Below are 57,671 nucleotides of genomic sequence, written 5' to 3'. Positions count from 1 at the left end.
CAATTTCATTTACTCCCTATTAGGGATTGAAACGATAAAATTGGAATTGGAGAACCAGGGCTGGACATTGCAATTTCATTTACTCCCTATTAGGGATTGAAACAATAAATTGGCGCAGTTGGACGACTTGAACTTGAATATTGCAATTTCATTTACTCCCTATTAGGGATTGAAACCAACATTTAAATAACGACTAATCGTCATTGCTTCTTCAAATTGCAATTTCATTTACTCCCTATTAGGGATTGAAACGCCATGTTTCTCTATACTTACCTAGATCGTGCCATATTGCAATTTCATTTACTCCCTATTAGGGATTGAAACAGCATTTTAATATTTGTTGGACTTGGTTTTTATAAATTGCAATTTCATTTACTCCCTATTAGGGATTGAAACTTGACGGGCATTCAAGAAAATACCAGCTTCATCAAATTGCAATTTCATTTACTCCCTATTAGGGATTGAAACAGAAGTTTTCTGCCATTGACGGGCATTCAAGAAAATATTGCAATTTCATTTACTCCCTATTAGGGATTGAAACAAGACACATAGGATTGAATCTATGGAATTATAATTGCAATTTCATTTACTCCCTATTAGGGATTGAAACCGAAAATATCGAAAGGAAATTTACCCTTCATCTTGATTGCAATTTCATTTACTCCCTATTAGGGATTGAAACATGACCTCAATGAAGGTAGCAAGTGAGTTAATGATTGCAATTTCATTTACTCCCTATTAGGGATTGAAACCACAGTATTTGGTAATGCTAGGCATCTTTATAAGATTGCAATTTCATTTACTCCCTATTAGGGATTGAAACCAGTATATATATTCATCACTTATTTGAGCAATAATTGCAATTTCATTTACTCCCTATTAGGGATTGAAACCTGAGGATATGAACGCACGCGATTTTGATGACACATTGCAATTTCATTTACTCCCTATTAGGGATTGAAACATAATGGTGTAGTCTATCGGCGTGGACTGGGAAATTGCAATTTCATTTACTCCCTATTAGGGATTGAAACGTTATCAGCTTCGCACTAAAACCCTTCAGTCCGTGCAATTATTGCAATTTCATTTACTCCCTATTAGGGATTGAAACCGATTTCACTGGGGACGTTCTGATTGTTTTGCAAATTGCAATTTCATTTACTCCCTATTAGGGATTGAAACAAAAGAGATTTACCTAGGTACACTTCTGAGGATAAAATTGCAATTTCATTTACTCCCTATTAGGGATTGAAACTTTCTAATAGCCTGTAATGGTAATCCCCAATCAAATTGCAATTTCATTTACTCCCTATTAGGGATTGAAACTGCTAGAGATGAAAACAAGCGAGGCGAGTGCATACGGATTGCAATTTCATTTACTCCCTATTAGGGATTGAAACTCAGCTACAGACCAAGATGGGAACTTTAATGTAGGGAATTGCAATTTCATTTACTCCCTATTAGGGATTGAAACCTTCCTCGCAGTATGAACACAATCCCAAAGACTATTGCAATTTCATTTACTCCCTATTAGGGATTGAAACAGAAATAAAAAAAGCGTCCAACCCCTTAACATCAAATTGCAATTTCATTTACTCCCTATTAGGGATTGAAACAATTGAATAGCCATTTTTTCTAACTCGCGTGAAATTGCAATTTCATTTACTCCCTATTAGGGATTGAAACTATTTCCGACAAACTTAGGCAATTAATCAACAAATTGCAATTTCATTTACTCCCTATTAGGGATTGAAACAGCGTTAACGTTATCCCCATTGCCGTAAGTGTTAAGGTATTGCAATTTCATTTACTCCTTATTAGGGATTGAAACACTAACTTTGAGCTTGACATTAAAGAAACCATTAAAATTGCAATTTCATTTACTCCCTATTAGGGATTGAAACATTAATAGTTCGGCGTTTACCCCATTCAACTAACATTGCAATTTCATTTACTCCCTATTAGGGATTGAAACAAAGCAAAGATCATGACAAAGGGCAGCGAGAACGGAATTGCAATTTCATTTACTCCCTATTAGGGATTGAAACACAGCCTATACAGCTAATGATGTTTACGGGAACGAATTGCAATTTCATTTACTCCCTATTAGGGATTGAAACTTTAAGGGTACTAGGTTAGAGGAAATCAAAAACTTTTATAATTGCAATTTCACTTACTCCCTATTAAGGATTGAAACGCTACAGGCGTAAAATTCCATCACACCAGCCCCCATGAATTGCACTATTGCCAAAGCCCTGAAACTTTATTGATATCGTCACGATTTTATTGGGTTTCAGACATATTTTGGAAAATTGGCAATAGTATTGATCTAAAGACATAATTCAATTTATGACCCTAGACTCAAGCATTGGTCTGACCAATATAGCAATATTGAATCATTTAGCACTGATTAATGAGGTTCATTATGATTATCTCAAATCCAGTTGACAAAACCGCAAATATTAGTCTGCAAAAAGACACACTACTTATAGAATTAACTGCTGAAGAGTCTTCTAGTATTGTTGGAGGGTTTACAATTAGAAATGATTCAGGAGGTACAAGGCGTTTTTATAATTTAGGGGCAAATGTACCAGCACAAGTGCAAACTTTACAACCTAATACAGAAGGCACTTATGATGGAGAATACATTATATATAACACATCAAAGACCGGATTTGAACCTGTATTAGTAAAAGTAGATCCCACAAAAACAGCAAGTTTTCGTCAGGAAGGAAATGGTATAACTGTTACTACTGATACTCCAATTCTTTACAAAGGTAGTATTTAATTTTATCTCTTGAAGTATAACGATTTCTTCGGTTTTCTCTTAAAAATTGCGATCGCAAAGTGCTGCTGCAAATAGTTCACTATTGCAAGGCACTTCGTAGGAATCATTAAATTTTAGAGTTAAGTAGGTGAACACAATAAAACCAAACTGTGTAAAGAAATGTAAAATCGCCGAAACCATCTTGACTCTTGCCTCTTGCATGAGTGCCTTTTGCCTTGCCATAACGACAATTTTCAATACCAACCTACTTATCATAAATTCAAAGTTTTTAATTTCAAAATAGATTGAGAAATTTTGTAACAACATCCATAGCTGTAGCGACCTGCAATCATCCGTTTCGACCAGAATTATTTGCAAATAAACTCGACGCTTTACCAGGGCTGAGTTTTTAGGATTGAGAAGGATTTGTCAAAAAACTCATTTGAGAATTTGATAGATTAACTTTGAATTCAAGACCCAAGTTCTTTAACTAGCAGGATATAAAAATGGCTAGTAACTATGACTCCATAGCCAAAGAGTATAAAGAATCCAAAGAATTGCCAATTCGTTTACATATAGAAGCATATACATATTTTAATATGCTTGGCAATTTGGCAGAAAAATCAATTCTGGATCTGGCTTGTGGAGAAGGATTTTATTCCAGAAAATTCAAAGATCAAGGTGCAGCAAAGGTTGTAGGGGTAGATATTTCCCAAAAAATGATTGAATTGGCAAGAGAAGAAGAAACTAGAAAATTTCAAAATATTGAATATATTCTTGGTGATGTACTTGAACTCGGTGAAATAGGCAGCTTTGATTTGGTAGTTGCTTCCTATCTCCTAAATTATGCCCGAAGTCCAGAAGAATTACTCAAAATGTGTGAAAGTATATTTGCCAATCTTAAACCTGGTGGTCGTTTTGTTAGTATTAACAACAATCCCTCCCAATCACCTATATCATATCTGAAAACTGAAAAATATGGATTTATTAAAAGTATAGATTCACCACTAATCGAAGGTACGCCCATAAAATATACATTTATTAATAATCATAAATTCACCTTTGATAACTATTACCTCAGCATTCCCACTCATGAATGGGCATTTCAGAGTGTCGGTTTTAAAGAGGTTCGCTGGCAATCACCAATAGTCTCACCTGATGGAATAAAAGAATTTGGGCAAGAATTTTGGCAAGATTTCCTTGATTCTGTGCCAATAATTGGTATTGAATGTTTTAAGTAAATCTACAAAATCCACCATCGTTTTAATATCCATGTTTGCGTCTAACGGGGCGACGATGAAGCTAGGAATAAGATAGGATCAGATCCATAGGGGGTACAGTTAGGTCGAGGGGGATTTAGGGGGATCTGCGGGTGTCAGATCCCACACGAAAAAGTTTTCAAACAACCTCTTAGGGATTGAAACTTGATATTTCCTACAAAATAGAACAACTTCATCATATTGCAATTTCATTTACTCCCTATTAGGGATTGAAACTACGCATGAGGGTTTACGCCGTAAACCCCTACGAAATTGCAATTTCACTTACTCCCCATTAGTGCTTTTTTAAGTTCTAGATGATTCTTGCCTCTAGAGTATTTCCACCGTCCCTTTATAGCCATCAATTTGGACTTGTTGACCGTCTTGAAGTAGGTATGTCGCACCACGTACGTCCATAACAGCGGGAATACCATATTCACGGGCGATAATTGCTCCGTGAGAAAGTTTACCACCTGCTTCGGCAATTAAGCCTCCAGCTTGGACAAGGATAGGGGCCCAACCGGAATCTGTGTAAGGGACAACAAGGATGGTGTTTTTATCAATATTATGGGCTTCTTGTAAGGTTCGTAATACTTTTACCCGTCCTTGAATTCGTCCTTGACTGGCGGGAATACCTAATAAAATGTTGTCAGAGGAATCAATTACGGGCTTAATGGGATGAGGGGGGTTATAACCGTAAACTACGGGGGGAATTTGGAGAATTTGGCTATCTTGGATAAATTGCGATCGCCTGTTTGCGATTAATTCCCAGATATGATTCTTAAAAGCTACATCTGGATTAATCCCTAAATGACGAATTTCCTCTAACTTGAGAAAGAAAATATCTCCCTCTTGAGTTAATACCCCAGACTGAAGCCACATCTGTTCTAGCGCCAAAAATGTCCAACGTAATTCCGCTAACAATCGGGAATAAACTTCTGTCACCCTACCTTTAAGATCAACTCGTCTTTGTACTAAATTTGTCTGTTCTGAACGGGAATCATCTAAATTTGGTGCTTCCGGTGCTTGTAGCAACTGGATAAATAACTGTTTCACTATTTGGGGATTTTCTCGCCAAGTGGGGACGGAAATATCTGTACCAACTTCGCTCAAATAGCCATAATCCTCAATCAATTCGTTAAATTCCGCTAAAATTCTCGACCCTGCGGCTGTTTCTGCTAATTGTGCAAATACTTGTTCTGGTTTAAGTTCATAGTTACCGGCGATTAAGATTTGCCTAGCATCCGCCGCCAGCAACCGCATAGCTCTTAATGATGCTACCTCTGGGGTGACGCTATTATCAATTTCTTCGGCTTTTGCCCCCAAAACCGCTTGACGGATGGCTGCACTTAAGGGGGCTAAAATGCTGTAATAAGTACCCCGGTGGAGTAAGTCGAGAATTAAATCTATTCTGCCTAATAATTGATCTAGTGATAATTCCTCAATGACAACGTTTGATAATTGGGTTAACCCCGGAATAAAAACTTGGCGATAGTCCAATTTAAAATCTTTTTCTAAATCAATTTCTCGCTTGAGTAACTTTGTCAGTCCTGGTAAATTAGCCAAAGTAGAATCTAGAGCAGGTTTACTGATGCTTGCACCTCTAGTCAGAAATTCCAAACTTTCTGGAGGTAATCCCATTTCCAGAAAGATTTCTCCTAATAAGGAAGCATTAAAATAGGCTCTAGAGTAGTGCAGTGTAGCTGTTGTGGCAAAATCCAACCGGTTAGCGCGATCGCCTAACACTATAGTAAAAATTTCCCCCCACACACCACAGGTTAAAGGTGAATTAATAGACCAAGTTAAGGGATGAATAACTCCCGGAATTACCTCAGCCGCGATTTTTCTTGTCCATAACGGTAAAAGCGTAGTAATAGGTCTTGTCTGCAATACCCAGAGATTTTGACCATCATAACTCCATTCAATATCTTGGGGAATGCCCAAATAACGTTTTTCTAACCGCCGAGCTAAGTATGCAACCTGTTTAATTAATGCTTCAGGAACTTTGCCATGACCTTCAAATTGCAGACAAGATAATTTTTCATTATCCGCAATCACCACCCGATATTGTTCCGGTGTTACCTTCCCAGATACAATTTGCGTAGGACTACCAGACACCGCTTCAATAACCACCGCCTCACCCTGTTGAGAAATGGGATCTCGGCTAAAAGCTACCCCAGAAAATACACTTTGGACTTGTTGTTGAATGAGTACCCCCATTGCCCGATCTTCTGAACTACTGCGATGGCGATATTCGACGGCACTGGGATGATCATAGGAGGCTTTAACTTGAGCGATCGCTTGTCGCAATTCTACCTTACTGATCACATTTAAAATCGTTTCATACTGTCCTGCCGCCGAAGCTTGTTGGGAATCTTCGCCAATCGCCGAGGAACGCACTACCAAGGGCGAAAGTGGCGATGGTTGCAGAAAATCAATTAAAACAGTAGGATCTTCACCAGCAGGCAGTACCCAACCTTTAGGAACTGTATAGCCCCAACGTTTAATTTGCGATAGTGTCGCAGCTTTAGCTCCCACCACTTCCCCATCTAAATCATCATCTAAAGTAATAATCCTGTCTTGATTATTTAAATATTCCATCATTGGTTGAGATTCTAGCGCCGCCTCCTCAACAGGGAGATTCATATCATCAGGAATTTGGCTATAAATCCAGTAAATTAGCCCCGACAAAGTTGCAGCAGCGATAATCCTTAGTATATCTTGGGAATGGATAATACCCACAAACAGGGGAAATATCACTAATACCCCCAACTTAATAGTTTCCTTAGAACGAGTAATTAAAAACCCCATCGCCGCCAGCAAACTCACAAAAGCAGTTACCATCGGATCATGTGCCAACAACCCCCAGGAAACGTTAGTTATTCCTGCGCCTTTAGTAGCCACATATCTACCGACAACCAAAGCAATTAAAGAAATAAGTTCCCAAACTGGTTGGGAAGGAAAATAATATTGGGCAATTGTCACAACCCCAACACCCTTGAGGGCTTCAGAAACCACGCAGATACTTCCTGCTAACTTACCACCATGATAAAAAGCGGCTGCCACACTAATATTTCCTGTACCCACCTTGGCTAACTGCTTACCACTCAAGGCATAAGTAATCCAGGAAATTAGTGGTATTGCTCCTAACAGTGGACAAACAATTAAAATAATGACGATACCGAAAAGATTAATCATGATTCTCTAATCTAAAAATTAAAATTTGATGACATCTTCCAAGTTTGTTGTTAACAAACATGAATCACATAATAAAGATAAAACCCTTGTACGGCAGGAGTCAGGGTTCAGATTCAAAATAATTCTTTCTTCTTTGTTTTTCTTTCTTGCTCCTGACTGCTGATTGGGCGTAGGCCCTGCGCCCCTACCTCCTGACTGCTGATTGGGCGTAGGACTTGCGCCCCTACCTCCTGACTGCTGATTGGGCGCAGGCCCTGCGCCCCTACCTCCTGACTCCTCTTAAATATAAGGACACTAGAAAACAATGGTAGTCTTACTAGTGTCCCAAATGTTATTTAAGGAATTTAGCCTAGTGCATAAGCGGCAGTAAGCGCCCAAATAATCAGCCCAGCAATTGATCCTAAAAGTACCACAGTGGAGATTGTAATCAGTTTAGGTGAATCTGCACCTTCAAATTTCATGATTCCGCGATTTAAATCGGACATTGTTTTATAATGCTCCTTTATTACAGGGCTAATCTGTCCGTCTTGATTTTAGTCTTTCTACTGCCAGATAGTGTTAAATTCTTATTACGATTTTTTTTAAGATTGGTAACAAGAGGGAAAATGGGACTTCTCCACTGCTTAATATTGTGCAAAAATAATTTAATTTTCTCTAATCCAAAGAGCTAAACCACCTCCGCGTCCACGAGCAGCAATCATATCTTCAGTAACCAGAAAGAAAGCAAAAAAAGCAAGTTTAGCTATGGGTTGCTCGTTAAAATCTTTAATTTCATCTTTATTTGTAGAAATATTTTTATTAACAAACATCCAATCAAATAAACTAATCTGCATTTTGATGAAATCAAACGCCAATAAATTCTTTTTTCCTAAATATTTTATTGGTCCAGTTAATTTAAATAATATTCCTCCTAGTTTGATTTGATTCGCAATTTCTCCTGTGCCTAAAGCCTCTGTTTCCAATGGATTCAAGCAAATATGAATTTTCGTAAATCTTGGCATATACCAACCCTTACCTAAAATAATTCCCCCACGATTTCTGACTTTTTTAGTACCAGTAGCAAAACAAAGTCGCCATTTACCATTAAGGGATTCAAAAGGATAATTTAACTTTTGTAGCTTGGCGGTTTTTTCCGCCTCCAGCAACGCATTCACCATTATTTCCGCCGATGGTAATTGATTTCCGGCTCGGTACGCAGTCGCAGCACAGGACAAGGAATTGATAAAATCAGACGCAGAATTAGATATTAAATTAGCTTTCATAAAAGTATTATTCCTCTCAACTATTGCTAAGTAATTGGACAAAAATATTTACAGTCATTGCGAGGGAAGGGAAGCAATCACAACCCTGGCGATTGCTTCATTTCACTTCGTTCCATTTGCAATGACATTGTGTAATTAATTCTGTCTCACTACTTATTTTTTTCATAAACTACATAGATTGTAACGTTTATTTAATTATTTTCTTAATTAAGGGTATAATGAATATAAGATTTTTAGCTAAAATTGCGATCGCTAGTACACTGCGGCGTAAATAGTTTGGCTGACAGACCCATCTAGCACTGAAGTTCCAGGCTAATAGCTAAAGTTTACTAAACAAGTTCAAAAATTTTCGGCTCTACCACTTCCTCTAACATACCTCTAAGAGGATGTTTGAAAAGTCGTATCCCGTAATTTTCATCACATTGTTACCCCCCTTTCCTCTTATAAAGGGGGGTAACAATAAAAATCCAGTTCCCTCCCCTTAGCATCGGGGAGGGTTAGGGTGGGGTAAAAAATATTTCATCTCATTCCCAGTCTCTGACTGGGAATGAATTCTAGAAGGCTCTGCCTTCAATGATAAGTAATTGGACAAAAATATTTACAGTCATTGCGAGGGAAGGGAAGCAATCACAACCCTGGCGATTGCTTCATTTCACTTCGTTCCATTTGCAATGACATTGTGTAACTAATTCTGTCCCATTACTTATTAGAGGCAGAGCCTCATCAACTGCATTCCTAGTCAGAGACTAGGAACGAGACGTGGTATGGATTTGAGCCTAAGTTGACACCAATGATAAAGGTTTTATACCTATTGGGATGCCTCACTTTATCCGGATTGCTTGATCCCCGTAAAGAACTGTTTATTGGTAGATGCACCTTGATCTTCAATCCCCCTAGTTGAACAAAATTCACTAGGGGTTTTCTTTCTTCATTTTGGGAAATAAAAACGCTCCTGGGTGACAAGAACGTTTCTAAGCATTTGTAGATAAACTATTAAGTAGATAAAATCCCAACAACCAACTCCCCTACCCAACCACCAGCCACAGGAATTTTTTCGGTATGTGACAAACAGCAATTTTTGGGTAATTTTTTCCGGAGCATAAGTTAAAAACAATGAACAGTTAACAAGTAGATGCACCCTGATAACTAACTTCCCCTAGCTGGCTAACACCTCTGGGGGTTTTTTCTTGTTTGTGATTAGCACCACACAATTATTGCCCTGCACCCATTTTCTTTCCGGAGCATCACATGGAAACCTAGAACAGTTAACAAGTAGATGCACCCTGATAACTAACTTCCCCTAGCTGGCTAACACCTCTGGGGGTTTTTTCTTGTTTGTGATTAGCACCACACAATTATTGCCCTGCACCCATTTTCTTTCCGGAGCATCACATGGAAACCTAGAACAGTTAACAAGTAGATGCACCCTGATAACTAACTTCCCCTAGCTGGCTAACACCTCTGGGGGTTTTTTCTTGTTTGTGATTAGCACCACACAATTATTGCCCTGTACCCATTTTTTTTCCGGAGCATCACATAGAAACCTAGAACAGTTAACAAGTAGATGCACCCTGATAACTAACTTCCCCTAGCTGGCTAACACCTCTGGGGGTTTTTTCTTGTTTGTGATTAGCACCACACAATTATTGCCCTGTACCCATTTTCTTTCCGGAGCATCACATAGAAACTTAGAACAGTTAACAAGTAGATGCACCCTGATAACTAACTTCCCCTAGCTGGCTAACACCTCTGGGGGTTTTTTCTTGTTTGTGATTAGCACCACACAATTATTGCCCTGTACCCATTTTTTTTCCGGAGCATCACATAGAAACCTAGAACAGTTAACAAGTAGATGCACCCTGATAACTAACTTCCCCTAGCTGGCTAACACCTCTGGGGGTTTTTTCTTGTTTGTGATTAGCACCACACAATTATTGCCCTGTACCCATTTTCTTTCCGGAGCATCACATAGAAACTTAGAACAGTTAACAAGTAGATGCACCCTGATAACTAACTTCCCCTAGCTGGCTAACACCTCTGGGGTTTTTTTCTTAAAAATATAAACTAAACTCACCCTATCATCAAAACAAGTCTCTGGCAATATCCCTACTCAACAAGTTTTTGGTAACTTTGGCTAGTAGTTCGTCAAATTTATTTTGACGGGTAATGATCGGAAAAAACTTCTGTTCTTCCTTCCCCTGCCCCCGGTGCCTCTCTTCTCCCCCTGCTTGCCTTCACCCGTCATTTTCGGGTTGACAGACTACTAGTCGCACTTACAGACGGCAATATTAGCTGACACAATGGCGAACATGGTTGTTTACCGTGCAGCTTGACTACACACAGAATATAGCTCGTTATTGCCTAAATACCAGACTTGCGGATGAACCAATCTGACAATTTTTCCAGAATCACTTTGATTCCATTGTGATCCTTAGCTCTGACTTTAGAATGATCACCGCGATAGATAATAGGACTCTTAATTATTTCTTTATATATCTGTCCTTCAGCCAGTTGCAGATTAATAGACATCTCCAAAAAAGATGGTAAGTAGGTTGGCGTTGAAAATTGTCGTTATAGCAAGGCAAGAGGCAAGAGTGAAGAGGGTTTGGGCGATTTTACTTTTCTTTACACAGATTGGTTTTATTGTGTTCACCTACTTAATAGGGAATAGGTAATAGGGAATAGCGAGTAATTACCCATTCCCTAGTACCTATTTACAGCCTAAACTTTAGATAACTAATAACTTGAGTGATTTAGTCAATTGTGATTTGTTGCGGTCCATTGGCTTTGCCGTTTTGTACTTCTGTACTCAGGTTGCTAGAGCTATTTCCACAACCTTTTTTATTTAACCAACTTTTGACGGGATCTTCGGTGAGGTTGAGTCGGAGGACACCAGAAACGAACCCACCTAAAAATGAAACTGGATGTTGGGCTAGTTCTCGAAATAGGGGCGACAATTCAGTAATAAACATTAGACTCTCCAAGTATTGGTTTTAAAAATTATTAATTCTTGATTAATCTTAACAGATGGCGGCTAAGAAGCAACTAAGTAGTGAGACAGAATTGATTACACAATGTCATTGCGTAAGCGTTGCGTGGCGTTAGCCATATGGAAGGAAGTGAAATCAAGCAATCGCCAGGGTTGTGATTGCTTCCCTTCCCTCGCAATGACTGTAAATATTTTTGTCCAATTACTTAACAACTGATTGGATAATATTTGGCTGTATGATATTTATCATTGGCTCAGGACTTAGGCAACTGGCACACCCATATAAATTAAGAATTAAATTATGACAAGCAACTGGGAAAACTTTCTCAAAAATTTAGGAGAATGGCGTGGTTCATTTACTAAAATCTCTCCCAATGGTGAGATATTAGATTCTACTGCTAGTATTTTAAATTTGGAAGCTGATGATAATAATCAAGCTGTGATTTTTAGATTACGTCGTTTTGATTCTCATGATTATGATAGTCCTCCTATTCAGGATTATCAACAGGAATATCGTTCTTTAGGAAGACAGAATATCTTTTTTGCTACAGGAGCTTTTTCTAAAGGAACATTGCAGTTAGCACCTTTTTCAGAATTTGGAGCAGAATACGGTTTTGTTGATGATGACCGGCGATCGCGTTTGGTACAATTGTATGATCAACAAGGCAACTTTATTAATTTAACTCTGATTCGGGAATTTCGCAGTTTTACAGATGCTTATGAACGTCCGCAACTGACTGTAGAACAGTTAATTGGTAATTGGCAAGGTAAAGCTCATACAGTTTATTCAGACTTGAGACCATCGGCAACTTATACTACTTATTTAGAAATTAAAGAAATCGGTGATGGATATTTAGAACAAAAGTTATCTTTCCAATCTCAAATTATTACTGCAAAAGCCAGAATAGAAGGTAATAAAATCATTTCTGAGATGGAAGGAATTCCTCGACAGATTTTGTTATTACCTGATGGAACTTCTAGTAATGTGCCGTTACAACTACAACTGAGAAAACCTTTTTTTGTGGAAGCTGGTTGGTTGGTTAGAGAGAATGAACGTCAGCGTTTAATTCGCAGCTATAGCGACAAAGGGGAATGGATTAGCTCAACTCATGTGATTGAATCTAAAATCTAGAATATATATAAGTAGGTGGGCGTTAAAAATTGTCGTTGGGGCAAGGGAACAGGGAACAGGGAACAGGGAACAGAAAAATCAATTGTGTAATTAATTCTGTCCCATTACTTATTAGAGGCAGAGCCTCATCAACTGCATTCCTAGTCAGAGACTAGGAACGAGATGTGGTAGGGATTTGAGCTTAAGTTGACACCTATGAGCAGCTAAGAACCCTACCACCAACCCCCTCCAATATCAAAAGTTTATTCTTTTCTTCCCCCCGTTGCGGGGGGTGCGGGGAGGGGGCTTTGAGAAATGGGGTTACTCAAATGGATTTTATGATGTAGGTGGCTGTCGTCTCATTCCCAGTCTCTGACTGGGAATGAATTCTAGAAGGCTCTGCCTTCAATTCAATGATATTAGAGGCAGAGCCTCATCAACTGCATTCCTAGTCAGAGACTAGGAACGAGATGTGGTAGGGATTTGAGCTTAAGTTGACACCTATGAGCAGCTAAGAACCCCACCCCCAACCCCCTCCAATATCAAAAGTTTATTCTTTTCTCCCCCCCGTTGCGGGGGTGCGGGGAAGGGGCTTTGAGAAATGGGGTTACTCAAATGGATTTTATGATGTAGGTGGCTGTCGTCTCATTCCCAGTCTCTGACTGGGAATGAATTCTAGAAGGCTCTGCCTTCAATGATATTAGAGGCAGAGCCTCATCAACTGCATTCCTAGTCAGAGACTAGGAACGAGATGTGGTAGGGATTTGAGCTTAAGTTGACACCTATGAGCAGCTAAGAACCCCACCCCCAACCCCCTCCAATATCAAAAGTTTATTCTTTTCTCCCCCCCGTTGCGGGGGTGCGGGGAAGGGGCTTTGAGAAATGGGGTTACTCAAATGGATTTTATGATGTAGGTGGCTGTTCTGGGAACATACATTTATCTGAGTCACAACCACTAGGGCCTGCTTCTGATAATTCTCCTAAATCGTAACGACTTAGGACTCCACAGAAATCATCTGTTTTCCGTCGGGCTTTGACTTCTTTAGATAGGCTTTCATAAGTAGCTTTGTCTACAGGTTCAAAGGGGAGACGGGGGAAGGATTGCAAGTCATCAAATCGGGCTAATAAGGCAGCAGAAATATATCCTTCATCATTTTGAATGGCTTCATAGATGCGTGTTCCTAATAGTTCAACTTCCTCGGAACGGAGTTCTAGGGTTGCTGAGGTGTTATGGGTGACGTAATGACTTTGGACTTGCATGACAAAATCCAGTTGCGCTAAGACGGAAAACTGGGAAACTTCTATTTCATCAGCGCCGGGTAAATCAGCCCAAGATACAGCGACGGGGATTTCGACTAACCATTCTGTACACCGAGGATCAAAAGGATCATTGAGGAGGTTGCCGTTTTCGTCTTTGTCCGATTGGGAGGGGATGACGTTGTAACCATAGTCTATACAAGCTAGGGCTACGGGGTCATTTTTACGGAAGGTAATGCGCCGGATGAATCTTTGGGCTTTGGGGGGATGCCAACCGGGTGATGCTCCGGTTAAGAGGGATTTGGTATTGTGAGATTTCAGCGCTCCTTGCCAGTACCAAGAATCGTCATCATTTACACCTGCCACTGCAAAGTCATAGCTGTAATCAGGTATGGTTTCAAATTCGATAGCAGCCACTCGATAGGGACTAAAGGCAAATTGACGTTTTGGTGCAAATAAAGGACGTAAACCACACTTACGACTATGGGTATTGAGATAAGTCAGTGATTCTGGTTGAGATAGTATTCGGCTTAAAGACAAACCCCACATATTTTTAGTTTTCTGTAGGTTCTCTCCCTGGGTGTTATGGAAAATTGAGAAGCAGAGTCCGACGGCTTCACCCACTTGTTGTAAGTTGCGGATGAATGCTTCACTAGCGGAGTCAATTGATAATGATCCTTTCTCACGGACACAGCCATCTGTATCAATGAGACCACAGAAAAATGACAGGATTGTTTCTCGTGATGAACGACGGATTGCTTGGGGAATCCTGTCAAGATCAATACTATGAGATTTGTCTAGTTGATTGAGTTTCAGCCAATCAAACAGTTGTTTGCAAGCAAAAGTCAGTTCTCCTCGTGAGTTGTCATTGCGAGGATCGTAACTAACAGTTCCAGTTAGTCCAAACCACTTGGAGGAAATGGTTTGTAGTCGTTCTACTAGATCAAATTCTTGAGCATTAAAGGCAAAACGAATCCGATATTTGTTTTCACTGAAAGCACCGTCTCCAAACAAGCAACCCAAAAAGTAGCCAATTTCCGGGTTAAGGGTGGTAGGAGTAACAATATCTTTGGTTAAGATACCTCGGCTATGTCCTTCTGTTTCTTGACGGTAATCACGAGTGTATTGGTGAGGGTTAATACTCAAAAGTAGAGCATCTTCTTGTTTGCTGTATTCTCCAAGAGAATAGGTGATTTCCATTCCGATGGTTAGTTGGTCAGCACGTACCCAAGCATTATCTACGTTGAGACGATGGTTAGGAGTCATGCGTAAGACTCGACCATTATTTAAGGTGATTCGGACTAGGTTTAGAGGCTGATTGGCGATCGCTTTATCTGCTGCTATACCTTCACGAACACTTAGGTCTAATCCTTCTGTTTCACCACTTCCCGCATCTATAATTTCATCAGCGTAAAGCAAACCTTGATCAAATATCCGTAATGCTGTGCGGTCTAAACAACCAGCGGGCTGGACTGTGGTACAACGATTGGGGCGTTTGATTTGATGGCGATCGCAATATTCCCACACTACTTTATGAACGACATCTTTCCAGAAGTTGAGATATTTTTGTTCACCACGTTTAAAAATCAGTCCTTCAGGAGTTTCGGGTCTTCCTGCTTCCCACCACCGTAACCAATCTGTCCCAAAAGCATGAACAAAGAAATCAAATAATCCGGTGAAGGATACACCGACAATGGGATCAAGTTCCCGGCTGTATTGATAGCGGGGTTCAAGGAATTGGTGATTTAACAGGGCGACTACGGAAAGCGCACCAGCGGTAAATGCCTCTTCTTGTTCTTTATAGTTGTCGGGGTCGAGTTGGTTTAAGTGTACCTCAGCCAAATTACAGTGGAAGTCAGCACCAATAATCTCCAGTTTTGTTACCCTAGAGGCTTTTTATCCTCTAGTTCTTGATTTTCGGGGTTGTTACAACTTGTGACAACTTAATTCAATCAAGCTCGGCGTACATTTTCGCTTTGTAGCGTCAGGCACTCTTGGGGGAGTTATCGCTTCCTTGTCGCTCATCCCCTACGCTCTACGGTGCTGGTGGTATCCAGTTACCTCGGTATTAGCAAGTAATCTTGTCATATAAGTTTGGAGAAAACTTACAAATTTATATAAAAGACGACTTTGTTCTCAGCTTTCACCGATTTTGCCTGATTTTTATACGTGAGGCAAGTATTATAAAATACCACACGGGTTTAATCCATATCTACCCAAACGATGTTCTACTTCATCAGTACCAACTTCAGGATAGTATTCTTGTATCCATTCTCTGGCTTTTCCTTGGTCGTAAGCTTGCAAAAAGTCTTTTTTGATTTCTGGTGTATTTAATAAATCAGCATTAGCTCTAGCAACTGCTTCACCAGCCCATTGAATTGCTCCTTCACCACTATAATACTGCTTTTGAACTGCTGCAATAGATTCTTCTAAGGTTGGTTTGTGGTGAAAGACTCGGCTATGGTTCGCCATTCGCAAAGAATCACGCTCTGGATCTATCCGCCAGTTGCCTTCTGCGTCTTGTTGCCATAAGTTATCTTTGGCAGTTGCGCCTTGTTCATCTTCAGAAACGAATTGTCTCATCCCGGCACTGTTAGAAACTAAAATGCCTTCGCAGACAAATTCGTGAACAGTCGCAACTTCAATATCATAAGTAGGTGCAGAGCGTACATTTAGCTCTACACCTAAAACCTTGACTGGTACTAAATCAGTAGCTTCAGGAATATATTTTTTCAGGGTGGGGAGTATCATTTGTTGATGAATAGCACCCCAGTGATATTGAGTGGTGTTAATAATAGGGCGAACCATAGCTTTCGGGAAGCCGTGGTCTTTAAATGATTTGGGAGTCTGACGTTTCTGGCTAGAAAACTGAAGGGAATATTTTTCAAAGCAGTTTTCAACAGATTGATATGCTGCTGCACCAACTGTTACTAGTTCGCCTTCCCATTTGCCCGTTCGCTTGCGAATTGAACTACACATCCGGGTTGTAATTCCCAGGGATGCGTAAAGTGCTTGAATTTGCTGTAAAAATCGCTGGTGAACTGAAGCTACTAAAACTCCTTGAGAATGACACCCATCAGCGTCAGCAAGACCAGCTAAGTAAGCTTTACGAATGTCGGCTTTAGCCAACAGAATGCAATCAGGAATATTTAATGGCTGGAATGCTTGTTTGAATGACTTGAGATATTGATTTAAGGCTGATGAGTTAAATTGTAGCTCGTAGGCTTTGGTTCGGCACTGTTCGGGAGTCCGCAGTGTGTGAGTTTCTAAACCAAAGTCGCTCCCAACAGCAATTAAACGTTCCAAAATATTGGGGCTATCTTCATGAACTCGAAATCTAACTCTTGATCCATCAGAACTAACTGAACCATCACCATGCAAATAGCCGATGAAGTAAGCAACATCAGGAGTTAATGCAGGAACAGTAATTTTCTTGGTTTTACCTTCGACTTTACCCCGAAACTCAGGCAGTTCAGTGGGTGTACCGGGTATAGTCTGTGGCACGAATATCAAGCGATCGCCTGATTGCAAATCCTGAGCTTTAACCATTTTATAATTGCCGTACACATCCGTGAAAACGGCAACTTTGTGATCGGCTGTACATTCAAAGCTACCATCTTGAGTTTGAATTCGGCAGAGAGATTGTTCACCTTGAATAAAGAAGTTAGTAACAGGATAAAAACCCTTGCTGGTGAGAACGCGATCGCCTACACGCACCTTAGCAATGGGAACTAAGCCTGATTCTGTATGAACTAAGGCATCTTCAGGAAGACAGCGCCGAATATTGCCAGCAACTATTGTGACAGCAGCTTCATCAATTAATAAGCAGCATTCGACAGAATTTAATTGTCTGCCTATTGCCTTATTGAGAATAGAGGCGCAACGCTGATACAATCCGGGCAACTTCACAGGGTTAGCCATACCGCCAAAACCTTTGAGGGTTTCCCCAGATTGGCGGACATCGCTAATATCAACAATCACCTGAACGTCACCTGTAAAACGTTCATCCGTAGAAAGTTCTAACAGGGTTTGATAGGATTTTACCCAACCTTCCCGACTGTCTCCGACGTGGATAGTAGCGGTGTTAGCTTCTATATGGGTTTGTGTAAATTCACGCCGCTGTGCTGGGGGTGTGCTGCCAATTTCACCTTTAATGGTGATATTGAGGCGATTACGGATAGGGGGAAGTTGATTAATATATTGTGGTTCGATGATAGCACCCGTACCGCAGCCCATCATGGCTAGATCCATCATCAACCCAAAAGCACTCCAGTCTACAAGGTTAGTAGAGGTGCAGTTATAAGCACCGGAAAAGTTTTTGGCTTTGGTTAACCAATCTGTGCCACCAACCCACATCCAGCGCCCACTGGGGAGGGATTTCATGTTTCGCTGCATCTTGTCTAAAATGGCAGCTTCTTCACGGGTGAGTTTTCCCAGTTCTACTAAACCGCGTAAAGTGCGATCGCACACCTGGTCCCATGTTTCTCTTAACCCTGCCTCTGTCCGACGGCTGTAGGTTCTAAAAAACACTGGATTGGCTGCTGGAGCAGATTCTGGAAAAGCTGCACCCTGACGTTGACGTTCAAGTTCTCGAACCATGATAAAGTATGATTGCTTATGGATAAACTACGACTATACGCCAAGTAGATTGAGGATTAAAGATTGAAAAATTTACCACTTTGCGCTATAGCTTAGTCTGTGTCAATTATAACTATATTTTTGTTTTTAGGTTAAGTATAATACCCTGACAGTGCATTATCAGGGTATTAGAATCTCAAAGTTTTACCTGTCAGTTTTCGTAGAATGGGCTATCTGTGTAATAGTGCTGTTTGTGTAATTTTTGCGTTGACTATTCATCAAGCAGAGACAGCCAGTAAAGATGCCAATTCACTTATATTATTTACAACTTGACGTAATTGCTCACTGAAATAGATAACTTCATAATTAGGTGCAAGTTCTTTTTGCAGTTGTTTCCACAAACTAATCCCTTCTTGTTCAAAAGCTGCTGCTGCTTCTGGACTCAAATCTGGTGAATTACCAGGATCTTGCCAATTTAATGTGGCATTATAAGCAATTGCCCATTTTCTCAAATGGTTAATGGTTTCTTGGCTGAGGGGCAGTTTTGCTGGGTCAATGTTACCAACTTTATCAGCATCTGCCCACCATAAAGGGTCGCACCCATAATCAGCCATTAGTTTAATTTTTATTGCCATAGCTACTACGGTGGAATTATGGTAATGAGGCTGGATTAGCTCCAACTATATAACCATTATCGCCTACTGTCACTGCTATATACTGCTTTTTTCCATTAAAATTTACTTCATAGATTTCTCTTCGAGGTTCTACTGTTCCTTGATAACCAAGAAATATTCCACTGATTACAGCAGCCATAACAACATCGGCAATTTCATCTTCAGAAATTCCCCGTTTGGCAAAGTCTTCTTGATGTTTCTCCAAAATGTGTAATAGTCCACTTCCTCTTTTACCAGGTTTTCCCTCTTCTAAAAATACGATTTTGCCATCAGCTTGTTTAGCAATCTTAACTATTTTTTCAGAGGTATGCTTAATGCCAAGTTTGACAAGTTCCGATATTAAGGCTGATTTTTCAGCACTATCCATTTTTTCTCCTTAAATTGGGGGTAGTCTCACGCAAAGGCGCAAAGACGCAAAGAACTGCCAATTTAGCGTTACGGATTTACTACTTTGCGCTATCTACCGATTTAATATCTCATAGTTAAATATGATTCATTTGCCAATTTGGCTGTTTTTTGCAATTGACCACTTTGCGCTATGTCTTGTAATGTGTAAATTATGACTATATTTAAAAAGCATCTTACACCTTGGCGAAGTCTGATTACCCGCGCCCTACATCAAAATCGTAGCCTCGTTTATGCCCGTTACGTACAACTGGCAACAGTGCGGGAAAATGGCTTTCCTGCTAATCGTACCGTCGTCTTTCGCGGCTTTCTAGAAGATACCAATCAGCTAAAATTTATTACCGATATTCGTAGTGAAAAAGCTGAACAAATATCAAAACAACCCGCAGCGGAAGTTTGCTGGTATTTTCCCAACACCAGAGAACAATTTCGGATTACTGGAGAATTAATATTAGTAAGTGCTGATTCTCACCCACATTTACAATCTGCGAGAATTAAAATGTGGCAAGAATTAAGTGATGCAGCTAGGTTACAATTTGCTTGGCCTATTCCGGGTGACATGAGAGTACAAACATCAGAAGCTTTTGCACCACCAGCACCAGACAATATTCAACCATTAGAAAATTTTTGTTTATTATTACTTGAACCAGTAAAAGTAGATCATTTACAATTGCGGGGTGAACCACAGAATAGATGGATTTATCATCGCCATGAACAACAAGAATGGTTGACAGAAGCAATAAACCCTTAAAAAAATCCTGCTGGGAAACCTTTAAGAAATTCTTAGGACTGATTGTTTTTGCCAAGCCTATCGAGAAACGAAAGTTCATTGATTAATTTTTTTTGTTGGGTTGCACTTTCGCTTAACCCAATCTACAATTTTATTAACATCAAATTAAATATCCTCTTGATATTTCACTAATAAACTAGGAATGTAATCATATCCATCAACGCCAATAATAGCAATCATATTCGGGCGATTTTGTTGCAGTAATAATTGAAATTTGTCTGTGGTAATTTGCCCTCTAATAATTGTCAATAAAGCAGCAGGTTGTCGCCATTCATCAGAGGCAATTTGCTCTAGAAGATACATTCCCAAACTACCAGAGTAAACTGCTTTCTCATAATTAGCCATAAGATAATTAGCTTCAGCTAAATATGCTAAATTTCTGCCTTGTAAATACAAATCGCCAGAAATTTGGGCAATTTTAAAGGCATTTTCTAAATATTTAATTGCCTGTGGATATTGTGCAGTAACTAAATAAGCAATTCCTAGACTACTAAAACATAAAGCTTGACTTTGTAAATCGTTTAATTTTTCTGCTAATTTTAAACCTTGTTCTAGATAGTTAATAGCAGATTCATAAACTTCAGGTTCACTAATTTCTGTTTGCTTGGCTTGCATAACTTCGCTATAACCTAGATTTACCAAAGCATTAGCTTCTCCAGTTTTGTCTCCTGTTTGTCTACTAAAAATTAATGCCCGTTGACTATAATTAATGGCTTCACCATAATTTTCTTGTTGTACATAAGTCCGACTTAGGTGATTGAGATTGGCAATTTCACAGGTTTTATCTCCGGCAGTTCTAGCTATTTCTACGGCTTGTTGATGAAAATTAAGAGAGCGATCATATCTGCCTAAACCGCGCTGAGAATACCCCAATAATGTCAAAATCCGAGCTTTTTCCTGAGTACCTTCGGCTGAACGCAAGGGGGCATCTAAATAATCTAAAGCATCCCGTAAATAACTACCAGAAAATGAGGCAAAAATCCCACCGTAGAGAGGGAAATAAGGACGTTGGGCAAAGGTTCGCAAAATTTGCAGCATGATTTGGGATGCACCATTGCTATATATTATGGCTTGATTTTGAAAACCACTAGCTAATTGACTCCAAATTACGGCAAAGGTTAAAAATGTGGAAATAGATAATTTAGGACCTGCTTTAATATCATAAGCTTGTTGATAGCGAAGCGCTCCGTAGGAATCAAACCAATTAATTAACCCTCTTTGCAAAAGCTGTAAAACTATTGTTAATTCTACCCAGTTACTCAAACTAATTTGCTGTTGTTGTTGAGCAAATTCTATGGCTGATTGTTCTTTTGCGAGAATCTCAAAAAATGCTTGGGGAACTTCACTATTAACTACTTTAGCCCAACTTGCCCAAGGACTATTTTCTCCAGGTATACCACCAAATCCTAGAGAACTTTTGGGTTCATACATCCAATTTAGTAAATTTGCTTGAATTTTTTGCCAAGAGGTGACACCACGATTAATCCCGTCAGCAATTTGCTGAAAATCTTGATTAGCACCGGCAAATTGTTGTAAAGATTTGGCTAACTGTTGAAGTTGAGATAAATTTAAGGGATACTTCAAATTAGGATCAGTAGCTCGCAATAAAGCTGTTAATCGCTCATCTGCGGTAGCTGTGGTAATTTCCCGCATAGATAGGGATATCACTTCAGTGGCTTTATTTTGTTCTTGCCAGCGTTGCCATTGAGTTTGGATGGTTTTAGCTGCGCGTAAACTCCGGGTAGCTTTGGCTTTTTTCAGTTCATCGGTTTCCGAGTCTACCTGAGATTGGATCGTATTGAGGCGATCGCTCAAAACTAATTCAAACACCTCCCCAGTCCCGGAAGTGATACCTTTGAGCAACATTTGATAAACCTGCTCTACAGAGCTAATTTTACCCTTGAGAGTGGTTTCGATAATATCGTTAATTAAAGCGAGATAATGCTCGCGCAATGGTAAAGGGTCTGACACTTTAGCTAATAGAGAACATCACAACAATTCTCATTGTAGCTGTTGCAGGTTGAGAGATTGAGGATTGACTGTGATTCAATTCCCGTTTGATGACTGAACGATAAGTAATTGGACAAAAATATTTACAGTCATTGCGAGCGAAGGGAAGCAATCACAACCCTGGCGATTGCTTCATTTCACTTCGTTTCATATGGCTAATGCCATGCAACGCTTACGTAATAACATTGTGTAATTAATTCTGTCTCACTACTTAGAATCTAAAATAATCACAATTTGGAATCTAAATTACAACAGCGATCGCGCACATTGACAAAATCTGGTAAATTTTGGATCATATAGGCTAGGGCATGATCACTGCGATAATTAGATAAACCAGCGACAGCCATATAGCGAGCAGTATGCACTTGAGCGAGATACAGTCAGCTAATTGTAAAGCCTGTAGGGGCGCAGGGTCTGCGCCCTAGATTGTATTGCATCAAGGGCGATAACCGCTATATAAACATCACCGATGGTCTTAATTTTTTCTATACTATGAATTTCGGCTAATTAGTATAACAAGTACCGAAGAACCGACATTGATATTAGTCATCATGCTCATTTTGCGTTATGAGTAGTTAAATCAGTGTCACCGGACTAAGAAAAAATAAATGGCTCGTCACCCGACATTAACTTTTGATCGTGGTACATTAATTTTACACCCACCACCACGAAGTAAAACATGGATAGACTATGCAACCTGGGATGATAGGGTAGAAAAATTCCGAATTCCCGCAATTAGATACCGTTCCTTAGTGGAAGCACTCCAAGCTGAAGGCACAGATTTTATTGATGAAGCCAAGGCTTTTTACCCCTTGGATTTGGTTGCTAGTTTAGAAATGACACCCTATCCCCACCAAAATGAGGCATTAGCGGCTTGGAAACGGTTAGGACGACAGGGAGTAGTTGTGTTACCTACGGCGGCGGGAAAGACTTATTTAGCGCAAATGGCGATGCAAGCCACACCACGCACGACATTAATTGTCGTCCCCACGTTGGATTTAATGCACCAGTGGTATGCTCATTTAGTAGCGGCTTTTCCGGATGCAGAAGTGGGTTTACTGGGGGGTGGTTCACGGGATAGAACCGCGATTTTAGTTGCTACCTATGATAGTGCGGCTATTCATGCAGAAAGTTTGGGTAATAAATATGCGTTAATAATTTTTGATGAATGTCACCATTTACCTACAGATTTTAACAGAGTCATTGCCGAATATGCGATCGCACCCTATCGGTTAGGACTGTCCGCAACCCCAGAACGCACAGATGGAAAACACGCTGATTTAGATATCCTCATTGGTAAAGAAGTTTATCGCAAATGCGCTGAAGATTTAGCCGGAAAGGCTTTAGCTGCTCATGAAATTGTGCAAATTAAGGTTAAATTATCCCAATTAGAACGAGAAAAATATAATCAGTTAATTCAAACTCGCAATGATTTTTTAAAGCAATCAAAAATATCTTTAGGAAGTTTGCAAGGTTGGCAGATGTTTGTGCAAATGAGTGCGCGTTCTCAGGCTGGACGCAGAGCAATGTTATCACATCGTCAAGCCAAAGAAATCGCATTGGGAACAGATGGGAAAATCCGGGTACTTGTAGACCTATTAGCTACCCATTATCCCGAAAGAATTTTAATTTTTACCGCTGATAATGCCACAGTTTACCACATTTCTCAAAACTTATTAATTCCCGCAATTACTCATCAAACTCCAGTCAAAGAAAGACATGAAATTTTAACGAAATTTAAGGAAGGTGAATATAATACCTTAGTTGCTTCCAATGTTTTAAATGAAGGTGTTGATGTCCCCGCAGCCAGCATTGCCATTATCTTATCAGGAACAGGTTCAACCAGGGAATACATTCAACGTTTAGGGAGAATATTACGCAAAGGAAATTTAGCAAATAAACAAGCAATTCTCTATGAAGTTATCGCCGAAGACACCAGCGAAGAAGGAACTTCCGCCAGACGGAGAGGGGAAAATAACAATCAGGAAGAAAAGCCGCAAAAAGCAAATTTACAAGTTATTTATGGAACTGGAAAGAAAAGCGATTTAAAAGCAGCAGAACAATTAGAAATTAATTATTCCCCAGAAAAGAAAGATGTTACCAACGGACCTACTGATACACCGCCAAAACGGCGAAGAAATTATCCCAAAAAGACTGAAACTTGATCAAAAACATTTGAGTTTAGCGACTGAATTAATTAAGTTCTTTCAGGAAGCAGTCGGGAAAACTCAAGGATTACTAGAACGTCAATTAGCAGACTTTGAAGGAGATACCACAGATTACCGGATGAAACGAGGTTTAGCTTATATTCTCAAAAGTGGTTTTTGCACCTTTGAAATAGTTAGTCCCCTCGAACCACCCATGTTAAGAGCAAAAGTATTTGCATTAGCAGCAAAATCCGTTGCTAGTCAAGAATCAACTGATATGATTTTAAATAAAATTGCTGATGATTTAACTCAAGAACTTAATCAAGAAGTTTTAGCTGCTCAAATCAAAAATGGACTTTATGCTGATTTATCGGAAAATAAAATATTAACCGCTTTTGATACTCCTAAACCAGAAGAAGTTTTACATCGTTATAATTTATCTCAAGTCCAGGGAATTTTCTATAAAGCTAGTCAATTAGTATTAAATGCTCATCGCAATGTTCCCGGAGAATATAAACTCTTATTTCGTTATTTAAAGCTATTTCAATTAATGGCTTATATTGAAGGTGATGCTGATCATGGTTTCACAATTAGTGTAGATGGACCGACAAGTTTATTTACTTCCAGCACCCGCTACGGTTTAGCCATAGCCAAACTAATTCCCGCCTTACTTCATGTTACCAAATGGAGTTTATCAGCGACCTTAAAAACCCGTGATTTTTACACAAACGAATGGAAAACCGGACGTTTCACCCTCAATTCAGAATGTGGCTTAGTTTCCCACTATCCTCCCGGCAAACCCTATGATAGTATGTTAGAGGAATCATTTGCCAGTAAATGGGATGCCTTAAAAAGTGGTTGGATATTAGAACGAGAAGTAGATTTAATTCCCATTCCTGGTAGTGTGATGATTCCCGATTTTCGGCTAGTTCATCCAGACGGAAGAGTATTTATATTAGAAATTGTTGGTTATTGGCGACCAGAATATTTACAAAAGAAATTTGCTCAAGTTAGAAAGGCTAATTGTGATAACTTAATTTTAGCAATTTCCGAAAGATTGAACCTAGAAAAAGCCGGAATCAAACTAGATAACGTACCCGCCAGAATAATTTGGTTCAAAGAAAAACTCTTACCAAAATCCGTATTAGCAGTTATGGAGTGATATCATGTCCGGTTGAACACTTATCATATCTGTTGAGGCTGGTAATGGGTAATTGGTAATTGGTAATTGGGAAAAGGCAATACAATAGACATCTCCGAAAATTAAATGTGCGTCGTTTGAACCCCTTGTAGAGACGTTCCATGGAACGTCTCTACAATCTTTACCGGAGAAGTCCATTATATATAATCATCAAATCCATTAATTCATCCGTTCCTATCTGCGTTTATCTGCGTTTATCTGCGTTCAATTATTCTAGAAATCTTGGCGTTGCTGAATAAGGGTATGAATTTTAGTCTCACGCAAAGGCGCAAAGACGCAAAGGTAAGAGTTTTAAAGATTCAATTTGGGAATTTCATACCTCAATTCAGCAACGCCATTTTCACCAGATGTCTAATGAATAAGGTGCGTCAGATAGAAGATATCTGTTTTTTTATCAAATTATCGGGACTGACGCACCCTACAAACTACTCTCTGCGCCTCTGCGCCTCTGCGTGAAAAAAAATCATAAAGGATATTACTTCCCCTTACCAGATTTAAGAGATAACAACATCTCCATTTGAGTCACGGATTTACTAGGACTATTAACAGTCACACCAACACCACGAATAGAATCAAGAATAGCGGTAGCGTCCGCAGGTAAAGGTTGACTTTGAGCGGATACACGCTGAATTATGGTTTTGGTTTTGTCCATATCTAAATAGAAATAACCACCGTTGGGTTTTTGTAAAGAACCTGTAACAGTTTTAAAGGTATCACTTTGATCAAGTGCTGCACCTTTGCGATTTGCTAGTGTTTCCGCAACGGGTCCACCAATAGCCACAAATGCTGTATTATCATTGAGCCAACCATGTGCCACTAGAGCGCCTTGTTGGGGGATTTGCCATTCTGTGACATTTTTACCGCCAATGGTTCTTTGAGCGACATTGAGAGATTGCTGTTTGGCTAAATTATCGAGTTTGGTGAAGGTAGCTTCGGCAGTTTTGCGATCGCTCGTATCCAATACTAACGCACCGCCAAAACCCACATTGGCTAATAAACCTTGATTAGATTGAATTGCACCCAAACCAAACTCGCCATTCATCCAGCCAAAAATATCTTTATCTAAATCAATTTGCAGAGCTTTTAGTTGAGTCCGCGCTTGTTGAATTCCTTGATTTAATTCGGGATAATCTTTGGACTGTTCCACAAAAGTTTCCCAGCTTTTACTAATACCTTGTCCACTAGTTAAAGCCAAAGTTTCACCAGGGAATTGTCCCACAATCTTGGCGGGAGTAGCTTGATATTGGAATTTATTTAGTTGGGGATCTAAATTCACAATTGCTTTTAATCGCAAGCCGTCATCATCTATTCCCACCCCTGCTGTTAATGATTTGACTTGCTTAATTTGTGCGAGAGTTTGTGGGGGTAATTGTTTAGATTGAGGATTAAATGCCGTTAATTGTTGGATCATATTGGCATAATCAGGGACATAAATTTGCGCCAAACTATTCTTAACATCCACACCTTTGCTCAGAATATCATTTGCACCTTCTTTAGTGACAAAAGAAGGTTCGCCTTTATAGGTATCAATCGCTTTTTCTACAGCTTGTTTATTGGATGTTAAAAGCAAATAGTCATTATTCACAACCGTTACATAAGTCGGTTGACCTTGACCTGTAGATTCGATAATTTTTTGACCTTTGTAGTCAGATTCCTGAATTTTGACGTTTTTTTTGTCTTTCAACTTATTCGCAAATTTCAAAGCTGCTATTTTATCTTTAATCCCGACCACCAACAAATAATTTGGTGCTTCGGATGCGCGAAAGTTGTCCTGAGATACTTTCTTTGCATCTGGTGGTAGTACCGCAATCATCATTCCACCAACCCAAGGTTTAATATCTGCTTCGTAGGAAATCTTACTATCATTCAACATTTGTTGATTGAAGTCCTGGAACTCTTTACCTAGTAATTTCCGGGCTTCCGGTGTACCAAACTGCTGCAACTTATTCCAAGATTCAGGATTAGTGTCAATATAAGTTGCCATTAATGCAGTTGCAGGTACTAATTTAGCACTACCTAAAGGGCTAGAACTATTCGTACCACCCTTGAGGTACATATAAGCTGCTATGCCCCCTGCTATAATCACAGCAGTACCAATTACAGGGATGAAGAACGATGTTTTTTTTGCAGACACTGGTAAATACTCCTGATTTGTGTAAATTATGTAACAGATGCAATGAAATGTTCATTGGTGGTTGGGGAAATTTATCTAGGCAAAAATTCATTAAAAGAACTATATTTTGAGGATTTCGTCAGTTTCGTTGATATCAGTGGATACTGCATATTCAGTATAAAAAGGTTGGACATATCCGACTCCTAGATACAGTTTACAATTAAGTGCTGAAAAAACTTAATGCTCATGAATTCTGATGTTTGAATTCTTTTTTATCGCTAATTTCCGCTATTTTCACGGTATTTACTGATATAATCGGAAATATATGATCAGCAAAAATTTGTAATTGGGTTTAAATAATACTCCACTATGGTCAGGACTGAATCCGCAAACGATATTTTATTCCTTTGAAAACAATAGTCAATTTGTCACCTCCCAGTTATTCTAAGACTATATGGAAAATTAGTAGTATTTGTAATCAATAATTATGGATCACGGATAAATACCCTCTGGAACAGAGGCAGAGAAGAGTTACATACTTAGATTTTTAAGTGTGACAACAGTAGCTAAATCAGCTTTGTCAATCTGTAGATTCAGGTAGTGCCGACGTTACCAAAATCAAACAGGCAAAAAATGTCATACTACGCTACACTTCTTTATTTGTATGACTTACATCCCATTAAATGTTTTAGGATTAGAAGGCTAGAAATAATAAATGTTGCAGTTTTATTTTGATACTGAAAAAACCGGACACAAGCGTTTTGAATTACCGGGGGCAAAACCACACTATAACCCTGACCGACCTGGACAGGTAGAACATATTTTTCTGGATCTGAATTTGGATATCCCGAACCAAAGTTGCTACGGAAGTTGTAGTATTCGCCTATTGCCAGTGCGGAATGGGATTGATAGGTTGACTTTGGATGCTGTCAATTTGAAGATTGAGTCAGTACAGGTAAACGAAGTTACCCAAAAGTTTGAATATGATGGCGAACAGCTTTGTATTTACCTATCACAGCCTACAGAAATTGGTCATCGTTTGTTAATTGCGATCGCCTACGCCGCCGAAAAACCCCAACGGGGTATTTACTTTATCCAACCAGACAAACACTACCCCCACAAACCCACCCAAGTCTGGACACAAGGAGAAGACGAAGATTCTCGCTATTGGTTTCCTTGTTTCGACTACCCTGGACAGTTATCAACATCAGAAATTCGCGTCCGCATTCCTCAACCCTTAGTTGCTATCTCCAATGGTGAACTCATTGACACCGTAGAAGAGGCAAAATACACAACCTACCATTGGTCCCAACAACAAATTCATCCTACCTATTTGATGACATTGGCAGTAGGCGATTTTGCCGAAATTCGGGACGAGTGGCATGGTAAAGCTGTTACCTATTACGTCGAAAAGGGACGAGAAGCAGATGCTAAACGCAGCATGGGCAAAACTCCCCAAATGATCGAATTTTTGAGCGAAAAGTATGGTTATCCCTACGCTTTCCCCAAATATGCCCAGGTTTGTGTAGATGATTTTATTTTTGGAGGGATGGAAAACACATCCACGACTCTCCTCACTGACCGTTGTTTACTAGATGAACGGGCAATATTAGATAATCGCAATACCGAAAGTTTGGTTGTCCATGAACTCGCCCACCAATGGTTTGGAGATTTGGTGGTGATTAAACATTGGTCTCATGCTTGGATTAAGGAAGGGATGGCTTCCTATTCGGAGGTAATGTGGACCCAACGGGAATATGGCGACCAAGAAGCTGCATATTATCGGTTGTCGGAAGCGCGGAGTTATTTTAGTGAAGATAGCAGTCGTTACCGTAGACCAATGGTAACTCATGTTTATCGGGAAGCGATCGAACTTTACGATCGCCACATTTATGAAAAAGGATCTTGTGTTTATCACATGATTCGCGCAGAATTGGGCGATGAGTTATTTTGGCAAGCTGTGCAAACTTTTGTTCAAGATAACGCCCACCAAACTGTAGAAACGATAGACTTATTAAGAGCGATTGAAAAAGCCACAGGACGCAATTTAGCTTTCCTGTTTGATCAATATGTCTATCGTGGTGGTCATCCTGACTTTAAAGTAGCTTATGCCTGGGATGGTGACGCAAATTTAGCGAAGGTGACTGTCACCCAAACCCAAGCTGAAGCCGATAGTAAGGATTTATTTAATCTGAGAATTCCCATTGGTTTTGGATATAAAGAAAATCCCCAACTCACAACTTTTACAGTTCGAGTCCATGAAAAAGAACAAAGTTTTTACTTTCCCTTAACACAAAAGCCTGATTTTATTAGCTTTGATGTTGGTAATAATTATCTCAAAACTGTCACTTTAGAATACCCAATTTCCGAATTAAAAGCCCAGTTAGAATTTGATCCTCATCCTATTTCCCGCATTTATGCAGCGGCAGCTTTAGCGAAAAAAGGCGGATTAGAAGCGACTCTTGCCCTATCCTCAGCTTTGAAAAATGATCCTTTTTGGGGTGTACGGATCGAAGTTGCCAAAGAACTGGCAGAAATTCAGTTGGATCAAGCTTTTGATGGTTTAGTCGCTGGATTAAATGATCCTAGTCCCTTTGTGCGGCGGGCGGTAATTAGTTCTTTGTCACAAATTAAAACTCATAATAGCTACAAGGCTGTGAAAAGTTTTGTCCAACATGGCGATGCCAGCTACTATGTAGAAGCTGCGGCTTGTCAAACTATTGCGGCGATCGCAGCAGCGCATTTAGAAGATAAACCCCATGAAGACAAAGTAATCAAGTTACTCAAATCTGTGTTAGAAGAAAGGGCTGGTTGGAATGAAGTTGTCCGCAGTGGGGCGATCGCTGGTTTAGCTGAATTCAAGTCTTCAGAAACGGCTTTAAATTTACTACTGGAATACACAAAATCTGGAATACCGCAACCATTACGCCTGTCCGCAATTCGCGCAGTGGGCAAAATATCCACTGGTCAAACTCCTGCTAATATAGAACGGATTTTAGATCGGTTAGCGGAAATTGCCAGAGAGACTTTCTTTTTAACCCAGGTAGCCGTTTTAACAGCCTTGGGACAAATGGAAACTCCAAAAGCCATTGGTATTTTGCAATCTTTAGCCAATCAAACCGCAGATGGGCGAGTCCGTCGTTATGCTGAAGAAGAAGTTAGCAAGGTGCAAAAGAATATCGGCACAGACAAAACCCTGAAGCAGTTACGTGAGGAACTTGATCAAATCAAACAGCAAAATCAGGAATTGAAAAGCCGTTTGGAAAATCTGGAAGCCAAATCAAAGCAAGTATGATTTACGCGCTGTAGCTAGTGAGGTGAGGGTAAAGCAAAAGCTTATTGGTGTCAACTTAACGTAAAACATCTATCCCGCAAAGAACTCAACTTACCTCATTCCCAGTCTCTGACTGGGAATGAATTCTAGAAGGCTCTGCCTTCAATGATATTAGAGGCAGAGCCTCATCAACTGCATTCCTAGTCAGAGACTAGGAACGAGATGTGGTAGGGATTTGAGCTTAAGTTGACACCTATGAAGCTCTTGCTTTACCCCTACACAATAACCCAAGTATTAGGAAACAAATTGATAAAATTTTTAACTGTATACAGTCAATATTTGTTGGACTGTTAAGTAAATTGGCGTTAAAAATTGTCGTTATGCCAAGGGAACAGGGAACAGATTTAAAATCTCTATTTTATTGAAGTAAGGTAAGCTATTACAAATTAGTTAAGAATTGGTATAACTGCTTTTGTCGCTACTAGTAAAGATTGTGTAAAAGCAGCATATCCCTGTGGACAGCCAGTTTTGATTATTGCCAAATCAATCTGTTTACCTAAGTTCCAGCGAATTTGTAGCGATCGCTGATTGCTAGTATCTTCAGATAGATACATTGATTGGGAAATTGTATTCTCCAAAATATCTTTTGTATTGTCTAAATCCTCTAAATTTTCCAGAGGTGGCAATTCTACGCCTAAAATAGTTGAAACAGTTTGGGTATCAGCAAGTAACCAAGTCTCAAAATTTCTAATTGCTAAACCTCCAGCAGAGCGATCGCTAATAACTTCCTCGTTAATATCTAAATGATTATCACGAATTTTATTTAAAGCTCGTTCTAAATCAATTTGTCTTTGTTCTAATTTATCATCAGCATCAACCACAATGAGGATCATGTCTACATCCTCTAGTTTCCACAAAATAACAATTTGCGCTAGATATTTTGGATCTAAAATAGAGTGTCCCGTTCGTAAAGTAAGTTTTTGACTTTCTTTAATTGATGGATGTCTTTGGATAAAATCACAATCAGGAAATCCAGCATTTTCAAGTTCTCGTCTAATTAAAGTATGGAGTGCGCCTTCATTGTTTCTTTCAATAACTTTCCCCCCATCTTCTGGTTTAATGTAAGGAATACTTGCACCCAATTCTGCTTCCCCTTCAGCAATTAGCCCAATCCGAATCCGACGACTCATTCTGGATTTCCTCCAAACACATTTGTAAACCAAAGTTCACCTAATGCTCCATCATAAGCTTCTAAAGCTTTTTGAAATCGGACAGAATCTATAGGTAATTTATGAACTTGAGTTTTACCTTCTTTATCTAATTCAACAGCACGCACTTGATGGGGTTCAACGTAATTTAAAAGAACAGGAGAATGAGTTGTAATTAAAACCTGCACAGGTTTACCAGTTATTCCTTCGGTGGAAACAATTTTTAGCAACTCCATCATTTTATGCAGTAGCCAAGGATGAACTCCATTTTCTATTTCTTCAAAACAAATAATACTTGGAGTATTTTCTTGATACAGCGCAGTTAAAAAACCCAAAATTCTCAATGTTCCATCTGATATGTCAGATGCAGGGATATGGTGTTCTGAATATCTATCAACTAACTCGATTGAAAAAGTTTGATTCTCACCGCGAGGTAATGCAATACTTTTTATATGAGGAACAAGCTGGGTTAAACGATACTGTAATTCATCAAACCTGTCACGATTCGTCAGCAAAATATCGAGTAAAGTATTTGCAATTCCTTGTCCCGTTCTATCCATACTACCACTTGATGAGATTTTACTAGACAAGTAAGTTGGCGCAAAATCGTAAACATTAACTTTTCTTATAGCTTTAAAAAGAGAAGAATTTGAATATTGATTAGAAACCAGAAATTCTCTTAGTGGATTAGCAGTTTTACATATAAAATCTATACTTTTTTCAAGATTTTCTACTTTAATTTTTCGATCAGGATAATCGAGATGAACTGATATATCTAAATTTTCTTGATATTTGTCATAAGCAGTGGTTTTTGTTGTTGTCAGATAAGTGAGAGCAAAGGAAAGATAATCTTGCTTTCCATGCCAGAATTTGGATTCGATACTTTGCTGATTTCTACTTAAACTTTTTAAAGAATCAGAAAATAGGGTTATTATCTGCTTATTATTTTTAGTATCTATCAGCTTTCGCAGAAAATCAGATAATACAGCTAGTGCTTCACAAATATTCGATTTTCCAGAACCATTAGGACCGATGAATACAGTCAATGGCTCTAAATCAATTTCTGTATCAAAAAGGCTTTTATAGTGTTGAACTCTTAGTTTAGATAACATCTGTTTGCAAGTAAATTGGCTCTTGAGTTGTTTTTATGGTGACTAAGGATTGATTATAACAATAATAGCACCAAGTGATATACTTTAGTTAAACGTTCAAAAATGGGAAATTGGGCAAAAACGACCTACAGGTGCGGCTCTTAAATTACTACATTTAGTCCGTAAAAACGGTTTGGACAGTTTAATTTATTAATCTAATCTGATTGCCAAATAAGTAAGAAAGTGCAGTTTCCAAGCTGCCAGAATAATCTTTATTTAATCAGCAAGAAACATAATAATGGTACAATCAGCCCTAAAACTAATTACAGTTAATGAATTTATTACTCAGTATGGCGACAGCGATCGCTATGAACTTATTGGTGGGGAATTAATCGAGATCGAACCAACAGGACTCCATGAACAGGTATCATCTTTAATTGGGCGAAAACTGAATGTAGAAATTGATCATCAAGACTTACCATACTTTATCCCCCATCGCTGTTTGATCAAACTATTGGGAACAAACACAGCCTTTCGTCCCGATGTGATCGTATTAGACCAAACACAACTAATCAATGAACCATTATGGCAACAAGAGCCTGTAATTACATCAGGAAAGTCAATTAAACTAATTGCTGAAGTCGTCAGCACAAACTGGCAAAATGATTATGCTCGCAAACTTGAAGATTACGCCCTATTAGCTGTTCCTGAATATTGGATTGTAGATTATTTAGGCATTGGTGGTAGAGAATATATCGGCAAAATCAAACAGCCAACAATTACAATTTGTACATTAGTAGAAGACGAATATCAAAAGCGATTATTTCAAAACAATGATTCCTACTTTCCCAACTTACAATTAACAGCAAAACAAGTCTTTACATCCGGGAGTGTTGTTGCTATGTAATTTCTGGCGTTGCTGAATTAGGATATGAATTTTAGTCTCACGCAAAGGCGCAAAGACGCAAAGACGCACTGAGGTTTGAGTTTTAAAGGTTAAATTTGGGAATTTCATACCTCAATTCAGCAACGCCTAATTTCTTTTGTAATACTAATTTTATCTGAGACTGCACAGAAAAATAATCATCCATATTTATCTGTGTTTATCTGCGTTGATCTGCGTTCCATAATTCTTAAAATATCATTATTAAAAAATAGGTGACAGAAAGCCAGAATCACAATCAGTCACCCATTCGCCGATATTACCTACTTCTGCTTTGCTCCAGCTTTTGCAGATTTAGCGGCTTTTTTAGCGGCTTTTGCGGCTTCTGCTGCTGCCAATTCCGCCAGTTCTTTTTCTTCAGCTTTCTTATCGAGATAGTAGTGATAATCTCCTAAGTAAACATGAAAATCACCATCACGAATTTCGACAATTTTGTTAGCTACTTGGGAGATAAAATAACGGTCGTGGGAAACTACAAGGACAGTACCATCATAGTTTTGCAAAGCCTCTTCCATCATTTCCTTTGCCGGAATATCTAAGTGATTAGTAGGCTCATCCAGGATGATTAAATTGGCTGGACGTAATAGCATTTTTGCCAATGCTAATCGAGCCTTTTCACCTCCACTCAATGCCGCAACTTTCTTAAATACGGTATCACCAGTAAATAAGAATCTGCCTAACAATGTGCGGACTTCTTCGTTTGTCCAGTTGGGAACTTCGTCATGGATAGTTTGCATGACGGTTTTATTTAAATCCAAGGCTTCCGCTTGGTTTTGTTCAAAGTAACCAGGAATCACGTTGTGATCACCTAATTTCACAATCCCTTCTGTGGGTGGTTCAACACCCATCATAATTTTTAACAGTGTGGACTTACCTGCACCGTTGGGACCAAGGAAGGCAATTCTGTCTCCTCTTTCCACCAGCAGATTTGCGGATAAAAACAGAATTTTATCCCCATAAATATGGGTTAAGTCCTTAATTTCTACTACTTCTCTACCGCTACGAGTGGCATCAGGAAAACGGAAATGTAGGGTTCTCATTCCTCCTGTCGGTGCTTCAATGCGTTCAATTTTATCAAGTAGTTTTTCTCTACTTTTCGCTTGGGTACTGCGAGTAGCACTGGCACGGAATTTTTCTACAAATGCCTGTTGTTTTTCTAATTCTTTTTGTTGACGTTCGTAAGCGTTGAGTTGTGCGTACTGATTTTCGGCTTTTTGTTGCAGGTAGGATGAGTAATTACCCAGGTAAGAACTAGAAACTCCTCTTTCAGTTTCAACGATTTGGTTACACAGACGATCTAAAAATTCCCGGTCATGGGAAACTATGACCATTGGGGTAATTAAACCTCTGAGGTAATTTTCTAACCATTCAATGGTTTCTAAATCTAGGTGGTTTGTCGGTTCGTCCAGTAGTAATAAGTCAGGTTTTTGCAGGAGGATTTTTCCTAAACTCATCCGCATTTGCCAACCACCGGAGAAGGCACTAACTAGGCGATCGCTATCTTCTAGTTGAAATCCCATCTCTGGTAATATCTTACCAATCCGTGAGTCTAAGTTATATCCATCCAAAGCTTCAAACTGACGCTGTAACCGATCTAACTCATGAATTAGCTCATCTAACTCTTCTGGATTAGCTGTTTCCATCTCATGAGGGATATGAGCTAAAGCCTTCTGCACTTCATTAGCTTCTTTAAATACAGTCCAAAATTCTTCTCTAACTGTACGAGTGGGGTCAACCTCAAATTCTTGGTTAAGATAAGCTATATGTAGACTGGCGGGACGAATAATTTCTCCAGCGGTGGGTTCAATCTCCCCAGAGATGATTTTCAATTGGGTGGATTTTCCCGCACCGTTAACACCAACTAAACCAATACGATCTCCTGGTTTGACTTCCCAGTTGACATCTTTAAGAACTTCGCCTGTAGGATAAATTTTACTGATATGTTCTAATCGCAGCATGAAGCGTCTCGTGGGTAGGGGACAGGGGGCAAAGCTAACGCCGTCTCTAATCTTAACAAAATTTAACGCCATATTTACAATTTTTTGGCTATAAACCTAAATTCTTTCCTCGATTCAGGAGGTAGGGGCGCAGGGCCTGCGCCCTTTGTCAGAAGAAGACAGAATAAGAAAGACAGGATTTGCCGGCAAGTATTTTAGGTTACACCTGAGACATTTTTTCTAATTTTTAATCAGAGGATTGTTTAAGAATTTATGGTTTATTGTCAGCTTTTATGCGGAAATAATTTATTAATCAAAGGTTCTGACCACTTGATTCTCTTGATTTAGGTTTTATACTTGCTAATTCTCAAGTTTATTGACAGTTTAACAACAAATTAATACTGATTTTCTGAGATAATCAAGATAGCAAGGTAACAATAATTAACATCTTGAATTAATAAAAATAGTTGAGAATATATCTAATTATGTTGACAATTTGAACTATAGCAGTATGCACTGGGATGAGAGCCAGAATATACAATAAAAGCCATACACTAAGAGACTTTTAACTACTGACTCCTGCTATCTTGTCAAAAATTATCATAGTGAACTCAAATTATCGTCAATGAGGAAAATATGCACACGGTTATTCTCGTTTTGGTTGAAGTATTAATTGTGATTGGACTTTCTCGACTTGTGGGACTGGGATTCAAAGCAATTAAACAACCATTGGTAATCGGCGAGATTTTCGCTGGTATCATGCTTGGTCCATCATTATTTGGTTTAATTGCTCCTGGTTTAGCTCATAGCCTGTTTCCACCAGAAACCATGCCTTATTTGAATGTTTTATCGCAAATAGGGCTAATATTTTTCATGTTTCTGATTGGGTTGGAATTAAATCCCAAATATCTGAGTGGTAACTTAAAAACTGCCATTCTCATTTCCAATCTCAGCATTATTGTTCCCTTTGCTTCGGCTTTTGTATTATCTTTTGTCCTTTATCCCTTAGTTTCTAGTAATCATGTCAATTTTGTCCCCTTTGCCTTGTTTTTAGGGGCGGCAATGTCAATTACTGCCTTTCCGGTGTTGGCGAGAATTATCACCGAAAATAACTTACAGGGAACTCGTTTGGGGACATTAGCCTTAACTTGTGCGGCAGTAGATGATGTGACAGCTTGGTGTATTTTAGCAGTAGCGATCGCTGTCGCTCGTCACGGTAGCATTGACGGGCAAGCTATTCTCACCATTATTGAAAGTATTGCTTATATTGGCTTCATGTTCACAATTGGGCGATGGTTTCTCCAACGTCTGAGTAAACATCATCGTCGGGCTGGGCGGTTGAGTCAATTCGTTCTAGCTGTAATTTATATGGGAGTTGTCTCCTCTGCTTTAATTACTGAATTTATCGGTATTCACCTAATTTTTGGGGCATTTTTATTAGGCGCAGTCATGCCTAAAGATGAAGAATTAGTCAGAGAATTAGCGATCAAAACTGAAGATTTTGTTCTCATATTTTTGTTACCAATCTTCTTTGCCTACAGTGGTTTAAAAACCCAAATTGGTTTACTTAACAGTCCTCATTTATGGCTATTGTCAGCCTTGATTTTATTAGTGGCCATTGGCGGTAAATATATTGGTGCTTATGTAGCGGCTCGAATTAGTGGTATTGACAAACGGGAAGCATCAGCCCTGGGTTGGTTGATGAATACTCGCGGTTTAACTGAATTAATTGTCTTGAATATTGGTTTAGAGTTAGGCGTGATTACCCCCTTACTTTTCACCATGTTAGTAATTATGGCTTTGGTGACAACATTCATGACTTCACCATTACTGGAATTTACCTATCCGAAACGCCTGATCAGATTAGATGTTGTTGAACCAGAACCAGAAATACCAGCAGAAACCGTACCAGTTCCCAGCGAAATTTATATTGCCCAATATCGGATTTTAGTCCCAGTGGCTAATCCTGCTACCCAAAAAGGTTTGTTACAGTTAGCAACGGCGATCGCTGTCAACAACCGACAACCTGCTGTGGTTTATCCCCTCAGCTTCATTGAACTCGAAGAAGACTATGGTTTTGAAAGTACCCCAACGGAAGCCGACAGACTTATTGCCGAACGTCGCCAAAAACTAGAAGAATTAATTGCTACCCTAGAACCACCAGAAACACGCTCCTATATCCATCCTATAGTTCGCATATCTAGCAATGTTGCCAGAGAAACAGCACAGATAGCCAAAATTGAACAACCAGATTTAGTTCTCGTCGGTTGGCATCGTCCAGCTTTTAGCAACAATCGGTTAGGGGGAAGAGTTGGACAAATTCTCAGTACCACACCGGTAGATGTCGCCGTATTTGTAGATAAGGGAGGCAACGCTATTGAAAGTTTATTAGTTCCCTACTCCGCCAACATCCACGACGATTTAGCATTAATTATCGCCCTGAGAATGCTGATTAATCGGGATACTTCTATTTTACAAGTTTTACAAGTCTTTAAAGGCACTCACATCCAAGAAGAATTAAGTTATGAACTCAACGCCATGATTGAGCGATTACCAAAGAGTGTGCGCGATCGCATTGAAATCAAAAGCGTTACATCCCCAGAACCAATCCAAGCCGTAATTGCTGCCTCAGAAAATGTTGATTTGACCATTGTTGGTACTAGCCGTCTGTGGGGAATTGAACGCCAAACCCTGGGAAGATACACAGATCAACTCGCCATCCAATGTCGTTCTTCATTACTCATTACCCGTCGTTACAGTCAAGTTACCTCACACCTTACCGCCCTCCTACCAGCAGTTAATACCCAAGAAATCACTCATAATTCCTAATTTTTCTCATGGTTGAGCTTAGGTGCTTTTAATTTGCATTCATGGATAAGTTACGGAACAAATAAATTATCCATATCTTTTTAACGCACCTTTGCAAAAAAAAATAAACTCTATGCGATTTTGACCGCACGAGTCGCTTATTTTGATTCACCAATGCCGCGTTTAGTAGCAATGATAGATTATTCCCTATAGTAAATTCGTATAAAACCAATGGCTTATTTCAATATATTTTTGATACTTTGCAGCAAGGCTTTACTCAAGCGTGGTAGTATAACCACCAAGGGTGTGTAATCTTGGTGACTTCACAAGAATATCAATATTTTACGGCAATACACTTTTCCTAATCAATAGCAAACCGTTAGTTAACTGTGGTAAGTAATTGAACAAAAATATTTACAGTCATTGCGAGCGAAGGGAAGCAATCACAACCCTTGGAATTGCTTCATTTCACTTCGTTCCATATGGCTAACGCCACGCAACGCTTACGCAATGACATTGTATAATTAATTCTGTCTTACTACTTAATTTAACCTGTTGTTTTAGTTCAAACCTCGAAAAACATCATTTATTTTATGAACTTTTTAATTAATTCCGCGCTAACCTTAGCTTCTAATCAACTTAAATATTTTTCTCGTTTAAATAACTTCTGGCAGGTTTTTGATACTGCTTTTGGTACACAATACAACCGCAGCGTTGCGGAAATTCTGCGGTTACAGTGGGAAACTGGGGATTTTAGTCAACTTCCCCAAATAGAAGTTCTCGATAGTAGTATTCTTGGCGGTGCTAATGGCGCTTATGCTAGTAGCAAGAATAAGATTTATTTATCAAATACCTTTGTTGCTAGTGCTTCTTTAGCAGCTATTAGTGGGGTTTTGTTAGAGGAAATTGGGCATTTTGTAGATTCTAAAATTAACCAGACGGATAGCGCTGGAGATGAAGGGGCGATTTTTGCAGCTTTGGTACAGGGTCAAAATCTGGATGTGGAGACTTTGAGAGTATTAAAGGCAGAGGATGATCATAGTACAATTACTTTGAATAATCGGCAAATTGATATTGAACAGGCAAATACCACCCTTTCCTTTCCTGGTGTTTTCGGTGGTTCTGTAACTTGGGCAGACTACAACGGTGATGGTAAACAGGACTTCCTGTTAAGGGGTTTCACAGGTTCAGGCTACATCTCCAAACTGTACAAAAACACAGGCAATGGGTTTACGGAAGATACCACAGTTTCCCTTCCTGGTGTTTCCGGTGGTTCCGTAACTTGGGCAGACTACAACGGTGATGGTAAACAGGACTTCCTGTTAACGGGTATCACAGGTTTCGGAGGCTTCATCTCCAAACTGTACAAAAACACAGGCAATGGGTTTACGGAAGATACCACAGTTTCCCTTCCTGGTGTTTACAATGGTTCTGTAGCTTGGGCAGACTACAACGGTGATGGTAAACAGGACTTCCTGTTAACGGGTTACACAAGTTCCGGAGGCTACATCTCCAAACTGTACAAAAACACAGGCAATGGGTTTACGGAAGATACCACAGTTTCCCTTCCTGGTGTTCAGTATGGTTCTGTAACTTGGGCAGACTACAACGGTGATGGTAAACAGGACTTACTGTTAACGGGTTCCACCAGTTCAGGCTACATCTCCAAACTGTACAAAAATACAGGCAATGGGTTTACGGAAGATACCACAGTTTCCCTTCCTGGTGTTGACAATGGTTCCGTAGCTTGGGCAGACTACAATGGTGATGGTAAACAGGACTTACTGTTAACGGGTTCCACAGGTTCAGGTTCAATCTCCAAACTGTACAAAAACATAGGCAATGGGTTTACGGAAGATACCACAGTTTCCCTTCCTGGTGTTGACAATGGTTCTGTAGCTTGGGCAGACTATAATGGTGATGGTAAACAGGACTTACTGTTAACGGGTTCCACAGGTTCAGGTTCAATCTCCAAACTGTACAAAAACATAGGCAATGGGTTTACGGAAGATACCACAGTTTCCCTTCCTGGTGTTGACAATGGTTCTGTAGCTTGGGCAGACTATAACGCTGATGGTAAACAGGACTTCCTGTTGACTGGCACTACTTATATTTCCAAACTGTACAAAAACACAGGCAATGGGTTTACGGAAGATACCACAGTTTCCCTTCCTGGTGTTTCCTATGTTTCTGTAGCTTGGGCAGACTACAACGGTGATGGTAAACAGGACTTACTGTTAAGGGGTTCAGGCAGGATCTCCCAACTGTACAAAAACACAGGCAATGGGTTTACGGAAGATACCACAGTTTCCCTTCCTGGTGTTTCCGATGGTTCCGTAACTTGGGCAGACTACAACGGTGATGGTAAACAGGACTTACTGTTAACGGGTACCAGTTCCGGAGGCTACATCTCCAAACTGTACAAAAACACAGGCAATGGGTTTACGGAAGATACCACAGTTTCCCTTCCTGGTGTTTCCGATGGTTCCGTAGCTTGGGCAGACTACAACGGTGATGGTAAACAGGACTTCCTGTTAACGGGTTCGACCAGTTCAGGCTACATCTCCAAACTGTACAAAAACACAGGCAATGGGTTTACGGAAGATACCACAGTTTCCCTTCCTGGTGTTCAGAATGGTTCTGTAGCTTGGGCAGACTACAACGGTGATGGTAAACAGGACTTACTGTTAACGGGTGTCACAAGTTCAGGCTACATCTCCAAACTGTACAAAAACACAGGCAATGGGTTTACGGAAGATACCACAGTTTCCCTTCCTGGTGTTTACGGTGGTTCTGTAACTTGGGCAGACTACAACGGTGATGGTAAACAGGACTTCCTGTTAACGGGTTCCACCAGTTCCGGAGGCTACATCTCCAAACTGTACAAAAACACAGGCAATGGGTTTACGGAAGATACCACAGTTTCCCTTCCTGGTGTTTCCGTTGGTTCTGTAGCTTGGGCAGACTACAACGGTGATGGTAAACAGGACTTCCTGTTAACGGGTTCGACCAGTTCAGGCTACATCTCCAAACTGTACAAAAACACAGGCAATGGGTTTACGGAAGATACCACAGTTTCCCTTCCTGATGTTTACGGTGGTTCTGTAGCTTGGGCAGACTACAACGGTGATGGTAAACAGGAATTCCTGTTGACTGGCGCTACTTATATTTCCAAACTGTACAAAAACACAGGCAACGGGTTTGAAGAAGATATAAATGCCAATAAGTCTGATACCAACCAAGCACCCACCAACATTAGCTTAAATAACAGCACAGTTGCCGAAAACCAACCCATTAATACAAAAATTGGTAATTTCACCACCATAGACCCAAATACTGGTGACACCTTCACTTATAGCCTAGTATCAGGAACAGGTAATACAGATAATGATTCATTTATTATCGTTGGTAATAATGAGTTACAAACCAAAGCCGTATTTGACTACGAAACCAAAAATAGTTACAGCATTAGAGTCAAAACCACAGACCAGGGTGGGTTATCCTTTGAGAAACAATTAACTATTGGTGTAACTGACATTAACGAAACTGTTGCCAATCTAAGCATTTCCCCTAGTAATGTAACTCAAACGGAAGGAAATTTAGGCAATAAACCCTTTACCTTCACCGTCACCCGCACAGGTGACACCACAGGGACAAATAGTGTTAACTGGAGCGTAAATTCTCCTGCTAGTTTTGATGACTTTGCTAACACCACAGGTACTATTACCTTTGCACCTGGAGAAATATCAAAAGACATTATAGTTAATGTCAAGGGTGATCTTACTCAGGAAAACAATGAAACCTTTACCGTTAATCTCTTGAGTTTTAATAACAATGCAACAATTACCACAGCTACCGCAACGGGAACTATTACTAATGATGATTTAGCTTTAGCTACAATCCAACTGCCTTTCCCAATTAAACTAATTACAAAGCTTTCCCCATTACTTGTTGGTAATTTGCAGATAGTAGGTAACTATGCTTATGTAGCGACTGGATCTGATGGACTAGAAATTATAGACATCAGTGATCCGACTAATCCTATAATCAAGGGCAGATGGAATTATAATATTACTTCTGGTCTCGTAACTTCTGGCTCTGTGTATAGTGTACAGGTAATAGGCAACTATGCTTATGCAGCTAGTAGTAGAGGATTAGAAATAATAGATATCAGCAATCCCACTGCTCCTACCCTCAAAGGCAATTATAATGATTCTGTCTGGAATGTGTCTGGCTTTGGTAGACGTGTGCAGGTATTAAACGACTATGCTTATGTCGCTGATGTATCAGGACTACAAATCATAGATATCAGCAATCCATCTAATCCTACCCTCAAGGGTAATTATGATACTGGCTCTGCTAATGATGTACAAGTAATCGGCAACAATGCTTATGTCGCTGATGTATCAGGACTACAAATCATAGATATCAGCAATCCATCTAATCCTACCCTCAAGGGCAATTATAATATCACTGATTTCACTTATGATGTGCAGGTATTAAACGACTATGCTTATATAGCTACTGGTGATTCAGGACTACGAATCATAGATATCAGCAACCCCTCTAATCCTAGCCTTCAAGCCAGTTATGTTACTAAGAGAGAGGCTTACAATGTAGGATTAGTAGGCAATTATGCTTATGTATCTGGTGATAGGGGATTAGAAATAATAGATATCAGCAACCCCTCTAGTCCCACCCTCAAGGGTTATTACAATTCAGGCAATATGCAAGTAGTAGGCAACTACGCTTACGTAGCTGGTACTTTTGGACTACAAATCATAGATATCACAGATATCACCAAAGCCATACCCAAGGGAAATTATGATACTGGAAACTATGCACAAAGTGTTCAGGTCGTAGATAATTATGCTTATGTATCCGCGTCTGATGCAGGACTGCAAATCATAGATATCACTGATCCGACCAAACCCATACTCAAAGGAAATTATGATACCCCAGGTTATGCCCATAATGTACAATTATTAGGCAACTATGCTTATGTAGCTGATGGACTTTCAGGACTACAAATCATAGATATCAGCAATGCCACTACCCCCACACTCAAGGGTAATTATGATACTCTAGGTTATGCCCATGATGTACAATTATTAGGCAATTATGCTTATGTAGCCGATGGACTTTCAGGACTACAAATTATAGACATCAGTGATCCATCTGTTCCTAGCCTCAAAGAAAATTATAATACTCCGGGTGACGCTAATGATGTGCAAGTAGTAGGCAATTATGCTTATGTAGCTGATGGACTTTCAGGACTACAAATTATAGACATCAGTGATCCGACCAAACCCATACTCAAAGGCAATTATAAAAGCACTTATCAAACGTATGCTGATAATGTGCGGGTAGTAGGCAAATATGCTTATTTGCTTTACGATTACTCAGGAACAGAAATTATAGATATCAGTGATCCAAGCAAACCAACACTCAAAAGCAAAGATGACCTTAGTTATGGTAGTTATGGTTATGACGTACAAGTAATAGGCAATTACGCTTATGTAGTTGATGATCGAGAAATAAAGGTTATTGATGTGGGTGACTTTACTGATACTAACCAAGCGCCCACCAACATCACTTTAAATAACAGCACAATTGCCGAAAATCAACCCATTAATACAAAAATTGGTAATTTCACCACCACAGATCCAAATACAGCAAACGCCTTCACCTATAGCCTAGTATCAGGAACAGGTGATACAGATAATGATTCATTTATTATCGTTGGTAATAATGAGTTACAAACCAAAGCCGTATTTGACTATGAAACCAAAAACAGTTACAGCGTTAGAGTCAAAACCACAGACCAGGGTGGGTTATCCTTTGAGAAACAATTAACTATTGGTATAACTGACGTTAACGAAACTCCCACCAACCAAGCGCCCACCAACATCAGCTTAAATAACAGCACAATCGCCGAAAATCAAGCTATTAATACAGTAGTTGGTAATTTCACCACTACAGACCCAGATGCAGGAAACACTTTCACCTATACCTTGGTAAGCGGTACGGGAGACACGGATAATAATGTCTTCACCATTACCAATAATGAACTCAAAACCAACTCTGGATTTGACTATGAAACCAAAAACAGTTATAGCGTTAGAGTCAAAACCATTGACCAAGGTGGGTTATCCTTTGAGAAACAATTAACTATTGGTGTAACTGACGTTAATGAAACTGTTGCCAATCTAAGTATTTCTCCTAGTAATGTAACTCAAACAGAGGGAAATTCAGGTACAAAAGCCTTTACCTTCACTGTCACCCGCAGTGAAGATACCAGTGGTAGCAGCAGTGCTAATTGGGCAGTAACAGGGTCTGGTACTGACCAAGCAGATGTTACGGATTTTGGTGGAACCCTACCAACTGGTACGGTGGGTTTTGCAGCAGGTGAAACCACTAAAACTATCATAGTAGATGTGTTAGGAGACACCACTGTTGAGCCGGATGAAGGGTTTACAGTTACCCTTTCCAACCCCACCAATGCTACCATTACCACTGCAACTGCTGTAGGAACTATTACCAATGACGATCGCACCCTCACCCCCATTACTGATTATGCACCCAACGTGAATATATCCACGGGTTTGATTTTCAGTACCAATGGCGGAGGAAATCTGTCTTTAGACACAAATAGACTATCCGCGTCTAATGAAGTTACCAGTGTCCAAAATGGAACAAAGTCCAATTTCAACCACTTATTTGGAATATATGAGGTTGTGGATGCTGAAGGAGGAATTAATACTGAGAAAGGGGTATTAAAACCGGGAGATAGCGATTATGCGCTTTACGCTCTCACCGCTGCTAGAGTCAAGGACTTTATAGTGCAAGCAGGTAGTAGCGATACTCCCAGCACCGCTACACAATTAGGGTCTGGTGTGTCACTTCAAGGTAATAAGTTTTATGCTCCTTTTGTTATTGCTAACTGTGGAACTTACTTCCCCAATTTACAACAGGGAGTAGAAGATTTCGTCGCTGCTGAAAACGGAGACGTAAACCGGTTTGCCAATGCACCTCAATATGTCCGAGACCTTGTTGCTACGGAAGCAGGTAATGAGTTCAATAATGCACCTAGATTCCTACAGGAACCTGTAGCCTATTTTAGCTTTGGGTCAGCTAATCCCGATAAATCTCCCCACCTCCGTTCCTATGGTAATGGGGTCTATGGATTTGAGGATTTACCCGCTACCGCTACCCAATATTCCAACAATGATTTCAATGATGCGGTTTTTGCTCTTTCTTAAACTTGAGGTTGTTGGTTTCTCAACTTCTCCATCCCCGGATGGGGCAGGGCTGTTTCATTCGTTAAGGAGGATGGATTTGTCAATATCATTAGCGATAATTTTTGGGACGAAATTGATGGGATATAAACATATTGACCCAAAAATTTAAACTTTTTACCATAAAAATTAGAGCGATCGCTAAAATGAAACCTTGACATTATGCACCTTTCAGGGAATGAAACAGCCCTGCCGGATGGGGAAGTTCAAACTCTGTGGATGTGTTAGTATATTTGGCTCTTCGGTACTTGTTATGCTAAACCGAGAAATTGAGAGAAGGGAACAGGGAACTCTTAACTGGGAACAGGGGAAAAATTTTAATTTTCTAGTTTTTTAATAAGACTAATAATCATTCTGCTTTCTTCTTTTAATAAATTAAGAATCATTTCTACATCTTTTTCTGAACATAATCCTACTCGGTGAGTTGAAGAAGGAGTCACCGAGTCAGTAGCCAGGAGTCAGAATCAATCAGTCGAGGATTCAACCCACATTCAGCAGGTGTTTTTTGAATTTTCGGAATTATCCATAACTCAATGATAACAAGGCTTTCAGACAATGACACGCAATTCTATATTAGAGCGATCGCAAGCTCAAATCGAGCTTATTGAGAATACTGTCAATAAATTAGTTGGTTTGAGATTAAATTCATTGAATACCGACCTAGATAGCAAAAAGCATGAAATAGTTATTATGATTGGGTTTTAGCTGTTTTATGAAATTCTTTTTTTCACAAAATAACCTGCTGGGAAAAATATTTTGGGTATATTTACTCATGCCGAATATGGGATTGAAATCAAAACTGTCACATCCCCAGAACCAATCCAAGCCGTAATTGCTGCCTCGGAAAATGTTGATTTGACCATTGTTGGTACTAGCCGTCTGTGGGGAATAGAACGCCAAACCCTGGGAAGATACACAGATCAACTCGCCATCCAATGTCGTTCTTCATTACTCATTACCCGTCGTTACAGTCAAGTTACCTCACACCTTACCGCCCTCCTCCCAGCAGTTAACACCCAAGAAATCACTGATAATTCCTAACTTTTCTCATCGTCGAACTTAAGTGTTTTTAATTTGCATTCGTGGTATAAATGTAAAAATCGGGGTTGTAAACATTCTGTACTTGGTTCGGGTTTAAGCTCAACTAAACGGTGTCCATCAATCAATATACACAAAACAATACGGACTTAACCAACCTTTATAAGTATACAAGTAAGTTAAGGCCATGCTTTCAGTTTATGCTCCCTGGATTCCTGTTTACAAAAACAGGGAACCTTGGGTTTTTAGCTTTGCTGCAAACATTTTGGAGGAATATATCTTGAATATCAAAGATGATTTTACCATGCCGCCAAGTATTTATGTTCGTGGTATCTACTGGAGTTTATGGCTAAACCTGTCAATTTTATTACTGAACGGAGTCATGTCAGTTGATTCTGCATCCGCAGCAGACGAGATCATAACTGACAATCAAGCATTAGACAAAAGTACATTAAATACAAATGAAACTGCAAAAGCGACCTATTTACCCGACAGCAACCAGGTAATCGCAGTCGCTGAATTAAAGCAGAAGGTTATTTCTGGAAAACAGATTGAATCCATTGTCCACCAAAAACAACCACAAATAACCTCCCAGACAAACTCTTCGGAGATAGATGATGCATCAATTGATACGGATAAAATTCGTCGAGATTTACTGATAGATCCCATTTATAGGCTAACTCCCAAAAAGCCATCCTATAGGCCTGGACTTAATTTTGCTGGTCCAAGTGCCTTCGGAGCCAACATCGGTGATGGGTTTGTAGCAGGATCAGGGGCTTTCGGCGGCAAGAGAGATACAGGTCTAGATGGTAGTATCACCACAGGTTTTGGTTTAGGAGATGCCAGGAAACTAGCTGGAGTTGAGCTTGGCTGGACTATTGGTAGTATCAACAACTTTAACGCCAATGGAACTTTTGATATCAAAGTCCACCGCATTGTCTACAACCAAGCAACCAATCAAGTTGGTGTAGCTGCTGGTTGGAACACCTTTGCCCAATACGGAGATGAACCCATTAGACCTTCTAGTGCCTATGGGGTGGCAACAGCTTATTCCTTATTAAAGCCTAAAGATCCCGTTAATCAAATGCCCATCTCCTTCTCCCTGGGGGCTGGAGGCGGTGACTTTAGGCAAGGTAATTCCAGTACTGGAATATTTACAGGAGTGGGTGTACAAGTTCATCCCCAAGTTGGTCTAGGTCTAGGTTGGAGTGGAGTTGGTTTAAATATTGGAGCATCCTACGTTCCTTTCCCCACTGTACCACTGACAATTACAGCCCAGGGGGCAGATATCACAAATAATAGTCAGGGTGGTACGGTATTTGTTCTGGGCGTAGGTTATGGCTTCAATTTCTTACCCAAATAGGGCTTACCGAAAAAATTGTTGGTGAGGATATGAAGCCACGGGCAACGGTTTCAGCTATCTAATGGACTGATGCTGACAGACTGCGCTGGGTAGTCATAGATCCTCAGTTCCCCATATCTAAATAGGGAAAAATGTACCTATTTGGGATCTTTGTGTAGATTCCATTTGGCATCTTTGCCAGAGTTATTGCCCAGTATGGACGAGAGAGAATCCGTCAAGATCACCATAACTCTTGTTAGCTAAGTCTTACAAAATAGATACCAAATGGATTCTATACCAGAACCTGACATTTTCTAAGTATCAAAAACCCTGAAGTCCTCATTTGTGAGCAGTTCTAATTTTATTTGGCAGACCCCAAATAAGCACTTCAACTTTAATGTTTGGTAGGAAATCATCATGTTAAAAACCAGAAGTCTCATTTTTGCTCTGAGCCTCAGTCCGTTAATATTGTTTACTTTCCAGATGGCAAACCAAGCTCAAGTTTCTGGTCCGAGTAAGGGTAATGCTGGAGGTATTAGTGGAGGGGTTAATCCATTACCTCCATTTACGCCTAATCCATCACCTAATCCATCACCCCAATTTACGCCTAATCCATCACCTAATCCATCACCCCAATTTACGCCTAATCCATTACCTAATCCATCACCCCAATTTACGCCTCCATCACCTGAACCTGCTTCCAATCCATCGCCTGAACCCGCTTCCAATCTAAGTCCTAAAGGTGTTAGTGAAAGAGTTAATCCTAATCAGCAAATCCAACAAGTTAACATCAATTTCAATCCAGTCAGTACATCACCTAACGTCACTGTCACAACAGGAGCAGATGGAGTTGTAACCATGACAATTACACCTGCGGCTCAACAGTCCATGAATCAAGCATTTACTGATTTACTCACCGAACTTGCAAGCCCTGGTGGTAACACAAAGATTGGTGACTTGATGGGTGCTGGCTCAGATGTACAACCTGCAATTACTGAACTGACTGAGTCCATGAATAGCACAGGGGTTTCTCCAGAATTAACGAAGGGACTTTTAGAATCCCTGGCTAGTCTTTTAAGCCCTCTTAACAGTTATATCAAACCAACTTATCACACAGCCCAGTTAACGGAAAGTGACTTATTAACTAATACCAAAGCCCTTAAAGCTAGTTTCACCATAGCTCAGGTGAATGCAGCAGCATCTGTGGACATCAATAAACTCAGCGTTGCTATTAATGTGTACAATACTATTGTCAATCAAAGTAGTCCGAAGGTTCTCCTAGGACTCTCACAAAATAAAGACTTCGTAGAAATCGGTAGAGTTCTTAAAAAATTAAGAGCAGCTATCGGTTAACTTTTAGCCCCATTTAACTCAGGACTTACACAACTGGCACATTGGTAGGCTGCGTCAGATATCAACAATCTGCTTATTTACAGGATTTATACAGTCTGACGCACCCTAAAACAGATTCTTAGTGTGACACTTGCGTAAGTCCTATTATTACCAACCTCATCTACAAACAGATCCCTCATCCTGTAAATCCTGAAATCCTGGAAATCCTGATTCAGACAATTAATCACCGTCAAATTAGCAACCTCATCTGCAAACAGATCCCTCATCCTGTAAATCCTGAAATCCTGGAAATCCTGATTCAGACAATTAATCACCGTCAAATTAGCAACCTCATCTACAAACAGATCCCTCATCCTGTAAATCCTGAAATCCTGGAAATCCTGATTCAGACAATTAATCACCGTCAAATTAGCAACCTCATCTACAAACAGATCCCTCATCCTGTAAATCCTGAAATCCTGGAAATCCTGATTCAGACAATTAATCACCGTCAAATTACCAACCTCATCTACAAACAGATCCCTCATCCTGTAAATCCTGAAATCCCGGAAATCCTGATTCAGAAAATTAATCACCGTCAAATTAGCAACCTCATCTACAAACAGATCCCTCATCCTGTAAATCCTGAAATCCTGTAAATCCTGATTCAGACAATTAATCACCATCAAATTAGCAACCTCATCTGCAAACAGATCCCTCATCCTGTAAATCCTGAAATCCTGTAAATCCTGATTCAGAAAATTAATCACCATCAAATTAGCAACCTCATCTGCAAACAGATCCCTCATCCTGTAAATCCTGAAATCCTGTAAATCCTGATTCAGACAATTAATCACCATCAAATTAGCAACCTCATCTACAAACAGATCCCTCATCCTGTAAATCCTGAAATCCTGGAAATCCTGATTCAGACAATTAATCACCATCAAATTAGCAACCTCATCTGCAAACAGATCCCTCATCCTGTAAATCCTGAAATCCTGGAAATCCTGATTCAGACAATTAATCACCATCAAATTAGCAACCTCATCTGCAAACAGATCCCTCATCCTGTAAATCCTGAAATCCTGTAAATCCTTAAAATCCTGATATGGCTTGCGCCACGCTACGCTATCAGACAATTTAATTACCGTCACGTCAATTTTTCTAATCTTGCGTAGTCTATGCTAAATATCCCAACCCCAAACAACCAAATTATGAAAACTAGAACTAATCAAATTCTTCTATCTATCAGGGTAAGCTTATTTGGCTTGACTGCTTTCACTCCTAGCATCAGTATTGCCCAACCAATCGCACAACTTAACAACTGGGAATTTCACCCCAAGTCCCAGCAATTAAAAATTAGTCTCTCCGCAACTGCAACACCCCAATATTTCCAACTAATGCAACCACCACGTCTAGTTCTCGACTTACCTAATACCAAATTGGGTAAAGTCCTCACTCAAAAAGAATATTCAGGAGCAATTCAGAGAATTCGTATCTCTCAACTTAACGCCAATATTACCCGCATAGTCCTTGATCTTGCACCAGGAACTCAATTACAAACCAATCAAATACAACTTCAAGCTCTTTCTCGACAAAAACCCACGCGCTGGGTCTTAAATCCTCATATTACCTTTTCTCCTGCTAACAGTCTCTTAACCACACCCTCCACTAGCCTACCACCATCCACAAATCTCACCACTAACTCCCAACAACCCTTAATCACCGTCCCACCCCTAAATTCTCAAAACCCCTCACCCATCGTCAATTCCCCCCTTCCTTCCGCAATGTTGCCCACACCTGTAGAAAACAAAAACAGTTCCCCAAATAACCCTAAAGAAATTCCCATTATTGAATTTGGTCAACCTTTACCCAGCCAAAAATTTTAGATTTAGGGACTTCCAAGAAATAAATTATCCTGATTAACGAACCACGGAGGCGCAGAGGACACAGAGGAATAAGGGTTTGAGAGATTTTTGCGTTAGGTGGTTTATCGGTTGTCAAGAGATTGCTTCCTTTCACTCGCAATGACAACTCATGCAGCACAGGTTTATTAGAGACTTCCAATCAAAAAAATATCCCAAAATTTCTTGTGGTGCGGGACGAATTGCCCGCTAATCATCAAGGACGGGCAAGGATGCCCATCCCACAAAATTGGGTAATTTATTTTTTGGTGTTCTCTTACAGATTTATCTACTGGTTTCTCAACCCAAAAATTTGTAACAATAGAAATCAGCAGGTTATTTTCCTCAGTTCCAATATTTTTTGGTAGTTTTTAGACATGAGTAATACCAGTAATTTTCGTGAAGCTTTCCGTGAGGCGAGAACTCATGGAATCGTTGGACCTAATGTCATCGCTAACGCCCTCCCCTATGTCGGTGGTGGATTGGTGCTGACAGCATTGGGAACTTATGGTGGTTTAGGCATTATCCGCACTAACCCCGGACTCTTTTTTCCTACCTTAATTGGGGCGGTAATTCTCGAATTAATTTTGTTCTTCGTTGCCCAAAATGTCGCATCCAAAGGTAACAAAGCCCTAGCGTTACCCCTATTGGGTATTTACAGTCTATTATCTGGATACACCCTGAGTGGCTTGGTATTTGTGGCTTTGAGAACCCAAGGGGTAGGTATTCAAGGTATTGGTATTGCTGCTCTGAGTTGTGGAATTACCTTCATTGCTGCCCGAAAAATCGGTTCTAACCTTTCGGAAGCAGATGGGATGGCGTTAACAAAAACCATTAGTTTGGGCATTGTTGCCTTATTAGTGGTTTGTCTTCTCCAATTTGTTTTTGCCTTGTTTGGTGTTTACACACCCAGTTGGTTAGAAATCGGCATCTCTGGTTTGGGTGTATTTCTCTTCGCTGGAGCATCAGTAGTTGATTTCTACATCTTGCCTCGCACTTATCGCAATGATGAATATTTGCCAGCGGCTTTGTCAATGTACCTTACCTACATCAACTTATTCGTCTTTATCTTACGCTTGCTTATTGCTATCAATGGTCGTGATTAAGTATATTTAGGCAGAGAAAACTCAAACTTGTCAGGAAAGAGGAAAAGGGAAAAGGGAAAGAAAAATCTTTAACCTTCTTCCTCCTGACTCGGTGACTCCTGACTCGGTGACTATATTTAAAATCTTTCCGTATCTTGAGGACTTCCCACAGCCCCCGGTTGAGATAAAAAGAAATTTTGAGCCGATTCATTTTGATAAATACATCTAATATCTGGCTTTTCACTATTTAAGTCCCCTGTAAACCCAAAGGTATTGAGACGATTCTTACATTCTCTTACCTGGTCTGATGTTACAAGTTTTTTATTTTCTAAAATAGCCCAGTTATTTTGACGAATAACACATCCAGGACGGATATTTGGCTGGGCAACAAAGACATTAAAGGGATTAAGAGTTACAAAGAGTCTGGCATCCATCACCATTGCACTAGATCCATACTGCACACAAATCTCAGGATTTGGCGCTCTAGTATCAATGAACTCACGGGAAGCCACATTTGATGAACTCAATGTAGTTGTCGAACTAAACGCAATCCCAATCCCAATTCCCAAAATCAGCACCGCTCCAAAAATGGCAATGGTGACGAAGTTAAACACCGGGGATTGGAACATAGAGGGTTTAGACGGATTAGTTGGTCTATTATTAGCAGATTTACGTCTCATTTTCGCTTTATTACCTTCGTCCCAAGAGTGGTTTTTTAATTTCTCCCTTATTCAGTATGCCGATCCTTGAGAATAATTATCCCCTATTTTCAATTTTAAGGAAAATTTAAAATAAAAAAAAGCCCGCATTAGCGGACTTCCTAGCTTTAAAAAATTTACCGATTACTTGACATTCTGACTCTTAGAAGTGTAGTAAACCTTACTACCTGTATCGGGAACAAAATGACAACCAATAGCAGAATTCCACAAAGACTTCCAAACTGGTTCTTTTGATTCGTGGAAATACTCACCCATAATTGGTTTAATTGCCTCAGTCGCTTTCAACAAGTTGTAATGAGGCATATTCAAGAAAATGTGGTGAGCAACATGAGTACCGATATCATGATGAATGTGGTTAAAAATCCCATAATCTCGGTCAACACTAGAAATTGCCCCTTTCAGGAAAGTCCATTCTTCCCCACGATACCAAGGAATTCCGGGTTCAGTGTGGTGTAAGAAAGTCACCAAATCTAACCAAATGATAAAGACAATATAAGGGCCAGCGTAGTATTTTAACAACCACATCCAACCATATTGATAAGTGAATAAACCTAACACAGCCACCATACTAATCCAAAGGGTGGTGCTGGTGATAATGTCCCATTTTTCTGAAGGCTTAAACAGCGGGCTGCTGGGTGAAAAGTGAGAACCTTCTTTACCAGGAGAACGCTTGAATAAATAAACTGGATAAGCCAATAAGAACAGATAAAAACGCCCTATTCTCTGCGCTAAAGGCATCTCATCATACTCTGATTCAGAGACAGGATACCAGCTTTCATCATTCTCTAAACTGCCTGTATTTTTGTGGTGAGTTCTATGGCTAATTCTCCAACCATGATAAGGAACAAGAATGAAAGTATGGGTAATATGACCAACTAGATCATTTAACCACTTATACTTAGAAAAAGATTGGTGTCCGCAGTCATGACCAACTACAAACAAAGCCCAAAACATCGTTCCTTGCATTACCCAAAAAATTGGCCAGAAATACCAAGAATCTAGGTAATTGGCAACTGCATACAGCAGTCCCACAATCATAACATCACGAAAGAAATAATAAAGCGATTTAGTCACACTAGGCTGAAAACATTCAGCGGGAATAGCAGCTTTTAAATCCTGAAGAGTAAAAGGTAACTTTTCTTTACCTTCACCAGGTTGGGAACTAGGGTCTTGATTAAACTGGATTGTATCTAATTGCACTGGATTGGTTGATTGTAAATTATCAATTAACTGTGAGGTAATATTTAGTTACCACTGGAATTTAAACAGAGAAATATTGGCAATTTTACTCAACATTCGTGGTTAATTGCCAAACTAAAGGAACTGGTGATGAAAGTACAAGTAAGCAATTAACAAATTTATACTTTCTAAATTCATCACTCATTCCTAATTATTTCGCTGCCCGGTATGCGTCAAAAGTAGTATAACCAATATCAGTTTTGTAGAGTTGACATTGATTAGTGATTTCTTTCATCAAATTCCAAGAGAACTTATATTCATCATGGAGATAAGGACCCCAATTTTCTTTGATGCTACTGTAAGCCAACCGTAAATTATAGGAAGGAATAGCAGTAGAAATATGATGGGGAACATGAACATTAATATCGTGACAAAGAACTTCTACCCACTGAGGGTAATCACAATGAATTGTCCCAAATAACTGTGCTAAGGCTTCATTCCATTTATCAGCAGTTGAAAAAGGAACATCTGGAAGAGTGTGGTGAACAATAGTGAAGGTACTCATCCAGAAATGGTAAACCATCCAGGGAATAAACCAGAATTTAATAAAACCCCAAACACCAGTTGTAATAATTAAACTTGGGAAGACAATAGCTGCAAAAGCAACTACTACAGCTACAGAAAGTTTGACACTAGCTTGGTCTTTTTTCTGAAAATTGCGCCAATCAAAATGCACAACTGCCCAATGACCAATCGAACCTACCCACCAGAGACGTTGACGCATAAACAACTCAAAGGCAGATTGTCTATTCTTAGACCAACCTGCAAAAACCTCTGTTCTAATAGGATGCCAAGCGTTGTCTTCGTCTAGCTTGTTAGTATGTTTATGGTGGTGATTATGTTTAATCCGCCAGCTATGAAAAGGGTAAATCAAGAACATCATGAAAAAATGTCCCACTAAATCATTTACCCAGCGACGGTTTGCAAATGAACGATGACCACAATCGTGACCAATAACAAAAAAACCTGTTAAAGCAGTTCCTGTAAAAATCCAAGCTAAGGGTAAAAGAAACCAAGGGGAAATTGCGATGAAATAATAGCCCAATGCAGCCATAGATAAACTGAGAATTACAGTTGTCCAGGCTTTGCGGCTATTTTTCTGGAAACATTCCTTGGGCAAACTTTTGATAATATGCTTTAGTTTTATTTGGTCTTTGCCCAGGTCTGTGGAGACCGTTATTTCCTGACTTTTGATGATTGATGTAGTCATGAATACCTGAAAAACAACAGACTGCAACACAACGTTACTAAAAAACGTAACTTGCTGCAAAGTTTTGTAACATTAATTTCTGAGATTATAGCAACTTAACAACCACTTAGGATAGTTAGTTAGCAATTAAAATTTAAAAATTTTAAATTGCCCCATTTGCACACAAAAAGTCAATAGTTTCCAGCCAAAGATTGACTATAAAACTATTGACTTTGAGCATGAAATCTGTATTATGCCTTTCTCTCTGCCAGTTTCACATTTGTTGCTAGACCCAGTAATTGCAATAACTGAATTGTCATCCAAGTTATATCAATTTCCCACCATTCCAAACCATGACGAGCAGAGTATTGAAAAGCATGGTGGTTATTATGCCAACCTTCGCCAAATACAAGAATAGCAACCCACCAACAATTAGTTGATCTGTCACCAGAATCATAAGAGCGGTATCCGAATTTATGAGTAGCACTATTTACCAACCAAGTACAGTGATAAACCCAGATAATGCGGACAAAAATTCCCCAGACCACCATTGGCCATCCGCCTATGAAGTATAAGACCAAGCCCAAAGCAATTTGTAAGAAAATGAAATATTTCTGTAAAAACTGATAAACTGGGTCATCAATAATGTCTTTAGTGAAGCGAGGAACTTGATCGTGAGCGGGAGCGAAATGAATCATCCAACCCATGTGACTCCACCAGAAACCTTTATTTGAATCATGGGGATCAGATTCAGTATCGGAATGTAAGTGGTGAATTCGATGTGTACCCACCCATTCGATGGGACCACCTTCACAAGAAAGTGTGCCAAAAATCACCAAGACATACTCTAACCATTTGGGTGTTTGAAAGCTACGGTGAGTAACAAGACGGTGATATCCCAAAGTAATACCTAAACCTCCAGTCACCCAGTAGAGCAATAAAGCCACACCAACTGCCTGCCAGCTAAAATTGCTAGGAACTAGGGCAAAGAGAGCGCCGACGTGCAATGCAACGAAAAATAGGGTATTGACCCAGTTAATGTGAGGTTTAGAAGTAGCAATTGTCATGCAGTAACCTGAATAGAAATTGTTCAGCCTAGTCTGCGCGATCCTAAAATCCGCATATCTATTTTATGTTTTTGAATGAGGAAATGATGAACAGCTTTGAACAGCTGCGGGAAGCAGAACAGGCGCTATTAGAAATTTTTTCTGGTATTGACGCTCAGGTCAAGCATAATCTTAAACGAGTATTAGATGCCTTTCGTCATCACCGAGTAGGCGCACACCATTTTGCAGGCGTAAGTGGCTACGGACACGATGATTTAGGACGAGAAACCTTAGATCAAGTTTTTGCCCAAGTGATGGGTGCTGAATCTGCGGTGGTGCGAGTGCAGTTTGTTTCGGGAACTCATGCGATCGCTTGTGCGCTGTACGGTGTTCTTCGTCCTGGGAATGAAATGTTAGCAGTAGTCGGTTCTCCCTACGATACTTTGGAAGAGGT

The 57,671-nt window shown here is 39.7% G+C and carries 36 protein-coding genes, 2 pseudogenes and 1 CRISPR repeat array (2 of these 39 cut by a window edge); of the genes and pseudogenes, 17 read left to right on the top strand and 21 right to left on the bottom strand.

The annotated features are described in order from the left end of the window. A CRISPR array of direct repeats spans positions 1-2,197; the repeat unit is 37 nt; unit sequence ATTGCAATTTCATTTACTCCCTATTAGGGATTGAAAC (it extends 2,176 nt beyond the left edge of the window). A gap of 228 nt (positions 2,198-2,425) precedes the next feature. After that, positions 2,426-2,788: a hypothetical protein gene (locus tag NG743_RS22260; protein ID WP_027401768.1), complete on the top strand. Its 363-nt coding sequence runs from the start codon at positions 2,426-2,428 to the stop codon at positions 2,786-2,788. A 39-nt stretch (positions 2,789-2,827) separates the two neighbouring features. On the opposite strand, the gene NG743_RS22255 is transcribed toward NG743_RS22260, so the two are convergent. Then, positions 2,828-3,010, bottom strand: coding sequence for a hypothetical protein (locus NG743_RS22255; RefSeq protein WP_257120912.1), 183 nt, complete (start codon positions 3,008-3,010; stop codon positions 2,828-2,830). A gap of 263 nt (positions 3,011-3,273) precedes the next feature. On the opposite strand from NG743_RS22255, the gene NG743_RS22250 reads away from it, so the two are divergent. After that, positions 3,274-4,008: a class I SAM-dependent methyltransferase gene (locus NG743_RS22250; RefSeq protein ID WP_027401770.1), complete on the top strand. Its 735-nt coding sequence runs from the start codon at positions 3,274-3,276 to the stop codon at positions 4,006-4,008. A 348-nt stretch (positions 4,009-4,356) separates the two neighbouring features. On the opposite strand, the gene NG743_RS22245 is transcribed toward NG743_RS22250, so the two are convergent. From NG743_RS22245 to NG743_RS22225, 5 genes are all read right to left on the bottom strand, one after another. Next, the gene (locus tag NG743_RS22245; RefSeq protein WP_257120911.1) at positions 4,357-7,224 is read right to left on the bottom strand and encodes a glycerol-3-phosphate acyltransferase; all 2,868 of its coding nucleotides are present in this window, start codon (positions 7,222-7,224) and stop codon (positions 4,357-4,359) included. 344 nt (positions 7,225-7,568) lie between these two features. Beyond that, positions 7,569-7,709, bottom strand: coding sequence for a hypothetical protein (locus NG743_RS22240; RefSeq protein ID WP_027401772.1), 141 nt, complete (start codon positions 7,707-7,709; stop codon positions 7,569-7,571). Between the two features lie 159 nt (positions 7,710-7,868). Then, positions 7,869-8,486, bottom strand: coding sequence for a hypothetical protein (locus NG743_RS22235; protein WP_027401773.1), 618 nt, complete (start codon positions 8,484-8,486; stop codon positions 7,869-7,871). A gap of 2,361 nt (positions 8,487-10,847) precedes the next feature. After that, complete coding sequence (locus NG743_RS22230) at positions 10,848-11,015, bottom strand: hypothetical protein (protein ID WP_193964806.1); 168 nt, start codon at positions 11,013-11,015, stop codon at positions 10,848-10,850. Between the two features lie 224 nt (positions 11,016-11,239). Next, positions 11,240-11,458, bottom strand: a complete 219-nt coding sequence (locus tag NG743_RS22225) for a ssl0294 family protein (protein WP_027401774.1) — start codon at positions 11,456-11,458, stop codon at positions 11,240-11,242. Positions 11,459-11,776: 318 nt separating this feature from the next. On the opposite strand from NG743_RS22225, the gene NG743_RS22220 reads away from it, so the two are divergent. Further along, complete coding sequence (locus NG743_RS22220; RefSeq protein WP_027401775.1) at positions 11,777-12,607, top strand: DUF3598 family protein; 831 nt, start codon at positions 11,777-11,779, stop codon at positions 12,605-12,607. A gap of 882 nt (positions 12,608-13,489) precedes the next feature. Here NG743_RS22220 and NG743_RS22215 read toward each other — a convergent pair. The 4 genes and pseudogenes from NG743_RS22215 to NG743_RS22200 form a co-directional block, all read right to left on the bottom strand. Then, a pseudogene (locus NG743_RS22215) lies at positions 13,490-15,715 on the bottom strand (LAGLIDADG family homing endonuclease); the annotation flags it as partial. 309 nt (positions 15,716-16,024) lie between these two features. Continuing rightward, positions 16,025-18,442 (bottom strand): LAGLIDADG family homing endonuclease, encoded by a 2,418-nt coding sequence (locus NG743_RS22210; protein WP_035082126.1) that lies wholly within the window; start codon positions 18,440-18,442, stop codon positions 16,025-16,027. Positions 18,443-18,699: 257 nt separating this feature from the next. Beyond that, a complete protein-coding gene (locus NG743_RS22205; RefSeq protein ID WP_027401776.1) occupies positions 18,700-19,056 on the bottom strand; it encodes an immunity protein CdiI family protein in 357 nt (118 codons plus the stop codon). A gap of 16 nt (positions 19,057-19,072) precedes the next feature. Further along, positions 19,073-19,462, bottom strand: coding sequence for a hypothetical protein (locus tag NG743_RS22200; protein ID WP_027401777.1), 390 nt, complete (start codon positions 19,460-19,462; stop codon positions 19,073-19,075). A gap of 192 nt (positions 19,463-19,654) precedes the next feature. Here NG743_RS22200 and NG743_RS22195 point away from each other — a divergent pair, with 192 nt between their 5' ends. After that, positions 19,655-20,251: an Npun_F5749 family FMN-dependent PPOX-type flavoprotein gene (locus NG743_RS22195; protein ID WP_257120910.1), complete on the top strand. Its 597-nt coding sequence runs from the start codon at positions 19,655-19,657 to the stop codon at positions 20,249-20,251. A 144-nt stretch (positions 20,252-20,395) separates the two neighbouring features. On the opposite strand, the gene NG743_RS22190 is transcribed toward NG743_RS22195, so the two are convergent. Both NG743_RS22190 and NG743_RS22185 read right to left on the bottom strand, forming a co-directional pair. Further along, a complete protein-coding gene (locus tag NG743_RS22190; RefSeq protein WP_027401779.1) occupies positions 20,396-22,261 on the bottom strand; it encodes a tetratricopeptide repeat protein in 1,866 nt (621 codons plus the stop codon). A gap of 266 nt (positions 22,262-22,527) precedes the next feature. Beyond that, positions 22,528-22,665, bottom strand: coding sequence for a hypothetical protein (locus NG743_RS22185; RefSeq protein ID WP_160170611.1), 138 nt, complete (start codon positions 22,663-22,665; stop codon positions 22,528-22,530). 243 nt (positions 22,666-22,908) lie between these two features. On the opposite strand from NG743_RS22185, the gene NG743_RS22180 reads away from it, so the two are divergent. Together NG743_RS22180 and NG743_RS22175 are read left to right on the top strand one after the other, a co-directional pair. Further along, positions 22,909-24,465, top strand: coding sequence for a DEAD/DEAH box helicase (locus NG743_RS22180; protein WP_257120909.1), 1,557 nt, complete (start codon positions 22,909-22,911; stop codon positions 24,463-24,465). Then, positions 24,395-25,609 (top strand): DUF790 family protein, encoded by a 1,215-nt coding sequence (locus tag NG743_RS22175; protein ID WP_257120908.1) that lies wholly within the window; start codon positions 24,395-24,397, stop codon positions 25,607-25,609. The genes NG743_RS22180 and NG743_RS22175 overlap by 71 nt, the downstream gene beginning before the upstream one ends. 514 nt (positions 25,610-26,123) lie before the next feature. Here the strand turns inward: NG743_RS22175 and NG743_RS22170 are convergent. Then, positions 26,124-27,782 (bottom strand): DUF3352 domain-containing protein, encoded by a 1,659-nt coding sequence (locus NG743_RS22170; RefSeq protein WP_027401782.1) that lies wholly within the window; start codon positions 27,780-27,782, stop codon positions 26,124-26,126. Positions 27,783-28,476: 694 nt separating this feature from the next. On the opposite strand from NG743_RS22170, the gene NG743_RS22165 reads away from it, so the two are divergent. Next, positions 28,477-31,056, top strand: a complete 2,580-nt coding sequence (locus NG743_RS22165) for a M1 family metallopeptidase (RefSeq protein ID WP_193962240.1) — start codon at positions 28,477-28,479, stop codon at positions 31,054-31,056. A 425-nt stretch (positions 31,057-31,481) separates the two neighbouring features. Here NG743_RS22165 and NG743_RS22160 read toward each other — a convergent pair whose 3' ends face one another. Both NG743_RS22160 and NG743_RS22155 read right to left on the bottom strand, forming a co-directional pair. Then, positions 31,482-32,225 (bottom strand): hypothetical protein, encoded by a 744-nt coding sequence (locus NG743_RS22160; protein ID WP_193962239.1) that lies wholly within the window; start codon positions 32,223-32,225, stop codon positions 31,482-31,484. Further along, positions 32,222-33,355 (bottom strand): AAA family ATPase, encoded by a 1,134-nt coding sequence (locus NG743_RS22155; RefSeq protein WP_257120907.1) that lies wholly within the window; start codon positions 33,353-33,355, stop codon positions 32,222-32,224. The genes NG743_RS22160 and NG743_RS22155 overlap by 4 nt, the downstream gene beginning before the upstream one ends. A gap of 277 nt (positions 33,356-33,632) precedes the next feature. Between NG743_RS22155 and NG743_RS22150 the strand changes: the two genes are divergently transcribed. Next, positions 33,633-34,241: a Uma2 family endonuclease gene (locus tag NG743_RS22150; RefSeq protein ID WP_257120906.1), complete on the top strand. Its 609-nt coding sequence runs from the start codon at positions 33,633-33,635 to the stop codon at positions 34,239-34,241. A 299-nt stretch (positions 34,242-34,540) separates the two neighbouring features. On the opposite strand, the gene NG743_RS22145 is transcribed toward NG743_RS22150, so the two are convergent. Then, positions 34,541-36,235 carry an ABC-F family ATP-binding cassette domain-containing protein gene (locus NG743_RS22145; RefSeq protein WP_027401786.1) on the bottom strand — a complete coding sequence of 565 codons (1,695 nt, stop codon included), beginning with the start codon at positions 36,233-36,235 and terminating at the stop codon, positions 34,541-34,543. Positions 36,236-36,850: 615 nt separating this feature from the next. Between NG743_RS22145 and NG743_RS22140 the strand changes: the two genes are divergently transcribed. From NG743_RS22140 to NG743_RS22115, 6 genes and pseudogenes are all read left to right on the top strand, one after another. After that, entirely contained in the window at positions 36,851-39,043 is a 2,193-nt protein-coding gene (locus NG743_RS22140; RefSeq protein ID WP_257120905.1) for a cation:proton antiporter, read from the top strand. A gap of 572 nt (positions 39,044-39,615) precedes the next feature. Beyond that, entirely contained in the window at positions 39,616-46,284 is a 6,669-nt protein-coding gene (locus tag NG743_RS22135) for an FG-GAP-like repeat-containing protein (RefSeq protein ID WP_257120904.1), read from the top strand. Positions 46,285-46,875: 591 nt separating this feature from the next. Next, on the top strand, positions 46,876-47,025 hold the full coding sequence (locus tag NG743_RS22130; protein WP_160289994.1) for a hypothetical protein: 150 nt from the start codon (positions 46,876-46,878) through the stop codon (positions 47,023-47,025). Between the two features lie 81 nt (positions 47,026-47,106). Further along, positions 47,107-47,361: pseudogene (locus tag NG743_RS22125) on the top strand (adenine nucleotide alpha hydrolase family protein); the annotation flags it as partial. Between the two features lie 277 nt (positions 47,362-47,638). Then, entirely contained in the window at positions 47,639-48,721 is a 1,083-nt protein-coding gene (locus NG743_RS22120) for a hypothetical protein (protein WP_257120903.1), read from the top strand. Between the two features lie 396 nt (positions 48,722-49,117). Then, the gene (locus NG743_RS22115; RefSeq protein WP_257120902.1) at positions 49,118-50,053 is read left to right on the top strand and encodes a hypothetical protein; all 936 of its coding nucleotides are present in this window, start codon (positions 49,118-49,120) and stop codon (positions 50,051-50,053) included. An 86-nt stretch (positions 50,054-50,139) separates the two neighbouring features. Here the strand turns inward: NG743_RS22115 and NG743_RS22110 are convergent, their stop codons facing one another. Continuing rightward, positions 50,140-51,102, bottom strand: coding sequence for a hypothetical protein (locus NG743_RS22110; protein WP_257120901.1), 963 nt, complete (start codon positions 51,100-51,102; stop codon positions 50,140-50,142). Between the two features lie 147 nt (positions 51,103-51,249). Here NG743_RS22110 and NG743_RS22105 point away from each other — a divergent pair, with 147 nt between their 5' ends. Together NG743_RS22105 and NG743_RS22100 are read left to right on the top strand one after the other, a co-directional pair. Continuing rightward, positions 51,250-51,924 (top strand): AMIN domain-containing protein, encoded by a 675-nt coding sequence (locus NG743_RS22105; RefSeq protein ID WP_257120900.1) that lies wholly within the window; start codon positions 51,250-51,252, stop codon positions 51,922-51,924. Positions 51,925-52,316: 392 nt separating this feature from the next. Then, a complete protein-coding gene (locus NG743_RS22100; RefSeq protein WP_027401791.1) occupies positions 52,317-53,045 on the top strand; it encodes a Bax inhibitor-1/YccA family protein in 729 nt (242 codons plus the stop codon). A gap of 116 nt (positions 53,046-53,161) precedes the next feature. Here NG743_RS22100 and NG743_RS22095 read toward each other — a convergent pair whose 3' ends face one another. The 4 genes from NG743_RS22095 to NG743_RS22080 all read right to left on the bottom strand — a co-directional run bounded on the left by NG743_RS22095 (position 53,162) and on the right by NG743_RS22080 (position 57,238). Continuing rightward, positions 53,162-53,704 carry a DUF3172 domain-containing protein gene (locus NG743_RS22095; protein ID WP_027401792.1) on the bottom strand — a complete coding sequence of 181 codons (543 nt, stop codon included), beginning with the start codon at positions 53,702-53,704 and terminating at the stop codon, positions 53,162-53,164. A 162-nt stretch (positions 53,705-53,866) separates the two neighbouring features. Next, positions 53,867-54,943 (bottom strand): fatty acid desaturase, encoded by a 1,077-nt coding sequence (locus tag NG743_RS22090; protein ID WP_371316451.1) that lies wholly within the window; start codon positions 54,941-54,943, stop codon positions 53,867-53,869. A 190-nt stretch (positions 54,944-55,133) separates the two neighbouring features. Next, positions 55,134-56,192, bottom strand: a complete 1,059-nt coding sequence (locus NG743_RS22085; protein WP_027401794.1) for a fatty acid desaturase — start codon at positions 56,190-56,192, stop codon at positions 55,134-55,136. 230 nt (positions 56,193-56,422) lie between these two features. Beyond that, positions 56,423-57,238, bottom strand: coding sequence for an acyl-CoA desaturase (locus tag NG743_RS22080; RefSeq protein ID WP_257120899.1), 816 nt, complete (start codon positions 57,236-57,238; stop codon positions 56,423-56,425). A gap of 86 nt (positions 57,239-57,324) precedes the next feature. On the opposite strand from NG743_RS22080, the gene NG743_RS22075 reads away from it, so the two are divergent. Then, positions 57,325-57,671: the 5' portion of a methionine gamma-lyase family protein gene (locus NG743_RS22075; protein WP_027401796.1), read on the top strand. The gene runs 886 nt beyond the window's last position; only the first 347 of its 1,233 coding nucleotides appear in the window; it begins with the start codon at positions 57,325-57,327; its stop codon lies off the right edge, out of view.

It is taken from the genome of Dolichospermum heterosporum TAC447 (assembly GCF_024584745.1).
Classification (GTDB): domain Bacteria; phylum Cyanobacteriota; class Cyanobacteriia; order Cyanobacteriales; family Nostocaceae; genus Dolichospermum; species Dolichospermum heterosporum.
This window is presented reverse-complemented; position numbering and strand designations above follow the sequence as displayed.

What these genes read in the sequence shown, in the direction of transcription:
- NG743_RS22200 (WP_027401777.1), bottom strand. Translation starts at nt 19,462, where the DNA reads ATGGATAGTGCTGAAAAATCAGCCTTAATATCGGAACTTGTCAAACTT.
- NG743_RS22235 (WP_027401773.1), bottom strand. Translation starts at nt 8,486, where the DNA reads ATGAAAGCTAATTTAATATCTAATTCTGCGTCTGATTTTATCAATTCC.
- NG743_RS22260 (WP_027401768.1), top strand. Translation starts at nt 2,426, where the DNA reads ATGATTATCTCAAATCCAGTTGACAAAACCGCAAATATTAGTCTGCAA.
- NG743_RS22095 (WP_027401792.1), bottom strand. Translation starts at nt 53,704, where the DNA reads ATGAGACGTAAATCTGCTAATAATAGACCAACTAATCCGTCTAAACCC.
- NG743_RS22245 (WP_257120911.1), bottom strand. Translation starts at nt 7,224, where the DNA reads ATGATTAATCTTTTCGGTATCGTCATTATTTTAATTGTTTGTCCACTG.
- NG743_RS22205 (WP_027401776.1), bottom strand. Translation starts at nt 19,056, where the DNA reads ATGGCAATAAAAATTAAACTAATGGCTGATTATGGGTGCGACCCTTTA.
- NG743_RS22180 (WP_257120909.1), top strand. Translation starts at nt 22,909, where the DNA reads ATGGCTCGTCACCCGACATTAACTTTTGATCGTGGTACATTAATTTTA.
- NG743_RS22110 (WP_257120901.1), bottom strand. Translation starts at nt 51,102, where the DNA reads ATGAGGGATCTGTTTGCAGATGAGGTTGCTAATTTGATGGTGATTAAT.
- NG743_RS22145 (WP_027401786.1), bottom strand. Translation starts at nt 36,235, where the DNA reads ATGCTGCGATTAGAACATATCAGTAAAATTTATCCTACAGGCGAAGTT.
- NG743_RS22255 (WP_257120912.1), bottom strand. Translation starts at nt 3,010, where the DNA reads ATGGCAAGGCAAAAGGCACTCATGCAAGAGGCAAGAGTCAAGATGGTT.
- NG743_RS22135 (WP_257120904.1), top strand. Translation starts at nt 39,616, where the DNA reads ATGAACTTTTTAATTAATTCCGCGCTAACCTTAGCTTCTAATCAACTT.
- NG743_RS22100 (WP_027401791.1), top strand. Translation starts at nt 52,317, where the DNA reads ATGAGTAATACCAGTAATTTTCGTGAAGCTTTCCGTGAGGCGAGAACT.
- NG743_RS22165 (WP_193962240.1), top strand. Translation starts at nt 28,477, where the DNA reads ATGTTGCAGTTTTATTTTGATACTGAAAAAACCGGACACAAGCGTTTT.
- NG743_RS22130 (WP_160289994.1), top strand. Translation starts at nt 46,876, where the DNA reads ATGACACGCAATTCTATATTAGAGCGATCGCAAGCTCAAATCGAGCTT.
- NG743_RS22160 (WP_193962239.1), bottom strand. Translation starts at nt 32,225, where the DNA reads ATGAGTCGTCGGATTCGGATTGGGCTAATTGCTGAAGGGGAAGCAGAA.
- NG743_RS22155 (WP_257120907.1), bottom strand. Translation starts at nt 33,355, where the DNA reads ATGTTATCTAAACTAAGAGTTCAACACTATAAAAGCCTTTTTGATACA.
- NG743_RS22230 (WP_193964806.1), bottom strand. Translation starts at nt 11,015, where the DNA reads ATGTCTATTAATCTGCAACTGGCTGAAGGACAGATATATAAAGAAATA.
- NG743_RS22080 (WP_257120899.1), bottom strand. Translation starts at nt 57,238, where the DNA reads ATGACAATTGCTACTTCTAAACCTCACATTAACTGGGTCAATACCCTA.
- NG743_RS22220 (WP_027401775.1), top strand. Translation starts at nt 11,777, where the DNA reads ATGACAAGCAACTGGGAAAACTTTCTCAAAAATTTAGGAGAATGGCGT.
- NG743_RS22210 (WP_035082126.1), bottom strand. Translation starts at nt 18,442, where the DNA reads ATGGTTCGAGAACTTGAACGTCAACGTCAGGGTGCAGCTTTTCCAGAA.
- NG743_RS22085 (WP_027401794.1), bottom strand. Translation starts at nt 56,192, where the DNA reads ATGACTACATCAATCATCAAAAGTCAGGAAATAACGGTCTCCACAGAC.
- NG743_RS22140 (WP_257120905.1), top strand. Translation starts at nt 36,851, where the DNA reads ATGCACACGGTTATTCTCGTTTTGGTTGAAGTATTAATTGTGATTGGA.
- NG743_RS22195 (WP_257120910.1), top strand. Translation starts at nt 19,655, where the DNA reads ATGACTATATTTAAAAAGCATCTTACACCTTGGCGAAGTCTGATTACC.
- NG743_RS22225 (WP_027401774.1), bottom strand. Translation starts at nt 11,458, where the DNA reads ATGTTTATTACTGAATTGTCGCCCCTATTTCGAGAACTAGCCCAACAT.
- NG743_RS22105 (WP_257120900.1), top strand. Translation starts at nt 51,250, where the DNA reads ATGAAAACTAGAACTAATCAAATTCTTCTATCTATCAGGGTAAGCTTA.
- NG743_RS22175 (WP_257120908.1), top strand. Translation starts at nt 24,395, where the DNA reads ATGTTACCAACGGACCTACTGATACACCGCCAAAACGGCGAAGAAATT.
- NG743_RS22250 (WP_027401770.1), top strand. Translation starts at nt 3,274, where the DNA reads ATGGCTAGTAACTATGACTCCATAGCCAAAGAGTATAAAGAATCCAAA.
- NG743_RS22150 (WP_257120906.1), top strand. Translation starts at nt 33,633, where the DNA reads ATGGTACAATCAGCCCTAAAACTAATTACAGTTAATGAATTTATTACT.
- NG743_RS22115 (WP_257120902.1), top strand. Translation starts at nt 49,118, where the DNA reads ATGTTAAAAACCAGAAGTCTCATTTTTGCTCTGAGCCTCAGTCCGTTA.
- NG743_RS22240 (WP_027401772.1), bottom strand. Translation starts at nt 7,709, where the DNA reads ATGTCCGATTTAAATCGCGGAATCATGAAATTTGAAGGTGCAGATTCA.